The following is a 54,393-nucleotide window of genomic DNA, read 5'->3' on the forward strand; positions in this document are numbered from 1 at the left end:
ACGTACACACTACTAAGATAGGTGCTTTTATGCGCAAAACCAGTATCGATGAGCTACCGCAATTTTTCAATGTCTTTTTTGGAGATATGAGCGTGGTAGGACCTCGTCCACATATGCTAAAGCATACCGAAGAGTATCGGCAAATTGTAGATAAGTATATGGTGAGACAGTTTCTTAAACCTGGAATTACGGGGCAGGCACAGGTAAATGGTTTCCGTGGAGAGACAAAAGAACATGCTCAGATGCTTGGACGTGTAGAGCATGACATTGCATACATGGAAAACTGGACCTTAGTTAAAGATATGCAAATTATTATTAAGACAATCACAAATGCCCTCGGTGGGGAAGAAAATGCGTTTTAGTGATGGATTGTTAAAGTTTTTATGAGATTTAGATGGTATGGCCGAAGCTCGTAGTTCATGCTAAATAAAAACTCTGGTCAAAGCTTGTTGAAATTTTATAGATCATTATAATTCGCGTCATAAATGGTTTTTGAATAATTATTTAAGAATAAATTAAGGTTTGGTTGATTAGCATGAGCCCGATTTTAAGATACTATTTTTTACTTCAAAAGGTTGTGTTAATTGTTCTATTTTGTTGTAATTGAAAGATAATTAGCCAGTTGCGTTAAAACTGTTTGGCTAAAAAAAACGTAAATATTGTATGTGCATGGTGCAAGAAAATGTATTTCTTAATGATTTAAATTATGGGTAATTTTTTTAATCAATCCGGTAAAGGCATGCATTACAATTTGTACACCGGAACTTTGAATGAGTTATCACTTGAAAGTAAGATTGTCATCAATACCATTAATCAGTATTCCTATTGTGTGGCAAAAGAAGATGGTGAGTTTAGAGATGCGCTTATAGGCTCTGATATTTTGTTACCTGATGGAGAGGGTGTCGTACTGGCAGAGCGAATTCTTACAGGCAGAAAAATCAATAAAATTTCTGGGGCTGATCTTCATCAGCATATTTTAACTTCTTTAAATCATAAAAATGGTCGGTGCTTTTACTTAGGCGCTATAAATGAAACACTTGAAAAAATAAAGGCTCGTATTCAACACGAATTTCCAAATGTAGTTGTAGGGTATTATTCGCCGCCATTTAAGAGTGTTTTTAGTGAAGAAGACAATAATAAAATGATTGCTGCAATAAATGATTTTGGTGCTGATGCTTTGTTTATTGGATTAACAGCACCCAAACAAGAAAAGTGGTCGTGGCAATTTAAATCTCGAATAGATGCAAAGGTGATATGTGCCATTGGTGCTGTATTCGATTTTTACTCAGAGACGGTTAAACGTCCGAGCGATTTCTTTATTCGTTATAAGTTAGAATGGCTAGGCCGTTTGCTAAGTAACCCAAGAAAGATGTGGAGAAGGTATCTTTATTATGGCCCCATTTATGTTTACCACATATTTAAGCTTAAATTTGCCGCTTAGTACTCCTGAGGCTGTTCAATAATAAAAAGCTATTTAGCTTAAGTATTTTTGCTGGCCAGCGTATCAGAATAGATATGAATCAGTTGTTTCAGATTAACTTCAGGAGCATAATATTGATGATAGGAAAATAGTGCCCCTGCTGCTAAGTTTTGTTTAGCCTGGCTATCCATGTTTTCAAACTCATATAGCTTTCTTTGTAGTTCAAGCACATTCCCCGGAGAAAAGGTAAGGCCGTTTACTTGATCTTTAACAATTGATGGAATGTTACCAAGATCTGCGGCAATTACTGGTTTTGCCAAAGAGAACGCTTCAATCATTACCATTCCAAAGGTTTCATACCATTCTGAAGGGAAAATAAGTGCCTTGGACCCAACAATCATTTCCTCAATTTCAGTTTTTGAAAGATGATCGAGGTATTCGACATTAACAAAATGTGTTCCAGCTTCCGAAACAAAATCTCTTAAGGGGCCTGTTCCTGCAATTTTTAACATTTCCGGGCGATGTTCAAATGCCTTCAACAGCGTTTTAATACCTTTTTCTTCACTTAGACGACCGATGAATAGATAGTATTCTCCTGCGCTATTTACCGCTGCGGATTTTTTTTGGTTGGTAAAATTTGGCTTCAGAAATGTTTTGGTACTTGCATGTATTAAACCACTCTGCTCAAAAATTTTTCCGCTATGTTCACCTAAAAAGATCATGGCGTTTACCAATCTCCAGGTACCTATTTTTCGATGCAAATAATTCGAAATAGCAAGCCAGAAGGTTATAACTTTCGATTGCTGGTATACACCCTCCCGAACAGCAGACCATGGAAAGGATTCATCCAATGATTTCAAAAATAATTTATTTTTGAAAAACAGGCTTCCAGAAGGACACAATAGGCGGTAGTTATGAATAGTCATGACGATGGGTACCTGCATTTTTTTTGCTGCATATAATACAGATGGAGTTGCGGCATAATGGAGATTGTGAACGTGAACAATATCAGGCTTAAAAGACTTAATTTTTTTAAGCATCGTAAAATAAGAATATGGGTTAAATGGCATAAGCAATACCTTTAACAACGTAGCTGATGCGTTACTGAAATCAATAAGTTCTACTTCGTGGCCATCGCTTTGGAGCAGTGCCATTTCATTTTGAACAACAGCATCTTCCCCTCCTTGCTGTTTGTAATAGGTATGGACGATTAATATCCTCATTAGTCTGCCTTTCGTATATTATTGGTGAACTTAAGGAAATCATTCTTTAATTTACGGATTACCAAAGTAGAGAAATCATAAGGGCTTTTGATCTGTGCCTGAAGTTTCGGGCTAATAATGTTTGGAGGGCAAAATTTAAAATCACGATTGCTGCCGTCATCAATCGGGGTAATCAGGTAATTGACTCCAGAAGTATTTGTCGATTCTTCATCAAACCCAATGTTAGATACTTTTGATAATGTTGGATAAATTACTTTTAGTCGGTTTTCCGCTACATGTGTTTGCATCTGGATGTCCCAAGTTGAGATTTTGCCAGATATTTGTTTACGAAGCATCCGTATCAGATCGGCCCCCTCGGCATTAAGGCGCTTTTTGAATCCCGGGGAGGTATTCATTAGTATTTCGAGTGCCTGGTTATCCCAGATCACATTTGGAAAACGGTTGGCCCATCCGCCCCATCCGTAAGAACAGAACCGTTTATATACAATGCTGTCGTAATGATATTCACCCTTTTTAATGGGGAAAACATAAGCGGTTACACAAAATACAGTGTGATCATTTTTATAAAATTCTAATGCATCAGTTAGATATTTGATATAATTTGGGCTAACAATGAGGTCATCTTCCACAATAATAAAGCGCTCATAGTTTTCACTTAAAAAAGTTAGTCCGGTTCTGAAGTTTGGGCCGGTACTGTAATTATATTCTCTATAATGCTTAATGACCGATTTAAAGCCTTTTAGTTGATCTATATAATCTCTTACTTCTTTAATCGATTTTTGACCTGATGCATCTTTTGCCCCATCACTGAAAAAGATAATATCCAAATTGGCACACTCCGGATTTTTGAGTAAGGCTTCAATGCACCTTTTAAGTTTTGATACTCTGTTGTAGCAAAATACGCCAATGATTAAAGAATTTTCCATTTTGTAAAGTTTATGTTCAATGAAACCCTGATAAATTTTATTCTGCTCTTTCCAACAGAGATGGCAGGCCTAACCTATAGAATTAGATCATGGCTATTACAATCAGGCGCAGATCATTTTTTTTAATTTTTTCTTTGCAGCCCTATAATAACTTACCGCATAATATTTAGTAAATTTTGAAATAGTGAGTTTGGGGATACCTAATGTGCTCCTTAACATGGTGGTAAATTGTGCCTCAGAGAGACTTAAACCATAATTATTTTGGTTTAAAATCAGCAACTTGTACAAATCAGCCAATCCGAATGTTTTTTCAGATGGGAGATGCCAAATGGCAACTTCCGTGTCCTGCTCTCCCACATTCCGATAAAATACTGGATTGGTCCAGAATCGTTTCAGAAGGTCTTTACGTGGGCTGGCCATAAAGTTATTTTTATAGTAAATGTAGCTTAGTGTTTGTGCTTCCTCATTAAACTTTGGTAATCCAGCCTCATGTCTGCGTAGCAGTTCCGGCCATAAAGCCTTAAAATCATTAAATATGGTATTGACGTTTTTAACATTGGCCAGAAAAAATTCGCCGTAGTGATAACCTGGGATTTCGTCGACTTTTTTATCTGATAGTTCCTGGTAAAGTTCTTTCATGTCTTTCCTGCTCAAACCATGAATAACCAGATCAGTGCTGCAATCGTCTTCAAAAGAAATAAAGCCATTTGGGGATGCAATTTCAAAAAGCTCATCAATATTTTTTGAAAAAACGCAATCTGAATCTAATATTAAATACTGATCATTAGGGTTAATATTGTTTTTGGTAATGTATTCAAGTATGGAAAACTCGAAAAACTGGTTTTGAAACATATTAAAATATCCCTTAGGCGTTTTATAGTTAAATTCGGTATAAATGATTTCAACACCTAGCTCCTGCAATGACGCCCTGATTTCTTTTCCATCTACTACAGGAAAAACATGAGTATTGCTAAAAAGAATATGTTTTTGAGTTTTGTTAAATCGTTTGCTTGTAGCAAAAAACAGGAGTATACAACGCCAGTAAATATTTTGATGTTTTAAACCGGATGATTTTTCGCCTGTTTGGGGATAGATGCTTTCTTCTCCAATGGCATCGACACAAATCCAAGTACATATAAAATTCATATTTTTCTTTAATTATGATTAATCAATTCGATTGTTTTTTGATTTGGTTTTGGTGTTATATTAATTTGAATATTTTGAGCATTTTTTGTTTGTAAAGAAAGTTCCGTTCTTTCAAGATAGTACAGACAAATGCCAACAACTCCCCAAAAAATTAATGGTAGCACATAGCTGAATGAGAAAATTAAACCAGCAAGCGTAAAAGCAATTAAGATCCCCGACTTTTCATCAAGGTTGCGAAAGAACGCTTTAAACCCCAAGTAAAGTAGATAAAAGTACTTTAAGATTAAACCTAAAAAACCATGGTAGAATAACATCTCCATAAAACCTTCATGAAAGTGTTGTCCCGTTTTCTCTGGCCACCAGTCTACTAAAGGATTTTTCATTTCAAAGCCTTCGAATGTCCATCCAAAAAATGGACGTTCTAAAACCATTGGGAAATACACCCTTCTTTGATCTGCCCTGAATTTCCCGGTTCCATCTTCCCGGGTAGGATCCAGTATTTCACTAAATCTTTCACCAAAGAACGTTAACATATCCGGAAACAATTGGGATATCACAAAAGCTAGCAACAGAATTCCTAAAGCTGCAGAGAAAAATATTTTCAGGGTTTTTGATAAAGAGATAATTCGATTTCTTACCACAATAAAAAAATAAATTCCAAGCGAGAAAAGACTGCTTGCCCAAACAGATCTATGCTGGTGAATAACGATGACAATGACGCAAAAAAGAAACCATAAAAGTGCGCTTGTAACTCTTTCTTTTAAATATTTGTTCAAGAACCACAATAATGGCAAAATCATCATAAAGATACTACGGGCATGAATAACGCGGCTATCACCGGAAAAGGGGCCGTAATCATCCATTTCTACACTATTTAAGCTAAAAGAAAAACCACGTCCGTAAATGATCATGAAAATCACGTAAACCGCTAGATAGAATTTTGCCAGGAATTCAAGTATATCAAGGTTGTATGAACGGCATAAAGCCCGTACAAACACAATGAATATTGCAGGGAACAATATCGTATATAACGTTAATTGTTGAAATATAGTGCCATAATCGAGCAAAGATTCAAATACTAATCTAATAACGAAAAAGCTTATGACGCCCAAATAGATTTGCTCACTTTTTCTGAGTTTATGAAAACTGACCAAAAGAAGCGCATAAATTAATAAACTCATTATTTTTTCGTACAGCAAAATGATTACTGAATTAGGTAAAATCAACCACGAAAAAATATTTTCCATCAGAAAAAAGAAAAAAACAGCAAAAACAGTTCTTTTACTTCAAATTCATAATTAAATATCCTAATTACGTAACCCATTAAAATGCACTTTTTATCTTTCGAATTACTTTAGGAATGAGATGGGTCATTTGAAGCACATTAAGTACCTGATTAAGCATAACCGTTTTTACATGGTGTCTCTCGTCAATCCACTTGATAGGCCTTTCGCCTTTTAAGTACATGCTTTGAAAGATATCTTCTTTTTCGGGAATAATTTGCCTGTAAATATCTGCTTTTTTATCTACCAGTTCTTTGTTAATATAGCCAAGATGCTTTAGCCTGAAATTAGTATTGTATTTTAGCCCTTTAATGCCTTTCACATTTGGTGAATCGATAATAAGATTTTGAAAATACCCGCTAGGGTTTTCACGCCACATAATCCTATCATGCCCTGCCGAATAATTTAGACGATATAATGATCCTGCAAAATGCTCACGATCCATGAAATGAAAGCGACGGAACGCGAATTTTGTGAAGACTTTACTGTTCATCAACTCATCAAAATGTGCCCTGGTAAGTTCGGGTTCGAATATTTCATCAATATCGATCCAAAGGCACCAATCAGGTTTTCTTAACCTTACTCTTTGATATAAAAGGTTTTTATCACGTCCTTCATTGTATCCTTCTGTTTGAATGATATCTACAACTTTAGGATGGGATTTTAACTTCTCATATGTACCATCAGTTGAACCGTTGTCCAATACCACAATTTCATCTGCGATTTTTTCAAAGCATGCCAGCCATTCTTCTGCGAAAAACATGCCGTCCTTTACCCGTAACATGACTACAAATTTTGCCATTCTCTTAAGTTTTAATTGTAATTTTCTCTCTTGAAACTTTTTTAGTTATTCTTATTGGAAATAGGTTCCATAATTGTTCACGCATTTCTGAATCTTTGATGAGCACTAGTGCCAGATAAAAAATTGTAAAACCAAGGCCATTAACCAACAGGCTGATCAGCTTCATCTCTGCCGGAATGAAAAGCATCGTTAATTCATTAATTAACCACCCGACTACTATGGAAACCGGAATAATTACAACCCAATTTTTTAAAATCTTCGCAATCAAATGCTTGCTCAAATATCCGAGTTTGTTTAGCCGATAAGAAAAGAAGGTAAAATCAACCATTATACTTACCATAAGCATTACGGCTATTAAACCAATAATGCCATAAAATTTACCGGCGAAATAGAATAGGATGCCAGAAATTATGCCTTTACAAATATTGATATAGCTATTCATCTTAATGTCTCCTAAGGCATAGCCCATGTTGGCCATAAAATAACCGATTTGGGCAAAGAAAAAATTCCCGATTAATAAAAAGATAATTTTATCACCGATGTACTTGTCGTGTCCTGTCCATAAGGTAATTAGCGTATGATAATTGATGCAGAATACTAGTCCGATAAATATTGCAGCATAATAATAATATTTAAACTGGGTGCTGATCAATGATTTTATTTGTGTATCGTCTCCTTTACCTTTTGCATGCGAGATAAGGGGCATGAGGGCAACCGAATGTCTTCCAATTAACGTTTGCGACATTTGTATTGGCCTTTTATTGATTTCAAAAAGCGTTATCATTGTTGGCGCAACAAACCGAGCCAGCACAATCATATCTAAAGAGGCAGAAAATCCGCCTATAATGCGTGAAATCGATGTAAATGAAAATATCTTTACAAATTTTTTGAGATGGCTAACGTCAAAGTCTATAAAAAGCTGAAGCTTGTTTAATATAATTTTTAAAGCTGTGTAATTATAGATGTTGATATAAAGTGCCCTCAGCATGTTTGCAATCGCTATTGAAATCACACCATAGCCCAGGAATAAAAATAGGATATTTGTAGCCAGGAAAACAATGTTGCCGGAGATTGATGCGATTGCAACGTGAACAGGGTTTTGAAGTCCTTGGTTAATCCCTGAAAGGCTGAAAGACAGTAATGATAAGCCAGTAGCAATTATAGATACCATTAATGCTACTTGTAAACCGTCATATTTCGATACATCTTTATTTATGATCGTGCCAATTAACAAGTAAAATACAATACCTGCAATTATGGAAAGTGCAAAAATAGCGGAAGAAGTTAATATGCCTGATCCAATAGTTTTATTTACTTCTCCATGCATGTTCTGCCCGTAAAGCTGGGCTATTTTTTGCTGGAGAACATCACCTACACCCGGATCGGCAAGCGTCATCCATGCCAGTATGTTGCCAGTAGCCAGCCAAAGTCCAAGGGTTCCACTATCTATTTTATGTAGATATAGTGGCAATAAAATGAATGCATTGATGATATTCGTTATTACGTAACCATACTGAAAGATGAAATTCCACTTTAGTATTTTCTTGTTCATTTAATCGTTATTCTATTAATTTCTGATCATAACTTCCGCCATAAACCATTCCCGTTCCATAGCCATAACCATAGTTGTTTTTACCGTAACCACGTTGAGATACTGCATTAAATACAATTGCTGGATTTGGCAGGTTATTTAATTTGATGTTATCGTCAATACGTTCAATGAAGACTTTTGGTGTATATGCATGACGTATCACAAAAAGGGTGGCATCACACATTGGGGCAATAGAGTACGCATCAGAAACAGGGCCAATAGGAGGAACATCAATAATAAGATAATCAAACTCCTCCGCCAGGTTTGAGAACAGTTCTTCTACCTTCCCATTTAAAATCAATTCTGCAGGGTCAACCGGTAGTTTTCCTGTTAGAAAAAGGGAAAGATTTTCATTGACAATTGAATTGCTGAAAATATCTTCCATTGATGCCTTACCTTGTAAATATTCTGAAATTCCAGTACGCTGTTTAACGCCAAATTTATGGTGAAGTGATGGGTTGTTCAAGTCGAAATCCAATAAGGCAACTCTTTTGCCTGTCATGGCCAAGGATACAGCTAAGTTAGATGCTACAAAACTTTTACCTTCCCCTGAAATAGCAGACGTAATCATTAATCGTTTGTTTTGCTTACCCATACCAATATAGTGCAAGGTAGTTCTAAGGCTCCTGAACTGTTCAGCAATTAAAGTGCGTTGGTTACTGCCAATAACAATTTGCTTTGCAGATGAATTGGTACTAATCTCTGCAATAACCGGTAGTTTTGTTAATGATTGTATTTCATGCTGGAACATCACATTTCGTCTCATTTTGTCTTTTGCAGTCACAAAAGCAATTCCTAATATACCCGCCCCAAAGATGGCTGCAAGGTAGATCATTTTTCTCTTCGGGCTTACCGGAAACTCTGATGATTCTGCCTGGCTAACAATTTGGCTGTCAGATCCATTGGCGATATAGGATAGTGCTGTTTCTTCTTTTTTCTGAAGCAGAAAAGTATAAATGCCACTTTTAATCTGTTGTTGCCTTTGGATATCTACTAAATTGCGCTCCGTTTCCGGCATGGATTGCAAGGCTGAAGAATACGTACTTGTGGTACCTGAAAGATTATTTCTGCTGGCAGAAAGACTATTCCGCTGATTACGGAGGTTTTGTAGGATTTGAGGTTTAATTTTATTAATTTGATCATTATACGCTACCATTGCAGGATTATTTTCGCCTGTTGTTTTTCTTAAACTTTCCGCATTTAACTGTAGCTCGTAGATGTCCTTGACCATTTGAGTAAGTCCCGGATCATTTATGCCGGCCGTTGAAGGAACAATTCCACCAGTGAGATCTCTCGAACGGACATAATTTTCTACTTGATCGAGTACAGATAATTGCATGTTGATTTCGCCAATTTTTTGATCGTTTATACTTACATTTTCCAGGTATAACTTACCTTGCGTACCTACATCGATTGCTCCGTTATTGGATTTATATTTTTGCAATTTATTTTCAATATCAAGCAATTCCTTTTCAACGGTCATTAACCGACTATTGATAAAATTTTGCGTGTTCGCTGCAAGAAGATTGTATTGATCAATGGCGTGTTTGTTGTAAACCAACAATACCCCATTCAAAATATCCTCGGCACGTTTAGGGTTTTCATCTAAAATTGATACCACCAAAATTGTAGAAAGTTTGTTGGCCTCTGCCACTTTTAGTCCGCCAGCTATTTTAGATGCAACTTTAGATGGCGAGGTAAGTGTAAAAGCAAACTTAGATTGATCAGATGGTCTGGCACTAATATTTTTACGAAACATTAAAGTTCCATATGGCATCTGATGCCACTTATCGAAGGCATATGTTTTATGATCTATCAGGATCCCTGAATGAGAGTAAGTAAATTCAATTTTTGATTTGGTCGGTTTAATTCCTTTGGGATCAAGTGCTGCTATTTTTACCGGAGCATCTTCGTACATTATTCTACTTGCAAGAAAACTATTTTGGTATACGCTGGCATATAAGGATAAATCGGCCACCACCTGATTAATGATTGGGCTAGATACAATTACTTCCCTTTCATTGTCAACACTTTTCTTTTTAGAAAGGGTTGATGACATTGGATCTTGAATACTAGTTTCTTCTGCGCCCTTTCTTTCATTAATGAGAATTTTCGCTTCAGCACTGAACAGTTGTGGTGTGACTTGAAGATATACCCAGGCGCCTGCTAACGACACCACTAGCAATACTAAAAACAAGGGCCAGTATGGAAGTAACTTAAATATGAAATGCCCTCCGGCATCTTTATTGCCTGAAGTTTCATCTGTTTTTCTAATAATGTTCATAATTATCTTGCTATACGATCAATAATAATTGCTCCAAATGATAGAGCACTTAATAAAATAGGGATAAGAGTAGAGCTGCGGGTAGAACTGGAAACTTTTGCTTTGTTCGCTTCCACATAAACAATATCATTTGATTTAAGATAATAATAGTCAGAGCTAAAAATTTCGCTAGAATTAAGATTTATTCTTTTAATTTTTTTTGATACCATCTTCTTCTCTTACTATCATTACATTATCTTTCCTTCCATAAATGGTAATGTCTCCAGCTTGCCCAAGGGCTTCAAGAAGCGAAATTTTTTCATTTGGAACATTCACTACAGATGGTCTGGCTACTTCTCCTAAAACAGAAACTTTGAAGTTTAGTTGGCGGACTATTACGATAGGATCTACAAGTAGTTTTTTATCTACTAATTCCTTTGTAATTTTTTCGCGAATCTCATTTGTAGAGAGGCCACTGATTTTCATTTGGCCTAAAATTGGAAACTGGATATTCCCATCATTATTTACTAAATATCCAGGAGATTGAAGCGTTGCTCCGTTTACGCCTGAAGTACTTACAAAGGAATTGTTTGGTTTGTTAAAAACCTCTGTAGCAGCAGGGTTAAGACTGGTTACAGCAATGCTGAGAATATCATTTGGTTGTACTAAATTTTTTGATGACAGATTGCTTGCTTTTAGCACTGCATCCTGTTGATCAATAAAATAAACTGTTTTTTTTGAGCTTGCGCATGAACTCAAGTATAAGATCACAAATAATAATAATATCCTAAATAAGATATTACTAACTCCGAAAATTTTTCCTGTCATTTTCCTAAATTTTTAATTAATAATTTGTTTAAAATCAAATACTTAGAAAAAAGTCGTAACTTTAATCTAGGGATTTAACAAATTAAATGACGGGACATGTATAATGGTATACGTTCTTTTTACTGAGTTAGTTTTCCCACGCAAAAATATATCGTTCCATTTCTCAATTTGCTCTTAAACAAATTGTTCATAAAGTTAATAAAAATATGTCCCGGATTTTTATAATTTTTTGGTTCGGCTTGTGCCTATTCAATTGCACAAAACCAGAATTGCATCCTCAAAAGACCTTAAAAATAGGTTCTAACACGCTAGAGGATAGATTTCAGTCTTATGGTCTCAATGGCGATGGTCTAGGCGATGATACAAAAGGGCTACAGAAATTAGTTAATGATTCAGCAGTGATTTATCTGAAGGCAGGCATTTATCTGATTTCCGAAACCATCATATTACCTTCAAGAGTACAGCTTATTGGGCAGGAAGGCACCATTATTATTGCCAGCCGGGCCATGCGGAATACGCTTCTTTATAATGGCCGCTTTTTCTCTGCTTCATCAAGTGATCATGTTCTGATCAAAAATGTGCAGTTCAAAAGTGAAAGTCTTGATTTTAAATTCAGTAAGTGGAACAACGCATGCATATTTATCTTAAATAGTAAAGATGTTGTGGTAGAGAATTGTTTCTTTAATTTTAAATTACCATATTCCGTTATTGGAATGGAAGCTGTCTGGGTAAGCGGTGGTCAGTCAAAACGAAACATTATCCGAAAAAACAATATCTATTCTTTGGGTATTAAATATGCGGAAAATGGTGCAGATTCTACCATTGTGGAACAAAACATCATTAATCATTCTTATTCAAATGCAATAACCGGTAATGGTAATAATAGTGAAGACGAAATTCTAGGTGCTCAAATTACGAATAATTTAATTTCAGAAGCTGGAAGAATGGGAATTGAAGACTGGGGCAATACCGTAGGAACGATCATTGATGGAAACCAATTGGCCGGCACAGGAATAGATGTTGCTCAGGCACTTGAAGGAATTGGAATTTCTGCTGTTGGAGTCAATACTGTGGTTAAGAATAATGAAGTTACGGATAGCAGAGTTTATGCCATCGAAGTCAGAGGAAATTATGGTGTTGAAGTGTCGAATAATGTTTTACGCAATAATCCTTTGGCTACAGGAATCATCTTGAATTTCACCTTTGATGCGCCTAAAATAAACTTAGCCGCCGCTAACGTGGATAAAAATTTAATTGAAAATTGTGAGAAAGGTATTCATATTTTTGGTGATTACCAAAGCAAGGTTTCTATTAACAATAATAAATTTCATGATATTATTTCAAAGGCCATTTCCCTAGAATCCGGAGCCCTATATTACGAAATCCGAATCTCCTTTAACCAGTTTATCTTCGATAAGAAGACCGCTATTGACCGATTCGCATTTTTTAGTTATACAAAATACAAATCAGGAGAAGCTAAACAAATGGTCTGGACTTCTGATAATCGTATTGAATATGGAGCGGGTACAGCTAATGGAACTGGAATGGACTTCGGATTTATTATTCGGACAGATAATACTACAATTAACAAGTTATTTGTAAAGGGAAACAATAATCGGAATGTTGCAGATAGGAAGATCTTAGCCATAAGTGATCTGGGTGGTAGGCCCGATCGCTGTATTATCACAAATAATGAAATTTATGGTGCTATAACGGAATTGAGTGGTTTTACAAATCTTATTCAATATAACAATACTGTTAAAGAATAGTAGAAATATTCCATATTGTTTACACATTTTGTTATTAGGTTTACAACATCACAACTGTTAGTGCTAAATGAAACTTTATCATTATCAAATAGTTAGATTTATCTACAATAAATTAAATTATTATGAAAAAGAAATTCTTTGGTACTCTGATTATGCTGTTTTTATTTGTCAGCGTTAATGCAGATGGAGACATTAGCAAAGCTAAAAACAAAAACAAATATGACGCTAAAACATTAGCCGAATTAACTAGAAATCTGGAATATGATTTTGATAAGCCTGCAGTAAGATCTGCCTATTTCAAAAAGCTTGATGATTTAGCAAGTGCGGTAAAGAGTGAAAACTATGTTGTTTCTTTGAGAGGACATGCTGACGGCATTGGTGCCTATAAATACAACTGGGTGCTTTCTGACAAACGTGCTTTAAGTGTTAAAGATTATCTGGTAAGTAAAGGTGTTAAATCTGATCGTATTGTTACCACGCCCTTTGGGAGTACAGTACCAATAGCGTCCAATAAAACGGAATCTGGAAGACAAAAAAACAGAAGGGTTGAAATTTCACTTAAAAAAGTTTCATAGGCTTTTTTATATGATGTATGCTTTAAATCCACTAGAGTAATTGTTTAGGTTTGAAAAGCCTATATTGCCTTAGTGGATTTTTAAAACCATTCTGATTTAAGCTATTGGACTAAGTTGATATGTACTGTCAATTGCAGAAATTGCTTTTAGACTGATTTACAATAACCATATCTAAGGATCAATAGATGACTTTCTTAAAAGATCACTATCAATTTTGTCAAGAATTAAACTATCAATCGTATCATCAAATTTTCTGGCAAATAAATGTTTTGAGACTGCTATTTTTTCAAAATCGGCAATGCTGAATAGTTTCGGATGAGCACTTTCAGGTGTTTCCCAAATCATAAAATGCTGGTTAGCATTGCTTATCCTGGAATGAAGTGTTTCATTTTTTGAATTGCCAATAATCATATGTATAAATACTTCATCGGCAACAAAAGTATCTTTGTGAAATTTTAAATACTCCGGGTGGTTTTCATGAAAGTTTAAAATATATTTTGCGGCCTCCATATCCAAAACCATCCAGGCTGAACCGGCGTAGCCAATCATTTGCAATGGCTTTTTTCTTCTAAAAACTTTAACATAGCTGGCCATTAAATTGAGTGCTCTTGATGATATTCTCTCGTGCCACCTATCACCGAAATAGTATTTATCTATTCTATAAAGTCCTCCGCGATCTGCTCCTGGCCACCGTTCAAAGTCTGGAAGAGGGGTAAAATCAATATATATCGAACTTGGTGATTCAGATAATACTTTATTAATCGTCTTATTACTTTTGATGGGATAATCTTGTCCGCTCAGCACAATAATTCTATCAAATACAAAATCATGTGTTTGGGTTTTTTTTAATCCGGCTAAAAGTGGCATTACAATTCCATATCTACCCCAACGAGCATTGTAGCGCTGTAGATAAGTTAAGTTATCAAGGTTGTTGAGTTCTTCAAAAGTGCTTAGGTCAGCTTTACTATCGATGTGAATAAAAAAGTGTGATGATCCATCGTTTAATCTTGTGACTAATCTGAACAGCTGTCTTGGGTTTTTGTGGGCCATTATTAAGTAGGCTTTCGTCATAAAGGAGTATCAGCTATGATGTAATTAGATTCGGAATTTGTCTATTAATTTTGTCTCAATTTTAACTAATAATAGCTTGGTTTGCAGTAATTACATTTTTCAGAACAATTCTTGTTACTGCGTAAGCCTTTTAGTATTACTTTATTCACACCCCCGTTATTTGGCTATCTATCAACACCGGTTCTTCTAAATCTATGGTCGTGTTAATTGAAATAATGTGCTTTAATAAGGATAAGCCGCGTTCGTTACTCGTCTTCAGCTTATCCATCACTATTATACCTGTTTTTAAAAATTAGATTGAATCCACAACTACATCTGTCTGTATTGCACTCATTTTTGAGGCAATATTAAAAAACTCCACTTGTTCTTTTCGCAACTGATCAATCAATCGACCTTCTGGAAGAATAACATCATCGTACGTTAATACCTGGTCTTTGGTTATATTGCGTTTTAGGATACAGTTTTCTGCAATTCCTATCGGCAGTAAATTTTCCATCTGGGTAATATCGGCATTCTCACAGAGGCCATATGTCATAAATTCACCAATGCCGTCTAATATCTCGCCCGCTTTTAAATCAATTTTGGCTGTTGCTACCACTTCCACGTATGGTTTATCTAATGGCGTTAATGCTGCATCGTTAAACAGTACTGCTCTCGCTACAGTTTGCGGAACTTCAAAATGGCAAAGATGGTACGGAGTGTAAAAAAGATAGAGCGGACCTTCTCCCAGTTTGTAGAGGTTCAGATAATGCTGCTGAATAGGATCGTCATGCGTACCCAGAACGAAAACTCCTGGAGAAGGCTCAGCACCAACAATGTAATCAACAACACCTGGGCCATTTGTAAGTTCTTCAAGAGGATATTTTTCTAAAACATCTTTAAGAGGTGTTCCGGAAGGTACGGTGGGCCCAATCATGCCTCGTTTAGCAACACGCATACCTGTACCATTAGCTACAATTGCCTGTTCAAATGAAATCTTACTTCCATCTGCAAAAGAAGTTACCATTACTGGATTTTGACCCCATTTTTCGGCAAAGCCTTTTTGGGTTTCAGGGTTACGATATGGATCGTGTAATCCCTTTATGTTTCCGATTAATACTGGTTTAACACCAAGGGTTTTAACAAATCGAAATAAATTCATCATCACTCCTGGTTGATCTCCATCTGCATTTGTTACAATGACTCCTGCCTTGTCTGCATATACTTTTAAAATCGGGCCAACTGTGCCATCCAATTCAGCGTCCATTAAAATAATATGTTTTTTATTTTCTATAGCGCACATGGCTACTTTTGCAGCATATTCAACGGCTCCGGTAACCTCAATTATTGCATCTATTCCAGCTGCTTTACAAAGTAAGGTAGGGTCTGTAGTTACACTGTATAATCCGTTCAGGATATTTTTATCCAGTTGCGCTGTAGATACTACCTCTTGGCTTTCTTCAATTCCTGCTTGATTGTATGCAAACTTTGCCTTATCCAGGTTACGGTTTGCTATGGCAACTAATTCCATGCCTGGTACATATTTGCATATTTGCAACGCTATACCCTTACCCATGAAGCCAGCTCCTACTAAGCCAACTTTAATGGATTTATTTTGAGCCGCTAGCTTTGCCAGGGCATTATCAACAATGATCATATTGAGTTATTTAGATTTGATTATCCATTTTTGGTTTCATTTATACCTTCACTCATCAGTGCGTGGGATTGGTCTTTGGCCGATATCACTTGCGGTTCAATTGGCCAATGAATGTCAAAAGCCGAGTCATCCCAACGAAAACACTGCTCGAATCCCGGTGTATAAAACTGAGTTACTTGATAAGTCACATCAGTATGATCTTCCAAAGTTATAAAGCCATGTGCAAACCCTTCAGGTACATAGAGCATTCGATAGTTGTCGGCAGTAAGATCAACTCCAATCCATTGTTTATAAGTTTCAGAGTTTTCACGCATATCAACAATTACATCATAGATAGCGCCACGCGTACATCTTACTAATTTTGTTTCTTCGAAGGGTGCTTTTTGCATATGCAATCCCCTCAGCGTACCCTTCTTAATGTTGTAGCTGATGTTAGTTTGTACTGCATTGGTATTAAGGTTGAATGCTTTGAATTCGTCGCTACAATATGATCTTGAAAAAAAGCCTCTATCATCCTGCATCGGGCTTATATCGATAATATAGGCTCCTTTTAATTTAGTTTCGGTAAAGTTCATTATGAGATTACTATTAATTAATTGATTCAGTTTCTTCAACCTGAGCGAACTTAAAGGTCCATTCTAAGTCTTCATTGATGAGATTTTTTTCCTGCAGGGCATTGAGAATCCTCAATCGCATGAATGGAGAATTATGGAAGTTAATGTTGTCAAATTCCATCCCAATCAAGCCATTGTAAAGTTCTTTTATAGTGTCGTTAAGATTGCAAACTGGCTGAGCATCTGGAGCAAGCGATTCGAATAATGAAAAGTCTACCTTGTAAGATCGTTCATCAGGAGTAGCATTTTCATTGAGATCAATTTTTACACCTGGAATAGCTAACGATACTGCTTTTGCTAAGTCAATTACTTGATAATTCCAACGACTACTTCCAGCATTAATGGCCAAAAATTGGTTGCCGCCTAATGCTTTCCTGGAAATAGCCCAATTGATTGCTCTTGCCATATCTTTGATATGAATTAAAGGTCTCCAAGGGCTTCCATCACTTAGTATTTTAATTTTTCCACTACTTACTGCGCCGGCCACAAAATCATTTAAAACCAGATCGAGGCGAAGGCGGGTACTCATACCACATGCAGTGGCAAATCTCAAACAGGTTATGGTAAAGTATTCGTTGGCAAGCTCTTCAAGGTCTCGTTCGGCGTAAACTTTTGATTTAGCATAAGCCGTTAGTGGATTGAGCCGAGATTGTTCGGTTTTTGCTTCACCATCGGCTTTTCCATACATACTGCAGCTTGAAGCAAATACAAAAGACTTTGCTCCTGCTTTTTTTGCCAATTGTGCAATATTGATCGCAGATTTATAATTGATATCATAGGTTACCTGCTCATAACGATTGCCCATAGCATCATTCGAAATAGCGGCGAGATAAATCACTTTATCTACACCATTAAGAACTTCCGGGTCAAAAAACCTTACATCTCCAAATATTTGCTGATTGAGTTGGTTTTCCGGAAGAAATGGACTGTGTGTGAGTGAAGAAGCAAAATAACCCATGTCATAGCCAATCAGTGTAGCTTGGGGATGGTTTCTACGAAGATTTGCGGTAACTTCCGGGCCTATGTAGCCCATGTTTCCTGTGATTAGTATTTTCATCAACGAATGTGATTTATTAAGAGCGATTAAAAGATAATTTTGTTTATTGCGATATTGTGCATCAACGATTCCCAATGCCATGGCGCATTTCCATGTTGCCAAAGATCTTCTAAATAGGTCTTATCTCTTAGGGTATCCATTGGTTGCCAAAAGCCCGTATGTTTATATGCGTTCAATTGACCATCTTTAGCCAGATTTTCCATTGCTTCTTTCTCCCATACCGAATTATCATCTTCGATATAATTGAATACTTCAGGCTCGAGAATAAAAAAACCACCATTTATCCAAGGCATTTCAGATCCATCAGGTTTTTCTTGAAATGAATGTACTGTATTTTCGCCTTCACCAAGATTAAAAACACCAAATCGGCCTGGTTGCTGAACGGCAGTTAAGGTTGCATGTTTTCCGCTTGCATGGTGAGCGGCAATGCATTTTGTAATGTCTACGTCGCTTAAACCATCACCGTATGTCATACAAAATGTTTCATTATCAAGATACTTTTCCACTCTTTTTAATCTTCCTCCCGTCATGGAGTTATGACCAGTATTTACCAGTGTAACGTTCCAAGGCTCGGTTTCATTCTTATGAATTTCCATGGAATTTGTTTTCATATTGAAAGTTACATCAGAATTGTTTAAACAATAATTGGCAAAATATTCTTTGATTACATGTCCCTTATAACCACAGCAAACAACAAAATCATTAATTCCGTGGCATGAGTAGATTTTCATAATGTGCCATAGAATTGGTTTGCCACCAATTTCAACCATAGGCTTTGGCCTAATGCCACTTTCTTCGCTGATTCGGGTTCCTAACCCACCAGCCATAATAACTGCTTTCATAAATTTATTTTTCTTAATTCTTAGTTAATCGCTCTCACGCTAAACTTACCAAATGGGCAAACAGTGCAGCAATGCTTATTTTCAAATTGTTATGCTGCGCTGAGAAATCGGCTTATTATATTATTAGTTAGAACCACCTTTTTTAACAGATAATAAGAAAGGATAAATGAGTGATACTGACTGGCTTCGTGAACATTAGAGCGCAGCACTAAATTATCCTATATCTGAGGGTAGGACAATAGCCCTTTTAGACTATCTCATCAAGATTGATAAATGTTCAGGGGCAAATACACCTTTTCTGCCAATGTACGATGTGGGATGTTTAGGCACATCAAAGCAATTTGCTGTAGTCTTTTATAGCAAAAGGAAGGATTATATTATTAACCGTTAGACTTTGTTTCTAAAACTTAAGTAATATGTTACGCTAGGGGTTCGTAATATTTAGATTAACATTTCTTTTTGCCACATCATTTAGGCATTTAGCAACTGTATAAGATAATATGTCTGAGTTGCATTTCTCATCAATAAATATTCGTGCCTTTTTTCCCATTTCATGGCAAATTTCCGGATTTTGTGAAATGTAATCAACAGCTTTTTTCCATGCGTTTGAGTTGCCATAGGGAACTTTGATACCTATGCCTTCTTTCTCTACATCAATTGGGAAATAAGGGTTGTCGGAAGTAATTACTGCTTTTCCTAAGGCCATGGCTTCTAATAAAGAGGTAAGCCCAACGGTATAATTATGTTCATGGCAGGAAATTACGGCACACTTGCTTTTATATACTTCCTGAGATAAAAATCGGTTAAGGTTGGGTTTATTTTCGATAATATAAACCTCTACATTTTTATACTTATCTCCATAATCCAGTAAAAGTTTTTCGTTGTTCATTTTGCCATGTTGCTTGGTTGTATAAATTCTAAGTATACTATTTTCTAAACCTGCAAAACCCTGAATTAACGTAGGAAAATCTCTGTTTTCTCTGCCAGTAGAGCAGAAGTAATGACTGTTGTTATCAATATTGGTTTCAGCAATAATTCGGTCGAAATATTCTGTATCAGGACCCCAATGCATCTGTACCAACTTATTCTTTGAGGTACTTTTATGAGACAGTGTTTTTTGAATGTGGAGTTCGCTGAACATAATAAATTTATCAAATCCGCTATAATAGAATTTAAGAAACAAACTTTTGATCGGATTAGTGGAAGCTTTTAAGGCTCGATGTTGCCAGACTACAATAGGTTTGTTGAATAAGCATAATGCCCTCAGGAACACTAGTAATTCCAATCCATGTGGCGTAGATCCGTAAATGATATCATATGATTCATCTAAGAATAGTATTCTAAAAGCAAGTTTAATAGCAAGAAATATGCGATTTCCTATAGTGGCATCTTCAATGAAGGATACATTAATATCGAATTTTTCAAGATCCAGTACTCCATAAAAAAAGTGTCGAGGTACTGCGGCAGCATCTGTACGTTTCAGAAAACGATGGTAGAATAGCACATTCATAGTTTAAACTTAACTTTCAACATTAGTCGTATTAACATTCGATTATCAATTTCTAATTGATAATCATTTAAAGGAAATCTCTTTAATTCTACTTAAAATGATAGTACAATTAATTAAGATTTCTGCTCTCATAGATCGCCCCTATAAGTCATTCTAATTATTCTTGATGAAGTTGTGCCAGCTAAATACTTGTATGTAAAACAATCTTAATCATAGCTTAATCCATATTTTTTTGTAAAACTTACAGGTCATAGATAATGATACCCTTGAAGCCTGGAAAAATAGATCGATCGTAGTTTTTAAAGGATAGGGGAATTAAATCAATGGAGCTGCGTTCTTAACATTAAAATTAGATAAGACAAATATATGTTAAAACCCGACGCTGCAAAAATATATTTTCTTCTTGCTCCTGTATGAGAACGAATTGAAATTTTTAGCTGTGTAGAATTGTAATCATCCAAATTTACAATATTTTCATCACCTAGTCGGAAATCGAATTGTGATAATCATTATTTAAACATCAATAAAGGCAATTAGAATGGTGTTTTATTAACTTCTTAAAGTTTTTATTGCCAGCCTTTCACTCATACCAATATTAAAATAAAATTGACATATGGTGTTAAATTTGTATTATATATAATACATTCTAACCCTTGAATATTAGGCATAGCCCTATGGGGCTATTGCTTTAAAATAGGGAATACAGCATTTTCGTATCGTTAATTTAAACCCTCAGTGTCATTACCTGTATTTATCTCAAAACCACAATGAATAAGAATTATTATTTTTTGATTGCCAGTTTATTAATATTGAGCTCATGTGGTTCATATAAGAATATCCCGTATTATCAAGACCTCGATCGTAGTAAGCCGATAATCGAAGATGTTAAAAACTTTTCTCCTTTAACCATCAGACCTACAGATATTTTAGCCATCAAGGTAAGTAGTAGAACACCAGAATCTTCCTCGATATTTAGTTATGAGCCTAACAATCAGCAAAATGCAATTCCTGGTTATCAGGTTGACACTAAAGGGAATGTTCACTTACCTGTAATTGGTAGCGTAAAGGTTGAGGGATTGACCACTACTGAACTTCAGGAAAAGTTAAATGTGATGCTTTTGAAATACTATAATGACCCTGTTGTTAATGTGAGAATATTAAATTTTAAAGTAAGTGTATATGGAGATGTAGAGCGTCCGAATGTATATAGTTTGCAAAACGAACGCACAACAATTACCCAAGCATTAAGTATGGCCGGCGATTTAAATATTACAGCCATGCGTAAAACGGTTATTTTGGTTAGAGAAGAAGACGGTAAACGACAGTTTATTCCTATTGACCTCACCTCAAAAAAGATATTTGAATCGCCATATTACTACGTTCGCAATAATGATGAAATATATGTGCAGCCAGATCGTACTAAATACGCCACAGTAGATCGTGGCTATAGAACTGCGACACTAGTATTATCTGGCCTATCAATTATAGCTATTGTTCTCTCAAATATTTATAGATAAACCCTATGAGTACTCAACAGGCACAGTTTACAACCTATATAATAGGAGAAACAAAAAAGAGTGATGAAAACTGGAAAGAAATTTTGGGAAGGTATTTGTTTCACTGGCCATTATTTCTAATTGCATTAGTATTTACTATTGCCTTAGCGTTCGTTTATTTAAAACGTTACAAGCCAGTTTACGATATTAAGGCGACATTAATTGTCAAAGATGATAGCAAGTCGACAAATTCGAAGGGACAACCACTTGATGATATAGGATTAACCAATAATGCCCAATTAATAGATAATGAAATTAAAGTCTTAAAGTCAAGACAATTGGTAAATGAAATTGTGAATGATTTAGGACTCTGGGTAACATATTACAGAAAGGATGGCTTATTTAGTAACAGTGATGGCTTAGCCACTCTTGATATGTACAAAGACGCTCCTGTTAAATTTGTACTTCTAAAGAAAACTGGAAAATTAGATAATGAAGGTGTAAAGATTAGGATAATAGATGCCAAATCATTTACTCTTTACCTACCAGATAAATCTACCAAGATTGCAAGTTTTAACGAGGTTTTTACAAACTCGTTTGGTACATGGAAGCTGATTCCATCACGAAATATCCTTCAATCGAAAGATAAGATTTTATTTATGGCTATTTCTGAACCAGAAACAAAAACTTTAGAACTCCAGCAATCCATAGATGCAAGTTTGTCAAGCAAGTTAGGAACTGCTATCGATTTAACCGTTTCTGATATCAATGATAAACGGGGAAGAGATATTTTGAATGGTTTGATTTCAGGCTATTATGCTTCTTCATCTGATGAGAAAAACAGAGAGTTAAAAAATACTTTAGACTTTCTCGATCAACGGCTTGCCTCTTTAAATGGCGATCTGTCAACGGCAGAATCTGGTATCGAAAACTTTAAAAGTAGTAAAGGATTAACCGACATCAGTTCTCAAACAAAAATCAGTTTGGAGAATTTGCAGGCAAATGATGCCAAACTTAACGAAGCGAATCTACAGTTAAGTGTCATTAATGGAATTGAAAGTTACGTTAATTCAGGAGCGAACAGTAATAAAATTCCATCTGCGATTGGTATCAGTGATGCTGCTTTATCTAGTTCAATCGAAAAATTAGCAAACCTGCAATTAACTCATGATAAAATGGCTGCAGACATGCCTGAAAGTAATCCCGAGTTTGATCCAATTAACAGACAGATTAAGACAACAAGGGCCATGATTAAGGAAAGTGTTAAAAATATCAAAAGTAATTTGCTTGATACCCGAAATAAACTACAATCCTATAACAACAAATTTGAATCTTCAATCAGAGACATTCCGACCGATGAACGCCAGTTTGTAAACATTAAGAGGCAGCAATCCAGTAAGGAAAATACGTATACCTATCTTCTTCAAAAAAGAGAAGAGGTTGCAGTTAAATACGCCTCGAATTTATCAAATAATCGAATAGTGGATAATGCTTATTCTGAAGAACCAAAAGACCCTAAAGCATTAACTTATGTCATAGCGTTTGTTTTTGGTTTAGGTTTACCTATTGGCGTTATTTATGGAAGAGGTGCTTTATCAACAAAAATAATCTCGGCTCAGGATATTTCTGACGTAGTGGAGATTCCAGTTGTAGGTGAACTTCCATACGAGAAGTCAGCAGAATCGACAACGATTACTTCTAATAAACAAAATGCCATAAGTGAAGAATTACGGGCGTTAAGAATAAAACTTCACTATCTACACGGTAAGAGAGAAACCGGAAGAGTCACATTGGTAACTTCAAGTGTATCGAAGGAGGGGAAAAGTTTTATCAGCGCTAACATTAGCAAGGCCTTGTCTTTAGCTTTTAAAAAGACAGTAATACTTGAGTTGGATATGAGAAAACCTAAAGTTGCTGAATATTTTGGTCTTAGCGCTACGCACAAGGGTTTAAGCGAATACTTAAACGGTAAAGCAAACATCGCTGATATTATTCAGCAGGTTGATAAAAATAGTAATCTCAGTTTAATCAGCTGCGGTAGTATTGTCGATAATCCTTCCGAATTACTTGAAAAACGAGAACTTGCCAAATTGATAGATAAGTTAAAAGAGGATTTTGACGATATTATTATTGATAGTCCACCCGCACACCTGGTGCCTGATGCCATCATATTGTCTAGATTAAGTGACTTGACACTATATGTGGTAAGACAGGGCTATACAGATAAAAAGGAGCTTCAGTTTCTAAAGCAATTACAAAATCAAAGCCAGATAAACAATATAGGTATTGTTTTTAATTCTTTACAGCGGGTAAAATACGGATATGGTTATCAGTATGATGATTCATATTATAGTAACAATAATTCTAGCTTCCTGAAGCCAGTTTTTGGTGATTTCAAAAGTAGATTTTAGGTGGTTATTGTATATGCCTAGATCTAAATAACAAGACGACGATAGTAATATGCCTGAACTAGTTAGAAAGATACGCTTACTAGGTGAGAACCAGAATATAAAGAAATACATTTTCAATACCTCCTGGCTGTTTTCAGAACAGCTTATTAGGATGTGTGTAGGACTTGTTGTGGGGGTTTGGGTTGCGAGATATTTGGGCCCAGAAAAATTTGGTGTATTAAATTACGCTCAAAGTTTAGTGGCCTTATTCAGTGCATTAGCAACGCTAGGATTAAATAATATTGTGATCAGGGAACTTGTAAAAAAGAACTACGATAAAAATTTATTGCTCGGAACGTCCTTTATCATGAAATTGATTGGTGGATCAGTTACTTTTATTTTTTTGTTTATTGCCATAAATGTAATCTCCAGTGACTATTATACTAAAGTTGTTGTTTTAATTGTTGCATCATCCACAATATTTCAAAGCTTTAATGTAATTGACTTCTATTTTCAATCAAAGGTCGAATCGAAGTTTGTAGTATACGTGAACATACTCGTATTGATAATATCTACAATATTAAAAGTCCTTTTTTTAATATTTAAAGCTCAGCTGGCATTATTCGCCTTGTTGACGGTTATTGAGAATATTGTACTTGCAATCGGTCTCATATATTTTTATAAAAAGAATAGGGAGACTATAAAAGCTTGGAGTTTCGATAAAGGAATTTGCTTTATGTTATTGAAGGATAGCTGGCCTTTGATATTATCAAGCATTTCTATTTCAATCGGGATGAGGATCGACCAAGTTATGATTAAGAGTTACATGAATGATATTAATGTTGGATATTACGCCGTGGGAGTAAAATTTGCTGAAATATTCACATTTATTCCCATGCTTATAAGCCAATCTATTTATCCTAAAATTTTAGAGATGGATTTTAGTAAAGAGCGAAATAAACTGATTTTTATGTTGAGATCAATATTCTTTTTGCTTGTATTATTATCTATTGGGGTAAACATTTTTTCTTCATACGCTATCAATCTGCTATATGGAGCAAAATATGAAGACAGTATAGCTGTAGTGAATATTCTTATTTGGACAATACCCTTCACTTATTTAAACATAGTGACAAGTACAATATTGCAAAAACTGAACAAAAGCAAAACCATTTTGTACAGGCAATTGCTAATTGCTGCAATAAATATTGTAGCTAATATTTATCTAATTCCTTGGTTTGGAACCGTGGGAGCTTCCCTTAGTACATTGATTGCAGATACCTCATTGTTCTTTTTTGGTTTTTTCTTATATAATGAAAGGTGGATATATTTATTAAGGATTGAGGCGATATTATTTATACCAACAAAAAATATTTTTAAATTAAAGATTTAATGAAAATTCTTACTGTTGTTTATAATCTTGAACAGGGAGGTACCCAAAGAGCTGCTCAGACATTTTGTGAAGCGTATTTCAGACTAAGGAATGATAGCAGAATGTTAGCATTATATGCTGGTGGTCAAAGAGCGGTTGATCTGAAACAGGCTGGAATTAATGTAAATGTTGGTGTATCAGAAAGTTATTTATTGGAGTTAAAGAAATGGTCTCCGGATGTAGTCCATCTACACTCACATGCAATTAAAGGAGTTGATATTTTGAAGATCAGAGAAATGTGTCCATCTGCGGTATTTATTGAAACTAATGTTTTTTCTGCACTCTCTGATTATTCTGAAGACATGCTAAAATATTCTTTCCAACTTTCTGAATGGTGCAATTATCTTTATATCTCAAGAGGCGGGAATAAAAAAAAGTCTTTGGTATTACCGAATCCTGTAGAGGTAAATAATTTCAAGAAATCAAATGCTGAAGACCGTGCTAATTTCAGGAGATACTACAATATACCTGAAGAGACTTTTGTATTGGGCAAAATCGGTCAAAGTTTTGGAGGCAAATGGTCAAAGTATTTAATTGATACTTTAGAGATGTTCGTTAACACAATATCTACAAACGTAATTATGATTTTAGTTAGTCCCAGTCAGCAACTTCTAAATTATGTTAAAGAGAGAAGCCTAAGCGATTACGTAATTCATATCAATAAGATTACAGGAGATAAGTTATTATGCGATTGTTATTCAAGCATCGATGTGTTTGTTCATGCTTCCAGTCAAGGTGAAAGTTTTGGTTATGTGTTAGCAGAATCCCTACTGTGCGAAACTCCGGTTGTTGTATTAAATACGCCTTGGGCAGATAATTCACAAGCAGAGGTAGTTGGAGATGCTATTGGCGGATTTTGTGTAAATAATAGGCAAGAAATGTTTAATTCTATCTGTAGACTTTATGAAAATGTTTCACTAAGAATCGAATTAGGCAAAAAGGGTAGGAATAGGATCGTTTCCATTTATGATTCGATAAAGATTGCTAAAAAATGTTTAAGCTATCTTTCTCATGAGTATGAAACTTCAAAAACAATTACCTTGAATTCTTTAGAAGGTGTAAAAAACTTCAAGTTTTTTGATAAACAGATTGTAATATTTCTGCTTTGGCTTAAGTTAAAGGTTAAATTATTTCATAGAGGATCTAATTTCTTATTAAAAAAATTTCTTGGATTTCAATTTGATTTTTAACCTATCCAATTATGAAAATAGATAAAACTGCAGTTCTTTTAATCACATTCAATCGGCCAGATACAACTAAGAGCGTCATCGAAGCAATTATAAAATACAACCCTGAGCGATTATATGTTTTTTCTGACGGTCCTCGTGAAAATAAGAAGGTTGAGGATTTAATTTTAATTAAACAAATAAGAGAATTAGTTAAATCTATTGATTGGAAGGGGGCCCTTTTTACAAGATTTATGGAAACTAATCAAGGCTGTGGGCTCGGAGTTTCTGGTGCCATAAGCTGGGCATTTGAGAATGAGGAACAACTCATTATCCTAGAGGATGATTGCGTGCCATCACAATCTTTTTTTGGTTTTTGCAATAAATTGTTAGATACATATGCTCATGATACCAGGATAATGCATATTGCTGGCACGCGTTGGAATGAAGAATATGAGGTTGATGATACCAGTTACTTTTTTAGTAAATATGCCCATATTTGGGGCTGGGCTACTTGGAAAAGATCGTGGATAAAGTACGATTTTTTAATGCAGGATTGGCCCGACTTTCGGCATAAGGGTTTACTTCATACCATCCTGGATAATTATTTTCCGCTTTATAAAAGGTGGGAATATATGTTCGATAATCTCTATAATCAGGCAAGAAAGCATACATGGGATTACCAATGGCAATTTGCTGTTTTCAAGAATAATGGGCTTTGCATTACTCCTGTTAAAAACCTTGTTACCAATATTGGAGATGTTGGAGTGCATTTTAGTGAAACTACAAGTGCACATCATAGAAAACGTGATGAGATTGAAGAAGTATTAACTGAACCAAAGTATTTTCATTCTGCCTACGAATTTGATAAATACCATGGACGTACATTCTACCTGAAGGGACGAAGTAAGTTCAAGCTTTTATATGATGCCACAGTTGCAAAAATATTATCTAAAGCTAAAAGCAAGGCTATATAATGGCATTAAAAATATTACATATTACTTTTTCTGATAGCGGGGGCGCAGGCACCGCGGCGTTGAGATTGCATAAAGGGCTAAGTGGTATTGGTTTGCAAAGTAAAATTTTAGTGCTTGAAAAGAGAACTCAAACTACTGGCGTTTTTGAGTACCCCAAGAAAAATAGATATTTTATTTTGTTTTTGAGAGTGCTAAAAAAAATGCAGTTGCCACAAACGCTTGAGCATAGAAATGATAATTTATATAAGAGCTTTGATGGTGAATTTGAATATTTTTCCTTTGCCAGAACCTCATTCATTAATTTAGCCGAACATCCTCTTGTTAAAGAATGCGATGTTGTTAATTTACATTGGATTCCGAATTTTGTTGACTATCCTACTTTTTTCGAAAAATTGGAAAAACCAATTGTATGGACGCAGCATGATATGAATGCTTTCCAAGGCGGATTTCATTATAGAGAAGATAATATAAGAAATCCACACCTTCTTGCAATCAATCATGAACAATACTTATGTAAACTCGCTTCGATAAAAAATTTGCCTTCATCGAAGATGATTGTGGTTTCACCCTCAAAATGGCTTATGAATGAGGCCCGATCTTCTGAGATTTTAAGGGGTTTTAGACATTTTCATATCCCTAATGGCTTAGATAGCAGTGTTTTCAACTTCAAAAAGCAACAGCCCTTAAAAGCTAAATTTAAATTAGATACAAATAAAATCACGGTTTTATTTATTTCAGAAACCGTAAAAAGCATACGTAAAGGTTTTAAGCATATTCTTGAACTTATCGAGGATGATGAAGTTTCTTCAAGATTTCAGTTTGTAGCTGTAGGAAATATTAAGAAAGCTCAAAGAAAGAATAAGGTTTTATATCTGGGGAGCATTCATTCGGAACAGGAAATTAGTGAAATATATAGTGCAGCAGATATCTATCTTTTACCGAGCAGAGAAGATAATTTCCCAAATGTTATGCTCGAAAGTCTGGCTTCAGGAACACCTGTGGTAGGTTTTAATATTGGTGGATTAAAAGATTTGATTGTGAATGGACAAAATGGCTATCTCTCCGATGAAATATCAACCGAAGGCTTAAAAGTATCACTTTTGCGTTGTGCCAATAAACTCAACATGTTCAATAGAAAACTTATTGCAGAAACTATTGGGGGAAGTTATAGTATACAGGTACAGGCAGAAGCTTATAAACATATTTATGAAGAAATTACGAGCCTTATTAACTGATAATGGAGATTAAAAAAACATCTATCGCTTCAACTTTACTTAAAATAATCGCTCTTGCGATTATTGGACAGTTCACGTATTCAAAATTTCCCATTCCTGTTGTTTTGCTAGCATTATTTTTAATTACCCTAATTTTTTTTATCACGCTGTATAAAAAAGATTTCTTTGGTTTTTTAATGCAATTGTTTATCTGTAATCATTATACTTATGGATATGAAATTGGCGGCACATTTAACTTTGTAGCTTCCGTTGCATTGATCGCGTATTTATTGAGGTATGGAAATGAATTTTTTGGTAATATAACCTTACAAAAGAACACAGTATTTTTAATTTTAGGATTGGGTATTATCCAAGTATTGTGTTTAATTGGAGGTAGTACTTCTACAGGTTTGAAAATTTCTTCCACCATTTGTTTTCTTAATTTTTTTTTCCTGTTTTATTATTGTTCTAAAGTTAATCTAGATGCCCAAAAATATATACAGTTTATATATATAACAGGGATATTCTTTTTATATATGTTCGTTAATGCAATTAATCAACGCTATGATTACTTTGTATCACCAGTTGACTTTTTTCCTAACGTTGGGCCAAATGCGGAATGGGAATTAGGCATACCGAGGGCTGCTGGAACGTTAGGTAATTTTGAGTATTATGCTGAATATTCAATATCTATTATTGCGATTTGCTTACCAGGAGTATTGAGTGGTTCTTTTAGAGCGGTGAGTAAAAGATTTTTTCTTTTTTCAATAGGTTTATGTGGCTTAGGGGTCCTAGCTATTGTTTTATCTGGTACACGATCATCAATATTACTATTACCATTCCTTGTTTTGCTTACAATGGTTTTCCTTTATAGAAGACTCAGCATCAAAATTGTGCTGATTGGGGCATCAGCTGTAGCTTTATTTTTTGTTATCAATACAATTCACACCATTGTAGATTTCTCCATTTTTACCAAGAGAAGTGAGGAAGTTGATATGAAGCAAGTATCGCTGAAAAGTATATTGAGTGGTAAGGACATGAATCGTGGTGAGATTTTCGAATATGGATTTAAAAAAATTGAAAAGAATAGGGGATTACTTGGAAGTGGCTATTTTACAAACCGAAGGATGTACATTGTAGCCCATTTTGATAAGGTTAGACCGGATGAAATTCCAGACTATCACAATCTTTACATGAGCGCCGTAGTGTTGTGGGGATACTTAGGAGCTATTCTGTTTTTATCGTTATTTTTTATTAGCATGTATCGCGGCTTTAAGCTCTATTTTAAGCTAAAGAAACACCAATTTTTCCTTGTAGATTTTTTACTTGGATTTAACCTGCTTTTCATGTTTCTAATGATTAATCAATTCAAAATTCAATTTATAAGAGATGCGAATTATTTTATGCTCATCCTGATTTTACTCTCAATTTATAATTCCTTAATATACCTATTATCTCAAAAAATTGTTGTAATACCAACTGAAAATTTAAAAGCATATGAAAATAGCAGTATTACTCGCCACATTTAATCGAAAAGAGAAAACAATCGCCTGTATCAAAAGCCTGCTAGCGCAAGAGATTAAGAGCAACGTTCAGTTTGAAATTTTCTTAACAGACGATTGTTCATCAGATGGAACTGCAGAGGCGGTGGCAGAAATCTGGCCATATGCACACATTCTACATGGAAATGGAAAATTATTTTGGGCAGGAGGTATGCGCAACTCCTGGAGTGAAGCTTTGAAAAAGGGAGCTGATTTCTATCTTCTTTTAAATGATGATACTGTTCTAAATGTAAATGCTATACAAGTTTTATTAGATAGTTATAACAAAATTTATGCTAATGAGAACCTCCAGTCAATTTTAATCGGTAGCACCTCTGAATTTGAAAATAGTTCCATCTCATACGGTGGGAAAAAACTTATCTCGAAGTATAAAATTAAATATGCAGATGTATTTAGTGAAAAAGAGATATTAGCTTGCGACCTAGGAAATGCAAATATTATGCTCGTTCCAGATAAAATAGTTAAAAGCATTGGCATACTCTCTCAGGCGTACAGTCATGGAATTGCTGATTTTGACTATACACTATACGCTAAGCGAAAAGGTTTTGGAGTACATGTGGCTCCAGGAGTGCTAGGCATTTGTACAGATGATCATGGCAATAATTGGAAATCACAAAAAACAACGTTATCTGAACGGATTAAGTATTTAAAAAGTCCGAAAGGCTTAGCTTATAAAGAATATCTTCATCTTACAAGAAAATTTTTTCCTATTTCATTACCGGAAACATTTGTTAAACTGTGGCTTAAAACATTTTTCCCCGTAATTTGGGACAAGTTCAAAGTCTAACCTATTTATATAGATGAAAAAATCGAAAATTCGTGTTTCGTATTTAACGCAGGTTCCTGGCCCCTACCGAGAAAGAATGCATGAGTTGGTGCATGAATCGGCAGATTTTACCTACGATGTTATTTATTGTGCCAAGTTAGAGCCAAACCGCAGCTGGAAGCTCTCCTACGGCAATTATCCCATTTATTTTTTAGCCGAGGTAGCGAAAACTTTCAGGCATAATAATACTAATGTTTGGAAATTGTTAAATAAAACAAAACCCTCGGTATTAATTATCACAGCATTTAAACCTACTATGCTTTACGGTGTATTATGGTGTATTCTTAATGGCAAAAAACTCATTGTATATAATGATGGTACCTATGATTCAGAATTACATCTATCATTTGTTCAGAAATTAATCAGAAAGTTTGTATATAAGCTTACTAGCTCATTTATGGCCCCGGGAAATGGCACGGTGGCACTCTATAAAAGTTACGGCGTAAGGAGTGAAAAGATTTTTCGAAGTTGTTTATGTGTTGATAACTCCAAACTTAAATACCAGCCACTACAGGAGAGGGAGTTTCATATCATGTACTCTGGACAGATAACAGAGCGAAAATTGCCGCTTTTTTTTGCTGATGTGGCCATTGCTTTAAATAAACTTTTTCCGAAATTGAAAGTGCTTGTTGTAGGCGACGGTGTATTAAAAGATCAACTTTTGACTAAACTTGAGAATAATCATGTAGATTTTCACTTTGCAGGTTTTCTTGATCAAAATACTCTGTTCGAATATTATGCAAAATCCAAATTGTTTTTATTTACTACCATGGATGATGTTTGGGGTATTGTTGCGAATGAAGCATGTGCGAGTGGTACGCCGGTTATTACAAGTAAGGATGCAGGGGTAGCAGGAGAACTGGTTGTTCATAATAGAAATGGCTATGTGCTTCCTTATGATGTAAGCGCTTGGGTCAGTCATATTTTAAATTTACTTCATGATCAGCAACTCTTAAGTAACTTCTCCAACCAGTCCATTAACCTTGTTAAACAATATAATCATCAACAAGCTGCTGATGGGCTTATTGATGCTGTAAATTATGCTATAGGCGATAAAAACAGATTACCACAAGCTAACCCTATAATTTCTTGAAAATGTTAGTTACGGAATCTAAAAAACTTAACGTTTTATTTATTTTGCATTTACCTCCACCAATACACGGAGCCTCAATCGCCAATACATATATCAAAGAGAGTAAAATTATTAACAGTGAACATAATACCGATTACATTAGCTTAGCTACAAATACAGTTTTATCTCAAACTGGAAAAGGGAGTATTAGAAAAGCATTTAAGTTTTTATCTATCCTAGGGAAAATACTTAAACTTATTTCTACTAAAAATTATGATTTATGCTATCTTTCCCTTACTGCAAGTGGGCCAGCTTTTTACAAAGATTTAATAGTTGTTGCACTACTTAAACTTGCAAATAAAAAAATTCTATACCATTTCCATAATAAAGGTGTCGCACTAGCTAAGCAAAATAAAGTTAATGATGCTTTATACCGATTTGCTTTTAAAGGTACCAAGTCTATATTATTGTCAAAATATCTATATTCGGATATTCAAAGGTTTGTTAAGGAGACCGATGTTTTTTATTGCCCATACGGAATTCCTGTAAGCACTGTATGTACACAGAAAAAGCCTAAAGAAAAATCTTCCATTAATGCCATTTCACTATTGTATCTATCAAATATGATGATAGAAAAAGGTGTTTACGATTTATTGCATGCTTGCGTATTATTAAAGAATCGAAATATTCCGTTTGTATGTAATTTTGTGGGTGGCTGGACCGATATCACTCCTGAAGAGTTCGACAAGTTTGTTGAAGAAAATGATCTTTCGATGCAAGTATTTGCTCATGGCCCAAAATACGCAACAGAGAAACTCAACTTTTTTAATCATGCCGATGTTTTTATTTTTCCAACATTTTATCATTATGAAACATTTGGTCTGGTTAATCTGGAAGCTATGCAACATAGCTTGCCAATTATCTCAACCCATGAGGGCGGCATACCTGATGTAATCTCAGACGGAAATACCGGGTTTTTAGTTCCCAAAAATACACCTGAAGCTATTGCTGAAAAAATTGTGTTTTTTGCTGAACACCCGGAACATGCCGAAGCGATGGGGCTAAAGGGTAAGCTACGGTTTGAAGAATATTTTACGATTGACAAATTCGAGCAAAATATATCTCAAGTGATCGGTTTTGCTGCTAAACAATCTTTTCAAATTTAGTTATTATTGTATTATTTTAAATACAATTCCTAAAAGGTGTTGTGTAATTTACAATAAATCAAGCGGTTATTATTAATAATGTCACTTATGTCATTGTATTGTATTATTTCGAGGTTTCTAAAACAATTTTTGTATCTAATGCAATAAATTCCCATAAGTGTCTGTTCATAAGGTTAATTTTTATTAGTTTTAGCTAAATCAAACAATTTAACTTTTATAAATGATTAATCGTCCCGTAAATCATTTTGTAAATTTCTGTACTCTCAAATTATTTTTCCTAAGAACTTTTTTAGGTGCGGTGTTTGTGCTGTCTTATCATTTTTGTTTTGCAGATACTTACTATTTTTCATCCGTTTCAGGAGATGACCGCAGGTCTGCTGTCGAAGCCCAAAACCCCAATACTCCCTGGAAAAGTATTGAAAAATTAAATGTTTTTTTTCCCAGTTTAAAGGCAGGCGATGCAGTAATGTTTAAGAGAGGAGAAACGTTTTATGGTTCCATTATTGTAAATGGCCATGGATCGGCAGGCAACCCAATTATCTTCTCTGCATTTGGTGTCGGAAATAATCCCATCATTACCGCATTTGTTACGCTTACAGAGTGGCAACCTGTTGGAAATGGAGTTTATGAAAGTCAGAACAATTTGTTAGGTAGCAATGTGAATGTTTTGGTTCTTAATAATCAAGCCCAGGAGATGGGCCGATACCCTAATGCATCAGCAACGAATAAAGGGTGGCTAACAATTAAATCACACAATAATAATTCCATAACAGATCCTAATAATACTTCAGGGATTAACTGGAAAGGTGCAGAAATTGTGATTAGGAAAAATCACTGGATAATTGATAGGCACATTATAAGTAATCAATCAGGAAATACAATTACATACATACAGACTAATGATACACACTATTATCCAACAGATGGATATGGATATTTTATTCAGAATGATTTGCGTACGCTTGATGCAATGGGTGAATGGTATTATAACCCAGCTACCAAGAAAATGTATATTTATTTTGGAACAAATTTACCTTCTTCTTTCGTAGTGCAGGCCAGCACAATTGATAATATCGTTTACGCTAATAAAGCTAATGGACAAAACGCTTATCTTACTTTTGAAAATTTAACCTTCAATGGCGCAAATGCCCATGCTTTTTCTTTAAGCTATGGAAGCAATATAGTCATTCGAAACTGTAATCTTGAATCTTCAGGCAATAGCGCAATCAGTGCATACCAATCCACATACACAACGGTTGAGAAATGTATAATCAAAGGCGCTCAGAACAATGGAGTATACCTGAATGAAAAATGCCACAACTCAAAAGTTTCAAATAATACCATCTCTAATACAATGAATTTTCCTGGATTAGGACAGAATGGAGATCATAAAGGGCTGGGCGTATATGTTGGCGGAGATAATATGCTTGTAGAATATAATAATGTATTAAATACTGGTTACACAGGTATATATTTTGCCGGAGAATCCATTACTGTAAAAAATAATTTAGTTGACAATTTTTGTTTATTAAAAGATGATGGCAGTGGTATATATACATTTACGGGTAGCGCAAATACTAAATATTCAAACAGAAAAGTTATTGGTAACATTATTTTAAATGGTATTGGAGCACGAGAGGGGAGTGACGTCGCTATTGATTCAAAATCTGCACCGGCAAAGGGATTTTATGCTGATGATAACGCTACAGGAATTTTACTGGAAAGCAATACGATCTCGAAAATCAGCGACCATGGAATTTTCATCCATAATGGGAGGGATATCAATTTACGTGCGAACACTGTCTTTAATAATACTGTTCAACTTGCTTTAGCACATGATGAACTAGGCGAAGCAATTACCAATGTTTCCTCTACAGAAAATATTTTCTTTTCAAAAACATCCGATCAGCTTATAGGTAAATTTTCAAACAAAGATGCAGATATTGCAGGCATGGGTAAGTTTGACAATAACTTTTATGTTCGTCCTTTCGATCAAGGGAATATTATCCAAACTGAACAATTTGCGCAATCATCATCTTATACTTCCAAACTCTATGATCTTGAAAGCTGGAAATATAGCTTTAAGCAGGATGGTGCAACTAGCCCGAGTCCTGTTATTTTGCCTCAGTTTAAATTAAATAATTATGTTGGTGGCAATAAGCTTGAAAACGGTAATTTCGATACTAATGCTAACGGGGTTATGTTTTATGCTTCATCGGGATCACCAACATCAGGATGGGATAATACAAATAAGTTAGGTAGTGGAGGTTCTCTGAAGTTGACTAGCCCAAGTCCATCCTTTCTTTTAATAAATTTTGGGGCGGTTGACGTATCTAAAAAATACATTCTCCGATTTAAAGTTGTTGGGAATAAAGAAGTAAACATCTCTGCATTTATCCGACAATTTAATAGTCCACATGCTGAAATTTCGAGTGTTAGTACAGTAAAAGTACTCACTACATCAAAAACATATGAGTGTTTATTTTCTTTTCCTAAAACTGAAGCAAATGCTTGTATCACCTTTAGTTCGCAAAATAATGACTTTACTTATTGGCTTGATAATATTGAATTTTACGAAGCAAGCGTAACAAACCACAACCCGGATGACTATATTTTATTTGAATACAATGCAACGCCAACTACCAAAAGCGTTAATTTATCCGGTTCGTATATAGATCATAAAAATAGAGTCTATTCGGGATCTGTTAGCATTCCATCATATTCATCTATTGTGTTAATTAAGACTTCTCCAACCTCAACACCTTCACCTCCGGTGGTAACTGGCGATAATGATAGGAAAACTTTAATCAGTACGCATGGTCAATTCCAGTCAGAAATAGTTTACAGTGAAAATGGTGGTGGGTTTAAAGCCTATACTGATACAATAAAGGTAGGTGAGGTTGCTAGAGCAGCAGGCTATTGGAAGTTTAAAATAAAGGCAGCGAAGGAAAGAAACGAAAGTGATGAAGTGGGAAGCCCCGCATTTACGATCACCACTATAGTTACTCCTACGACCCCGATTTTAAACGCTGACGATATTGCCAATACCCTTACTGCCACCCACGACCAATATTCATCTGAGATTGTATTTAGTGAGAACGACGGAAGCTATCAAAGCTACACCGGAACAATCAGTGTGGGTAATGTTTCCAGAGCGGCAGGCTATTGGAAATTTAAGGTAAAGTCTGGCGCTAACCGAGCAGAAAGTGCCGTAGTCTCCAGTCCGGCTTTTACAGCGGTTATTACACCGAGTGTCCCTGTTCTTTCCGCTGATGATGTTGCCAATACCTTATCAGTCAGTCATGATACCTATGCAGGGGATATCGTGGTAAGCGAAAATGGCGGGAGTTACCAATTGTACTCGGGAACAATTCAAGTGGGCAATGTCGCCCGGCCAGAAGGGTATTGGAAATTTAAACTCCGAACGGGTACGAACCATGGTGAAAGTGCCGTGGTTCCAAGTCCAACCTTTAGCGTTACCGGGACACCAACATCTCCAAAGATTACCGCTGACGATATTGCCAATACCCTTACTGCCACCCACGACCAATATCCATCTGAGATTGTATTTAGTGAGAACGACGGAAGCTATCAAAGCTACACCGGAACAATCAGTGTGGGTAATGTTTCCAGAGCGGCAGGCTATTGGAAATTTAAGGTAAAGTCTGGCGCTAACCGAGCAGAAAGTGCCGTAGTCTCCAGTCCGGCTTTTACAGCGGTTATTACACCGAGTGTCCCTGTTCTTTCCGCTGATGATGTTGCCAATACCTTATCAGCCAGTCATGATACCTATGCAGGGGATATCGTGGTAAGCGAAAATGGCGGGAGTTACCAATTGTACTCGGGAACAATTCAAGTGGGCAATGTCGCCCGGCCAGAAGGGTATTGGAAATTTAAGATACGGGCAGGGGATTATAGAATTGAAAGTAGTGTAGTAAAGAGTCCTAACTTTTATCCAACCGAATTGGTTACTTCACCAGATCTTTTTGCCGATGATGTTGCCAATACTTTAATAGCCAGTCATGCAACCTATCCAACTAAAATAGTGGTGAGTGAAAATAACGGCAGCTATCAGCCTTACACAGGTACAATTAATGTTGGGAACATTTATAGGGCTCAAGGTTACTGGAAATTTAAAATAAGTGCTTCGGCAACTAATGTAGAAAGCCCTATTGTAAGTAGTCCGGTTTTCACTATTCCTGATAAGCCAAGCGTACCTAAACTTTTGGCTAATGATATTTTAAATACCCTGGTGGCAACTCATGACCTTTATAACAATGATATTTTAGTGAGTGAAAATGGCGGAAATTATAAAAGCTACACCGGCGTGATAAACGTTGGAGATATAAACAGGGCTGAAGGATACTGGAAGTTTAAAATTGAGGCTTCAATAAACAGGTTGGAAAGCGATATAGTATCCAGTCCAGCTTTTACATTAACTAAGGAAACACTGCCGCCAGTAATTGTTACCGACAATATTGCAAATACCCTTACTGCCACCCATGACCTATTTCCAGAAAACATAGTGTATAGTGAAAATTATGGTGATTTCATACCATATACTTCTCCAATTAGTGTGGGCAAATTGCAAAGACCAAGTGGTTATTGGCGTTTTAAGATAGTGGCTGGAGTAAATAGGAAAGAGAGTACTATTGTAAATAGTCCTCAATTTAATGGGATTTCATTAAATTTATCAAAAGATTTAGTTTTATATCCAAATCCAGTGCAAAGTATGCTGCATGTAAAGCATCCAGAAGTAACTACGGTTGGGGTAATCATTATAATATCTGTAAGCGGACAAAAATTAAAATCTATTATCGTTAATAAGGGAATATTAGAAACAGAAATAGATGTAATTAATTTACCACCAGGAACATTTATCTTGCTTTTTAACGAGGGAACAATTAAATTAGCTAAAACATTTATTAAAATAGAATAACGCTCAATGTATTTCCCCGTAATCATGTTGCATTATGTGCTAGATGACCCTCATGAGAGCATTGCTAAGTGGTCTATAACACCTCGAAAATTTGTTGAAATGCTTGATTGCATTGATAAAATGCATTTGGAGGTTACTACATTTGAAGAAATCGTTACCAGAGGATTATCTGACAGGCAATTGAGAAATAAGGTTGTAATTACGTTTGATGATTGCCCCAAATCACTTTTCGATTTTGCGATTCCAGAATTGCTCAAAAGAGGTATGAAGGCAGTATTTTATGTGCCAACTGCATATATTGGTAAATATAATTTATGGGATGTTGAAGAACATGGCACTATAAAAACACCAATTATGGACGTATCGGAGATAAAAACACTTATGGATTTGGGAATGGAAATTGGAAGCCACAGTCATCACCATATTTTGTTGTCTAAAATAAGTGGAGAGAATGGATTTGATGAAATTAGTCAGTCAAAAAAAATTCTAGAAAGGATTTTGTCAAAGCCTGTTTATTCGATAGCTTATCCTTATGGAGAGATTCCTAAAAGGTTTAAATCTGCCTTGAAGAAGGCAGGTTACAAGTTTGGACTGTCTATTTATTCACCATCACAACATGAATTCTCATTAAGAAGAATTGGTATTTATCAAACTGATTCTAAAAAATCTATATTATTTAAGCTATCTAAGTCCTATCATTTATTACGGGAAATTGGATCACCGATTAAAAAGATAAAACGATTAGTAACAACAAAAGGGCAATAGCCCTTTTGTTGTTTTTAAAACGAATGAATTATATGCTAATTAGCTAGCCATGGCAGTTGTTAGATGTTTTTCATCAAATTTGTTTATGTAAGAAACTGTACTTTCAATATTTCTTTTAGAAGAGGCCCCAAAAAGTACTGATTCTATGTTCGGCAGGCTACATATATATTCTATCGCTTCTTCAGGTGGAATGGCACCACCGGCTAAAACCTGCATAGCAAGAAACCTTCCCCTTTTAGTCCGGAGAATTTCTTCATATGCTTCAACTTTTCCTGACATCCTAAATCCGACTTTGTTGATAGACGAACATATAATTGGATTTTCAACTCCATTTCGCTCTAGGATTTCATAGAGTTTTGGCATATTCATAGTAATAAAGCCTGGTTCAGCGTTATGTTTTTTCCTAACATGATTGTAGAAGGCCATCAGAATCTCATCGGCTTTAAGACCAATTAATAAATCGGTGATAACATTTTGAAGGAAAATTACCGGTGTTTTAATGCCCTTAAACATTTTCATTTCTGCATCAATCATTAGTTCGATAAGAGAGATATAATCCTTTGATAAGACAGCCATGCCTCCTTTAAATAAAGATCCAAACAAATTACCAGGAACATATTGTTTAATCGTTCCGGTGATTCCTAATTCAGTTACGGCATTGGCATACTTATGGGCATATGGCATGCAAGGGAAAATTTTATAGTTTTCGTATTTTATCGGATTTTTCCTTATTACATCACATACACTACTAATTCTATCGTGTGTGGTACACATAAATGTATTTAATCCAGCTTCGCGAGCATGATCTAACGTTTTTAAAATGGCATCATCATTTTTAAATTGAATCGATTGTGCACGTGATTTTTCATCTGAAATGTGGTTGACTGCGAAAAACTGGTTGTCTCCAAATAATATTCTATCTATCATGTTATTTATGTCGTTTAAGTAATTCGATCACTTTATCGGTTTCCCATGCTTGTTGGAATGTATTGATTGTATTAGGTTTTCTATTCATCACTGCATCTACGAAATAATCTATCTGCGCAGAATATTCTTCTCCTCTTAAATTGAAGTTTACCTGCTCCGTTAAGTCAGTGATGTATTTTACATTCCATCCCTTTGTATAGTCTTCTTTATTCTCGTCTTTTAGATATAGTTTTAACTCATTGGCATCAGAAATGATTTTCCCTTTTGATCCAAGGATAGTCACTGTGGTGGACATCTTTCTATAGGTTTCTTCGCTCCAGTTAACTGATAAGATTCCACTTACATTGCTAGTGGTACTCATTACTGAATACACTGCGTCCTCAACTGTGTTTGAGTAAATAGATTTAAGTGTTGCTCCCTTAACCTCGGTAATAGGTGCTACAATATCATTTACCAAATCAATTACGTGTGAAGCATAATCCATTAAGCAACCGCCACCCTCTTCTGGTTTAGATCTCCAGGAACTTTGTTTAGGTTTCGTAACTACAGGGCCATAAGATTCTGCAACAAAGTGAAATACTTCCCCAATCATACCCAATTTAATAATCCTTTTAACTTCCTTAAAAGTTCCAACAAATTTATTGTGATAACCAACTTGGTTAACTAGTTTGTTTTTGGCTGCCAGCGAGATTAATTCACGTCCTTCAGTGGTATTGAGGCAAAATGGTTTCTCAGCAAAAACATGGATGTTTTTTTCCATAGCCATTTTAATTAGTTGATAATGGAACTTTGTAGGAACCGCTATGAAAACCGCATCGGGTTTAACTTGGTCAAGCATTTTTCCAAAGTCACTATAACAATCAAGTTTAGAATAACGCTCTAAGAAGTTGGTAACAATCTTGGATGTATCGCATACCCCAACAATTTCTACATCTGGATGAGCGCCAAGAATTGATAAGTGAGATACACCCATTTTTCCTGCACCAACTAAGGCAACTTTTATCATTTTTATATTCTTTTTAGTTTTAAAAAAATCATTAGTACGTCACCGAAAAAGGTCATTTGATTTCTAATGTTTCGGCGGAAAATTTCTGGTCGCTGGAAAATCCTTACCAGCCAGCCGATTCTGATCTTAAACCAAAAAGGGTGAATTGGCTTTTGTGTACCCGCAAACCAATCAAATACATTTCCAATACTAATAACCAAGCCTGAATTAATTCTATCTCTAAACTGGGTAGCCCATTTTTCCTGTTTTGGACAAGTCATGCCAATGAACAAGACTTCAGGGCTAAAAGAGTTAATTGCATCAAGCATAGCCCGATTATCTTCATCATTGAAATGATCTTTGAAGGGTGGTGAATAACTTTTTGATTCAATATTTATATAATCAGTTTTCACACGCTGCTCCATCTTTTGGAGAGTTTCAAGACTTGATCCCAAAAAGAAAATTTTACCACCTTTTTTATTCATGCGTTCCATGAAATGGTAAAATACATCAGGCCCCTGATTTTTTTTTATGTTCCTGCCTTTTAGCATTAAAGATGCAAATGCAAAATATACACCATCAAGAACCAAAAAGTCTGTGTTTTTAAGTGCTGCTTCGAATGTACTGTCTTTTAGCGACAGGCCATAAGAGTTAGGGCTAATAGTATTGATCGTTCTACATTTCTCACCTTCTATAGGAATAGCATTTAAGTCATCAGAAAAAACTTTAAAATCTAAGACGTCTACAAATAGCGGCGTATTCATTTTTTATTTCAGGGTTTAACTTGTTTTGGGAGGCATGTGTGAATACTATTACCTTAGTACTAAAGTCTTTATTATTGTGCGGCACTACAATAGCCCCATAGGGCTATGATATATAATTGAATCTAATTCGTAAATCTATTATGTTGATTATTAATTATTTGCGATATATTATTGGTTCTATTTCTAAATCTTGGGTTGTGTGTTTAACGAAAGGTTTTTTATAAAAAAAAAGCCTGACTTTTAAGCAGGCCTCAATAGATTTAGTTTTTTTACCGATTATAAATTGCGAAATCTTTATGTTCGACTTTGGCCAGTTCTTCATTGGCTAAGGATCTAAAATAATTATAGGTTATCTTTAAACCAGTCGCCCGATCAACTTTAGGTTCCCAATCCAGAATGGCTTTTGCTTTGGTAATATCAGGCCTGCGTTGCTTTGGATCATCTATTGGCAAATCTTTGTAAATAATTTTTTGAGAAGTTCCAGTAAGTTTAATTATCTCCTCGCAGAATTGTTTAATGGTGATTTCATCTGGGTTGCCAATATTCATTGGTTGAACATAATCACTCATTAACAAACGATAAATTCCTTCAATGAGATCATCAACGTAGCAAAATGATCTTGTTTGACTTCCGTCTCCAAAAACTGTGAGATCTTCTCCACGTAAAGCCTGACCAATAAATGCTGGAAGAACTCGGCCATCATTTAACCTCATACGAGGACCATACGTATTGAATATGCGGACTATTCTAGTCTCAACACCGTGAAAGGTATGATAGGCCATTGTAATTGCTTCCTGGAAACGTTTAGCTTCATCATAGACGCCTCTCGGACCCACGGGATTTACATTTCCCCAATATTCTTCAGGTTGCGGATTCACATTTGGATCACCATATACTTCAGATGTAGAAGCAATTAACATTTTAGCACCTTTGCTTCTAGCCAGGCCTAATAAATTGTGTGTTCCTAACGATCCAACTTTCAGCGTTTGGATTGGGATCTTTAAATAATCGATAGGACTAGCGGGAGAAGCGAAATGCAAAATGTAATCTAAATTTCCGGAGATATGTACAAACTTGCTAACATCATGCTGATAAAATTCAAAATTTTCCAATTTGAACAGATGTTCAATATTCGCCAAGCTTCCCGTAATAAGATTATCCATCCCAATGACGTGATAATCCTCTTTAACGAAACGATCGCATAGATGGGATCCCAGAAAACCTGCAGCTCCTGTTATCAATATTCTTTTTGGATTCATATTAATTTATTAGTTTTCTTCCAACGCTATTGTAATAATATCCCATATCAATCATTTTTTGCAAGTCATAAAGATTTCTACCATCAAAAATTACCTTTGAAATAAGTTTTTCTTCCATACGGCTGAAATCGGGTGTACGGAATAAGGACCATTCGGTAGCAATAAGCAATGCATCTGCGTTTTCAAGCGCTTCATATTGGCCTTTTGCATAGCTAACCTTATCCCCAATAATATTATTGATGTTATCCATTGCTTCAGGGTCGAAAACAGTTACGGTGGCCCCCTTTTTTATTAGTTCATCAATGATGTATAAGGCAGGAGCTTCACGTATATCATCAGTTTCTGGCTTAAATGCGAGGCCCCATATAGCGAAATGTTTACCGTTAATGTCTTGATTATAATATTTCAGTAATTTGCTTACCAAGAGTAGTTTTTGTTCCTGGTTAACCGTCATTACTGACTTAAGTATCTTAAAATCGTAGTTAACCTCACTAGCAGCCATAGATAGTGCTTGAACATCTTTTGGAAAGCAAGAACCACCATATCCTATACCAGGGAAAAGAAAACGCTTTCCAATCCGCTCATCCGCTCCTATTCCTCTTCTTACCGAGTCAACATCTGCCCCTACTAATTCACAAAGATTTGCGATCTCGTTCATGAAAGTTATTTTAGTTGCCAAGAATGAATTTGCCGCATATTTAGTAAGCTCTGATGATCTTTCATCCATGAATAGGATTGGGTTACCTTGACGAACATATGGATTATAAAGTTCGGTCATCAATGCCTTTGCTCTTTCGCTTTTTGTACCTAGTACGATACGATCGGGTTTCATGAAGTCATCAACTGCAACTCCCTCTCGCAAAAATTCCGGATTTGAAACAACATCTACATTCACGCTAGAATTATTTTCAAATACAGCTTTTACTTTATCTGCTGTACCAACTGGAACGGTAGATTTATTAACGATTACTTTATAATCTTCAATGATGTTTGCAATGTCTTTTGCCGCTCCCAGTATGTAGGAGAGGTCAGCAGCACCATCGCCACCAGGAGGAGTGGGCAAAGCCATGAAAATAATTTCAGAAGCTTTAATAGCTGCAGCGAGGTCTGTTGAAAAATGAAGTCGGCCTTGTTCAATATTTCTATGAAATAACAGATCTAAACCAGGTTCATAAATAGGAATTTCTCCATTTTGCATTTTTTTAACCTTTTCGGTATTGATATCAATACATATCACATCATTTCCGGTTTCTGCAAGACATGTTCCGGTAACTAGACCAACATATCCTGTTCCAATAACAGCTATTTTCACTTCGTAATTTTAAGTTATATAATAATTAATTTGTGATGACTAGGCAGATTTCATCATCGCGATATGCGATAGATAATCCGAATACGTCAATTGTAAACCAGATCTTAAATCAATCTGGTGTTTCCAGCCTAAACTATGTAATTTGCTTACATCCATTAATTTGCGAGGGGTACCATCAGGCTTAGTGGTGTCAAATTTTATATCGCCATTAAAGCCTATTGTATTTTTGATTGTTAAAGCTAGTTCCCTAATCGTTAAATCTTCGCCGGTACCAATATTTACTAATCCAGCTTCATTGTAATTTTCCATTAAAAAGAAACAGGCATCTGCTAAATCATCTGCAAAGAGAAATTCTCTCATTGGCATGCCTGAACCCCAAATTTCCACCACATCCATGTTATTGTTTTTTGCCTCATGAAATTTTCTGATCAGGGCAGGAAGTACGTGTGAGTTTTCGGGATGATAATTATCATTGTATCCGTAAAGATTAGTTGGCATAGCTGAGATAAAATTGCAACCGTATTGTGAGCGATAAGCTTCACACATTTTTATGCCTGCAATTTTAGCTATTGCGTAAGGTTCATTGGTTTCTTCTAATAAGCCTGTCAACAAATATTCCTCTTTTAATGGTTGAGGCGCTAGTTTCGGGTAAATGCAACTTGAACCCAAAAACATCAGCTTGTTAACATTGCTTAGATAAGATTGATGGATGATGTTGTTTTGAATGGCAAGATTTTCATAAAGGAAATCTGCCCTATAGGTGTTATTTGCTACAATTCCTCCAACTTTAGCAGCGGCTAAAAATACATATTCTGGTTTTTCCTGATCGAAAAATTCCACAACCGATAGTTGATTACGCAAATCGAGTTCCTGAGATGTTTTGGTAATAATATTATTAAATCCTTCTCTTTCGAGTTTTCGGTAGATAGCGGACCCAACCATTCCGCGGTGACCAGCAATATATATTTTTGCGTTCTTTTTCAAAGTGATATAGTTATAGTTTCTATTCGAATTGATTTTTTACTTGATATCCTGCATCTTTCAACATAAGCTCTTTTTGAAAATGCTCAACGTCTGAAGCCATCATCTCTTTCACTAATGCAGAAAGATCATATTTGGGTTCCCAACCTAGTTTAGTTTTGGATTTTGTAGGATCTCCAATTAAAAGATCTACTTCAGTGGGGCGGAAATACGCCGCATCAACAGCAACAACCTCTTTACCTATCTCAATCTGGAAATCTACATTTGTACAAGAAATAACAAAGGCTTTTTCATCTGCACCCTCTCCAACAAATTCAAGTTCTATCCCAACTTCCTGAAACGACATTTTCACAAAATCACGAACCGTAGTGGTTACACCTGTTGCAATGACATAATCTTCAGCAACATCTTGTTGTAAAATGCGCCACATGGCTTCCACATAGTCTTTTGCATGCCCCCAGTCTCTTTGTGCATCTAAATTTCCTAGGAATAATTTATCCTGAAGACCTAATGCTATCTTGGATACAGCTCTGGTAATTTTACGCGTTACAAATGTTTCTCCCCTCAATGGACTTTCATGATTAAAAAGGATTCCATTACAGGCAAACATTCCGTAAGCTTCACGGTAGTTCACCGTAATCCAATAGGCATACATTTTTGCAACAGCATATGGGGAACGTGGGTAAAATGGTGTGGTCTCACTTTGTGGAACAGCCTGAACTAAACCATATAGTTCAGAAGTCGAAGCCTGGTAAATACGTGTCTTTTTTTCCAAACCAAGTATACGCAATGCTTCCAATAGTCGTAAAGTTCCTATTCCATCGGCGTTAGCAGTGTATTCAGGAGTATCAAAACTCACTTTTACGTGGCTCATCGCACCCAGGTTATAAATTTCATCTGGCTGAACTTCCTGAACAATGCGAATTAGGTTAGTTGAATCACTAAGATCTCCATAATGGAGTTTGAATCGGATATCTTTATCATGAGGATCCTGGTAGAGGTGATCAATACGATCGGTATTAAACATAGAACTTCTACGTTTGATACCATGTACTTCATAACCTTTTTCAAGCAATAACTCTGCTAAATATGCCCCGTCTTGGCCAGTGATTCCCGTTATAAGCGCTTTTTTCATATTTTACTAATAGTTTTATTTGATCGATTTGGATCTGTGATACCGTTTACTAAATTATTTATAGTTCAAAATTGAAACAATAGCCCTTTATTACCATGTATTTTGGAACCAATTAATGATGGTTTTACTGGTACTCTGCTCCAAACTGTTCAACCACAGAATTTGATACTTTTTTAATTTCCTGCTCGAGTGGTTTAGGATATATTAGTAATACGTCGCCATCATCAACCACTATGAAATTACTTAGGCCTTTTACTACAGCAATTTTATTGCTGGGCAATTGGATAATGCAATTTTGTGTATCTTTTAGCAGTGATGCCTTCCCATTAAAGGTATTGCTGTCGATATCTTTCTCCATTACATCATGTAGGGATGCCCATGTTCCCAAATCCGACCATCCAAAATCTCCGGTAATAGTGTACACATTATCGGCCTTTTCCATAATGGCATAATCAATCGATATATCATTTGATAGTGGATAATTATCTGAAATAAATTTTGTTTCACTTTCTGTATTGTATACGTCTGCCTGATTAAAAATTGAAAACAGTTGCGTTGCATGTTTTTCAATTGCTGTAAGTATTGACTTCACGTTCCAGATAAATATGCCTGCATTCCAAACATAATCACCACTTTTTAGAAATGCTGTAGCCTTATCAAGGGATGGTTTTTCTAGAAATTCTGTAACCTTGTAAATCTTTGTACCAGAGGACTCAAACTTAATATAGCCATAACCAGTATCTGGTCTAGTTGGTGTGATACCCAAGGTAATCAAAGCATCGTGATGAGTAGCAAAATAAAGAGCTTCCGTTAAACTTGAAATGAATACCTCTTCATTTAAAATTAAATGATCTGAAGGTGCAATGATGATATTCGCATTCGGATTGAGCGAGGCGATTTTGAAGGTGGCATAAGCGATACAGGGTGCTGTGTTTCTTCTGCAGGGTTCAGCTATAATGTTTTTTTTAGCTTGGGCACCAATTTGAAGTTCAATGATGTCGGTGTAAATCTCGTTGGTTAAAATGTAGATATTTTCCGCTGCACAAACTTTAAGAAATCTTTGATATGTTAATTGCAATAACGATTTTCCACTACCCAGAATATCGATAAATTGTTTTGGAAAACTGTTTCTGCTTTTTGGCCAGAATCTACTGCCAACACCACCGGCCATGATTAAAACGTATGTGTTATTATCCCTACTGTGCATCTGCTTATATTGATGGATTATATTGTCTGGAGTAAAATAAATCTAAATTAGATATTGGTGAAAAAATGAATTTAGAGTATTGAATACTTTACTGCAAATAACCACTTAAATAGCAAGCCCAACAATGGCCCTTTACGGCTAGGTTATCTTTCGGCATAACAAAAAAAGGCAATAACGGTTAAGTTATTGCCTTTATATTAATCAGGTGAAGTTAATTACCCCACCATACTATCCGTTACTCTTTTGAATCCAACTTTCCTCACAGCATTAACAATAGCATTTTTATCATAGCCGCATTCTGCCCAAAGTTCTGGTTGTTCGCCATGTTCCACAAACTGATCAGGAATACCCAATCGGATCACATTTGAAGTATAACCATGATCGGCCATAAATTCTAAAACAGCTGAACCAATGCCACCTGGAAGTGATCCATCTTCTACAGTGATCACATGTTTATATTTTGAGAATACCTCATGGAGCATCTCTTCATCTAAAGGCTTAACAAATCTAAGGTCGTAGTGCGCCGGGTAGATACCTTCACTATTTAGTTCTGAACGTGCTTCAACAGCAAAATTGCCCACATGACCAATGGTTAGTAACGCTACATCTTCGCCATCACAAATCTTGCGGCCCTTGCCGATTTCCAAAGTTTTAAATGGCCTTTTCCAGTCGGGCATCACACCGTTTCCACGAGGATAACGAATCACGAACGGCCCCATGTTTTCTTGTTGGGCGGTATACATAAGGTTGCGCAATTCTTCTTCGTTCATTGGCGAAGAAATGATCAGATTTGGTATACAACGCATGTAGGCAATATCATAAGCGCCATGATGCGTAGCGCCATCAGCACCAGCTAATCCTGCTCTATCCAGACAAAAGACAACATTTAATTTTTGTATAGCCACATCATGAATGACCTGATCATAGGCCCTTTGCATGAAACTTGAGTAGATGTTACAAAATGGAACCAATCCTTGTGCAGCTAATCCAGCTGAAAAAGTAACCGCATGTTGTTCCGCTATACCCACATCAAAAGCTCGCTTGGGCATGGCTTTCATCATAATATTTAATGATGAGCCGGAAGGCATTGCGGGAGTTATTCCAACAATTTTATCATTCGCTTCTGCGAGTTCGACCATCGTATGTCCAAAAACATCCTGATATTTTGGAGGTTGTGGTTTATCTGGAACACTCTTTTTGATCTCACCAGTAATTTTATCGAACAAACCTGGGGCATGCCATATGGTTTGATCTTTTTCTGCCAATGCAAATCCTTTACCCTTAACTGTAATACAGTGTAATAATTTAGGGCCCGGAATAGCAGATAAATCTTTAATCGTTTGCGCTAAACGTTTAACATCATGGCCGTCAACAGGTCCAAAATATCTGAAATTTAACGCCTCAAATAAGTTGCTTTGTTTTAATAACGTACCCTTAATACTTTTTTCTATTTTCTTTACGTACTTATGTGCATTTGGCCCTAGTTTAGAAAGGCCAGCCAGCACACTCGATATATCATCGCGGAAGCGATTATAAGATTTTGATATGGTAATACTTGTTAAATACTCCTTTAGGGCACCAACATTGGGGTCGATTGACATGCAGTTATCATTTAAGATAACCAGTACGTTGCTGTTTTCGATTCCCGCATGATTCAAACCTTCAAAAGCTAAACCAGCAGTCATTGCGCCATCTCCAATAACTGCAACATGCTGTCGGTTCGATTCTCCCTTCAACTGTGAAGCAACTGCCATGCCTAAGGCCGCAGAGATCGAAGTAGAGGAGTGGCCAACCCCAAAAGTATCATATTCACTTTCCGAAATTTTAGGAAATCCACTTATTCCTTTATATATGCGGTTGGTATGAAATAATTCTCTTCTGCCGGTGAGTATTTTATGGCCATAAGCCTGATGACCTACATCCCAAACAAGCTTATCGTAAGGGGTGTTCAAAGCATAGTGAAGTGCTACAGTGAGTTCCACAACACCTAAACTTGAGCCAAAATGGCCACCATTTACACTCACTACATCAATAATATATTGACGTAATTCTTGGCTTATTTGTTCTAAGTCAGATTCGCTATATTGCTTTAAGTCAGCAGGATAGTTGATTTTAGATAATAGGGGGCCAGCTTTAACTTGCATTCAGTAGTTGGGTAAAAAACAAGATACAAAGTAAGGTATTTTTGTTTTAATACAGAAGAAAAATCGCATCCCTTCCTGATTATCTTCAATTAAGCAGAATTATTATTCGGATCTTTAATACGATATACACGGTGAATGTCTAAATGTGTAGTATTAAAACTACTTTATAGAAGTTTATGTATATACTTTATCTATATTTGTGGCATCATTTTCTACCATATTACTGAGTTGGTCGACTTGTGTTCGCGATAGATAAAAAAAGTACCACATTAGTAAAAAAAACATCCCATGCTAAATTTAACACACTCAACCCCTGTAAACAAACTTAACAAAGTTAAGATTGGTGATGAAATTGTTGATGAGTACAACTCTCAAGGTAAAGTTGTTAAAATCAGGAAATCTGTAGTAAATGATGCCAGAGAATTCCTTTTTCATTTAGATTCCAGACAAACCATCTACATCTTGAGTAATGGAATTTAATTTCTGCTTTTAATTCGTAGAAGTGCTGATTACGTCTCGCTGTTATTTATTATTTTTGTTTAAATGCAGTCTGAGAATTTTGAAATCAAACTTCCTGTTTTTGAAGGTCCCTTCGATTTACTTTTGTTTTTCATCGAACGAGATGAGCTAAACATTCAGGACATCGAGATTGCGAAAATCACTAATGATTTCCTGGCTTATATTCACCAGCTTTTGGCCCTAAATGTAGAAGTTGCCAGCGAATTTATCCTCGTGGCAGCAACTTTAATGCGGATCAAATCCAAAATGCTGCTGCCTCGCATTGAGGTTGACGAATCAGGTGTTGAACTTAACCCCGAACAAGACTTAATTGCCAGGCTTATCGCCTACAAACAGTTTAAATCTGCTGCTGAAGAATTGAAGGTTTTTGAAGAAACCAGAATGCAGCAGGAGCGAAGAGGTAACATTGAATATGATTTATCACTTGCCGCGGAATCCTCTTCTCATCAGGACGAATTGCTATCGCTTGATTTATACAAGTTGTTAACTATATACCACCGCACCATGCAAAAGTATGAGTTGCGTAGCGAAGAGGTTAAACATACCGTTGTACAATATCCTTACACTATTGAACAGCAAAAACATTTCATCTCCAACTTACTAAACATCAATAAGCAGATTGATTTTGCTTTAGTACTCAAGAATTCAGAGAACAAGGTTCATTTCGTATACAACTTCTTAGCGATCTTAGAAATGCTGCAGCAACAGATTATTGAAATTACTATCGGAAGCGGCTTTAATAATTTCAAGGTGAAATCATTACCTGAATAGCGTTGCGAATGTCACATTTTGGAATCTTTGCAATTGTTTGGTTTTACGCTCACTGTTAACTCAAAAAGGCAAACTTTTCGGGCAGCAATTTAACTCCTATTCAACCACTTCGTTAACGATTAATTTCTTACTTTTGCACAAAAAATACAAACCTATATAAGGATGAAACGCGACACCCAAATTTTTGAACTTATTGATAAAGAATTAAACCGCCAAGAGCACGGTTTAGAACTTATCGCATCAGAAAACTTTGTAAGCAAGCAGGTAATGGAAGCTGCTGGTTCTGTACTGACAAATAAATATGCAGAAGGATTGCCAGGAAAACGTTACTATGGTGGTTGCCAGGTGGTAGATGTAGTAGAACAAATTGCAATAGACAGAGCTAAAGAATTATTTGGCGCTGCCTGGGTTAACGTTCAGCCTCACTCAGGTGCTCAGGCAAATGCTGCTGTTATGCTGGCTATTCTTCAGCCGGGCGATAAAATTTTAGGGTTCGACCTTTCTCATGGAGGTCACTTAACGCATGGTTCGCCGGTAAATTTCTCCGGTAAATTGTACCAGCCTTTATTTTATGGCGTAGAGAAAGAAACTGGTTTAATTGATTATAAAAAACTGGAAGAAGTTGCTTTAGCTGAAAAACCAAAATTAATTATCTGCGGTGCGTCAGCGTATTCACGTGAGTGGGATTACGCTTTCATTCGCTCAGTAGCCGATAAAATCGGTGCTTTGGTATTGGCTGATATTTCACATCCGGCAGGTTTAATTGCTAAAGGTTTATTGGCAAACCCACTTCCACACTGCCATATCGTAACCACTACTACACATAAAACATTGCGTGGCCCTCGTGGCGGAATGATTATGATGGGTAAAGATTTTGAAAATCCTTGGGGCTTGAAAACACCAAAAGGTGAAACCCGAATGATGAGTAATTTATTAGATATGGCTGTTTTCCCAGGAACTCAGGGTGGTCCGCTTGAGCACATCATCGCTGCGAAGGCAATTGCTTTCGGAGAAGCTTTGACAGAAGAATATGGTGCTTATATCAAACAGGTAGCGGCAAACGCACAGGCCATGGCGAAAGCATTCGTGGCGAAAGGTTATGGTATCATTTCTGGCGGTACAGATAACCATTTAATGTTAATCGACCTTCGAAATAAAAATATCACCGGTAAAGTGGCAGAGAACGCATTGGAAAGAGCTGAAATCACTGTAAACAAAAATATGGTTCCTTTTGATGATAAGTCACCTTTTGTTACATCAGGAATTCGCGTAGGTACTGCCGCCATCACCACTCGTGGTTTAAAGGAAGCGGAGATGGAAAAAATTGTTGATTTAATTGATCAGGTACTAACCAATCCTGAAGATGAAGCCAATATCAACGCAGTTAAAGCTGAGGTAATTAACTTGGTAAGTGCGTTCCCACTTTATAAATAACTTATAATCGCATTTAGTTTCAGAAAGCAACTTCATTTATTTGTAGTTGCTTTTTGTTTTAAGCGTCTTTTCGAAAATTTAAAACTGTAGGGTTCCGATTTAGCGATTCATGCTAATGACTTGTACGAGATAAAAAGTAAAGGGCCGATATCCTTAGTAGAAATATCGACCCTTACCATCTAAATTAACGCTCTCAATTATATAAACGGGCGCAATGAGAAATTGTTTTAACGACTTTGAAAAAAGTTAGTTTTTTTCGAAACAGCCTAATGTGGATGGAAAAAATCTTGGGTCATTTTTGAGATCATGGTTCAGGTAGTCATTAAAATAAAGGTCATTGCTGAGGTTGTAGCCTTTTTTCAACGCCAAACTGTTATTTGCTAATTCGAAGTTTCCGAGTGTAGTATTGATAAATCCTGGATCGGAGTTGATTAAATTATCATTATTCGCAAAAGCGGTAGCGTTAGTTTTAATTAAATTATTCCAGATCCTGCTCTCAATTACTGCTGTTGTTTTCTTTTGGATATCCAGTTCATTATTAAGTTGTCCCCAAATGATGTTATTGGTTAGATTTAAATTCAACTTGTTATAGGCTTTAACAGATAAATAATCAGAAAAGGTTAACGCTGCGGTTTTACGAGGAAAATTTGGATTGTAACCTACAAAGGTATTTTGTTTCAAATTATAATTCCCTCCGCCAACTGCATATAACAGATAGTTACCGCAATTGTAAAACAAACTGTTAAAAGCAATAAGTTCAGAATGATTTCCAATATAACCTGCCACCTGCATATTCTTGATCACAGCGTTGCTTAAGATCAGCTTCGGAATGGCATTTTTTGAAAGTGAATCTGAGGTGATGCCAACAGAAGCATTTTTAATCGTCGCATACGCAATAGTTGCGTTGGCTGTCGGTTTTATAAATATGCCCTTCCATTGTCCCGGCTCATCGGTGTAAGCACTTTCTAACCGGTCACTACAAAACATAATGGGTTTATCAGCTGTACCTGTTGCGCTTAAATTGCCTTCTATATTTAAGCTTGCATCCTTATGGAAATAAAGCTTTGCTCCAGGCTTAATTGTTAAGGTGGTGTTATTTCTGACGGTTAATGCACCGGTAATGACGTACGGAAGTGCTGATGACCAGGTAATGTCTGAGTTAATTGATGATTTATTTACAAATACTGCATTTTGCCCATATGCTATAAAATGTACTGCCTGTTGGTTTCCATTTGTTGAAAATAAAATCGAATCCTGAACGATAAAAGGCAATTGCTTATCATCAGGGTTGATGTTCACCTTAACAAAAATATTTACAGAATCGCCAGCGCTAATTACCAGATTTTTTCTGTTGGTGATGCTTTCCCCATTAATGTTAATACTGAACGAAGACA

At 35.8% G+C, this 54,393-nt stretch carries 42 protein-coding genes and 1 pseudogene; 19 read left to right on the top strand and 24 right to left on the bottom strand.

The features are described from left to right. Together ON09_RS01925 and ON09_RS01930 are read left to right on the top strand one after the other, a co-directional pair. On the top strand, positions 1 to 362 hold a 362-nt coding region (locus ON09_RS01925), incomplete at its 5' end, for a sugar transferase (protein WP_010599376.1). Positions 363 to 706: 344 nt separating this feature from the next. Beyond that, entirely contained in the window at positions 707 to 1,441 is a 735-nt protein-coding gene (locus ON09_RS01930; protein ID WP_010599377.1) for a WecB/TagA/CpsF family glycosyltransferase, read from the top strand. Between the two features lie 38 nt (positions 1,442 to 1,479). On the opposite strand, the gene ON09_RS01935 is transcribed toward ON09_RS01930, so the two are convergent. From ON09_RS01935 to ON09_RS01970, 8 genes are all read right to left on the bottom strand, one after another. Next, positions 1,480 to 2,643, bottom strand: a complete 1,164-nt coding sequence (locus tag ON09_RS01935; protein ID WP_010599378.1) for a glycosyltransferase — start codon at positions 2,641 to 2,643, stop codon at positions 1,480 to 1,482. Beyond that, a complete protein-coding gene (locus ON09_RS01940; RefSeq protein WP_316927768.1) occupies positions 2,643 to 3,605 on the bottom strand; it encodes a glycosyltransferase in 963 nt (320 codons plus the stop codon). The genes ON09_RS01935 and ON09_RS01940 overlap by 1 nt, the downstream gene beginning before the upstream one ends. 66 nt (positions 3,606 to 3,671) lie before the next feature. Then, the gene (locus ON09_RS01945; RefSeq protein ID WP_010599380.1) at positions 3,672 to 4,715 is read right to left on the bottom strand and encodes a hypothetical protein; all 1,044 of its coding nucleotides are present in this window, start codon (positions 4,713 to 4,715) and stop codon (positions 3,672 to 3,674) included. Positions 4,716 to 4,723: 8 nt separating this feature from the next. Continuing rightward, positions 4,724 to 5,962 (bottom strand): O-antigen ligase family protein, encoded by a 1,239-nt coding sequence (locus ON09_RS01950; protein WP_010599381.1) that lies wholly within the window; start codon positions 5,960 to 5,962, stop codon positions 4,724 to 4,726. 76 nt (positions 5,963 to 6,038) lie between these two features. After that, the gene (locus tag ON09_RS23995) at positions 6,039 to 6,800 is read right to left on the bottom strand and encodes a glycosyltransferase family 2 protein (RefSeq protein WP_010599382.1); all 762 of its coding nucleotides are present in this window, start codon (positions 6,798 to 6,800) and stop codon (positions 6,039 to 6,041) included. A gap of 4 nt (positions 6,801 to 6,804) precedes the next feature. Further along, a complete protein-coding gene (locus ON09_RS01960) occupies positions 6,805 to 8,352 on the bottom strand; it encodes a lipopolysaccharide biosynthesis protein (RefSeq protein WP_010599383.1) in 1,548 nt (515 codons plus the stop codon). A gap of 7 nt (positions 8,353 to 8,359) precedes the next feature. Continuing rightward, positions 8,360 to 10,675 (bottom strand): GumC family protein, encoded by a 2,316-nt coding sequence (locus ON09_RS01965; protein ID WP_010599384.1) that lies wholly within the window; start codon positions 10,673 to 10,675, stop codon positions 8,360 to 8,362. Positions 10,676 to 10,864: 189 nt separating this feature from the next. Continuing rightward, positions 10,865 to 11,482: a polysaccharide biosynthesis/export family protein gene (locus ON09_RS01970; protein WP_202947102.1), complete on the bottom strand. Its 618-nt coding sequence runs from the start codon at positions 11,480 to 11,482 to the stop codon at positions 10,865 to 10,867. A gap of 269 nt (positions 11,483 to 11,751) precedes the next feature. On the opposite strand from ON09_RS01970, the gene ON09_RS01975 reads away from it, so the two are divergent. Both ON09_RS01975 and ON09_RS01980 read left to right on the top strand, forming a co-directional pair. Next, complete coding sequence (locus ON09_RS01975) at positions 11,752 to 13,251, top strand: right-handed parallel beta-helix repeat-containing protein (RefSeq protein WP_157258806.1); 1,500 nt, start codon at positions 11,752 to 11,754, stop codon at positions 13,249 to 13,251. Positions 13,252 to 13,373: 122 nt separating this feature from the next. Beyond that, complete coding sequence (locus tag ON09_RS01980) at positions 13,374 to 13,826, top strand: OmpA family protein (RefSeq protein WP_010599386.1); 453 nt, start codon at positions 13,374 to 13,376, stop codon at positions 13,824 to 13,826. Between the two features lie 171 nt (positions 13,827 to 13,997). On the opposite strand, the gene ON09_RS01985 is transcribed toward ON09_RS01980, so the two are convergent. The 6 genes from ON09_RS01985 to ON09_RS02010 form a co-directional block, all read right to left on the bottom strand. Further along, complete coding sequence (locus ON09_RS01985; RefSeq protein WP_029204053.1) at positions 13,998 to 14,876, bottom strand: beta-1,6-N-acetylglucosaminyltransferase; 879 nt, start codon at positions 14,874 to 14,876, stop codon at positions 13,998 to 14,000. Positions 14,877 to 15,189: 313 nt separating this feature from the next. Further along, positions 15,190 to 16,533 carry an NAD(P)H-dependent oxidoreductase gene (locus ON09_RS01990; RefSeq protein WP_010599388.1) on the bottom strand — a complete coding sequence of 448 codons (1,344 nt, stop codon included), beginning with the start codon at positions 16,531 to 16,533 and terminating at the stop codon, positions 15,190 to 15,192. 20 nt (positions 16,534 to 16,553) lie between these two features. Then, the gene (rfbC, locus tag ON09_RS01995) at positions 16,554 to 17,108 is read right to left on the bottom strand and encodes a dTDP-4-dehydrorhamnose 3,5-epimerase (protein WP_010599389.1); all 555 of its coding nucleotides are present in this window, start codon (positions 17,106 to 17,108) and stop codon (positions 16,554 to 16,556) included. A gap of 13 nt (positions 17,109 to 17,121) precedes the next feature. Beyond that, positions 17,122 to 18,204, bottom strand: coding sequence for an NAD-dependent epimerase/dehydratase family protein (locus tag ON09_RS02000; RefSeq protein ID WP_051010152.1), 1,083 nt, complete (start codon positions 18,202 to 18,204; stop codon positions 17,122 to 17,124). Positions 18,205 to 18,230: 26 nt separating this feature from the next. Further along, entirely contained in the window at positions 18,231 to 19,046 is an 816-nt protein-coding gene (rfbF, locus tag ON09_RS02005; RefSeq protein WP_010599391.1) for a glucose-1-phosphate cytidylyltransferase, read from the bottom strand. 424 nt (positions 19,047 to 19,470) lie between these two features. Then, entirely contained in the window at positions 19,471 to 20,556 is a 1,086-nt protein-coding gene (locus tag ON09_RS02010; RefSeq protein WP_010599392.1) for a glycosyltransferase, read from the bottom strand. Positions 20,557 to 21,323: 767 nt separating this feature from the next. Here ON09_RS02010 and ON09_RS02015 point away from each other — a divergent pair. From ON09_RS02015 to ON09_RS24000, 12 genes are all read left to right on the top strand, one after another. Continuing rightward, complete coding sequence (locus ON09_RS02015) at positions 21,324 to 22,073, top strand: polysaccharide biosynthesis/export family protein (RefSeq protein ID WP_010599393.1); 750 nt, start codon at positions 21,324 to 21,326, stop codon at positions 22,071 to 22,073. Positions 22,074 to 22,078: 5 nt separating this feature from the next. Next, a complete protein-coding gene (locus ON09_RS02020; protein ID WP_010599394.1) occupies positions 22,079 to 24,463 on the top strand; it encodes a GumC family protein in 2,385 nt (794 codons plus the stop codon). A gap of 49 nt (positions 24,464 to 24,512) precedes the next feature. Beyond that, positions 24,513 to 25,835 carry a flippase gene (locus tag ON09_RS02025; RefSeq protein ID WP_010599395.1) on the top strand — a complete coding sequence of 441 codons (1,323 nt, stop codon included), beginning with the start codon at positions 24,513 to 24,515 and terminating at the stop codon, positions 25,833 to 25,835. After that, entirely contained in the window at positions 25,835 to 27,064 is a 1,230-nt protein-coding gene (locus tag ON09_RS02030) for a glycosyltransferase family 4 protein (RefSeq protein ID WP_010599396.1), read from the top strand. The genes ON09_RS02025 and ON09_RS02030 overlap by 1 nt, the downstream gene beginning before the upstream one ends. Before the next feature lie 11 nt (positions 27,065 to 27,075). Then, the gene (locus ON09_RS02035; protein ID WP_029204054.1) at positions 27,076 to 28,017 is read left to right on the top strand and encodes a hypothetical protein; all 942 of its coding nucleotides are present in this window, start codon (positions 27,076 to 27,078) and stop codon (positions 28,015 to 28,017) included. Then, positions 28,017 to 29,252, top strand: coding sequence for a glycosyltransferase (locus ON09_RS02040; RefSeq protein ID WP_010599397.1), 1,236 nt, complete (start codon positions 28,017 to 28,019; stop codon positions 29,250 to 29,252). The genes ON09_RS02035 and ON09_RS02040 overlap by 1 nt, the downstream gene beginning before the upstream one ends. 2 nt (positions 29,253 to 29,254) lie before the next feature. Then, positions 29,255 to 30,760, top strand: coding sequence for an O-antigen ligase family protein (locus tag ON09_RS02045; RefSeq protein WP_010599398.1), 1,506 nt, complete (start codon positions 29,255 to 29,257; stop codon positions 30,758 to 30,760). Next, positions 30,729 to 31,580: a glycosyltransferase family 2 protein gene (locus ON09_RS02050; RefSeq protein WP_010599399.1), complete on the top strand. Its 852-nt coding sequence runs from the start codon at positions 30,729 to 30,731 to the stop codon at positions 31,578 to 31,580. The genes ON09_RS02045 and ON09_RS02050 overlap by 32 nt, the downstream gene beginning before the upstream one ends. A 13-nt stretch (positions 31,581 to 31,593) precedes the next feature. Continuing rightward, complete coding sequence (locus ON09_RS02055) at positions 31,594 to 32,712, top strand: glycosyltransferase family 4 protein (RefSeq protein ID WP_010599400.1); 1,119 nt, start codon at positions 31,594 to 31,596, stop codon at positions 32,710 to 32,712. 2 nt (positions 32,713 to 32,714) lie between these two features. Next, positions 32,715 to 33,857, top strand: coding sequence for a glycosyltransferase family 4 protein (locus ON09_RS02060; RefSeq protein WP_010599401.1), 1,143 nt, complete (start codon positions 32,715 to 32,717; stop codon positions 33,855 to 33,857). 220 nt (positions 33,858 to 34,077) lie between these two features. Next, a complete protein-coding gene (locus tag ON09_RS02065; protein ID WP_010599402.1) occupies positions 34,078 to 38,796 on the top strand; it encodes a right-handed parallel beta-helix repeat-containing protein in 4,719 nt (1,572 codons plus the stop codon). Between the two features lie 6 nt (positions 38,797 to 38,802). Next, positions 38,803 to 39,561 carry a polysaccharide deacetylase family protein gene (locus ON09_RS24000; RefSeq protein ID WP_010599403.1) on the top strand — a complete coding sequence of 253 codons (759 nt, stop codon included), beginning with the start codon at positions 38,803 to 38,805 and terminating at the stop codon, positions 39,559 to 39,561. Positions 39,562 to 39,600: 39 nt separating this feature from the next. Here ON09_RS24000 and ON09_RS02075 read toward each other — a convergent pair whose 3' ends face one another. From ON09_RS02075 to dxs, 9 genes are all read right to left on the bottom strand, one after another. After that, the gene (locus tag ON09_RS02075) at positions 39,601 to 40,488 is read right to left on the bottom strand and encodes an aldo-keto reductase family protein (protein ID WP_010599404.1); all 888 of its coding nucleotides are present in this window, start codon (positions 40,486 to 40,488) and stop codon (positions 39,601 to 39,603) included. A gap of 1 nt (position 40,489) precedes the next feature. Further along, on the bottom strand, positions 40,490 to 41,494 hold the full coding sequence (locus ON09_RS02080) for a Gfo/Idh/MocA family protein (protein ID WP_010599405.1): 1,005 nt from the start codon (positions 41,492 to 41,494) through the stop codon (positions 40,490 to 40,492). 2 nt (positions 41,495 to 41,496) lie between these two features. Next, complete coding sequence (locus tag ON09_RS02085; protein WP_010599406.1) at positions 41,497 to 42,237, bottom strand: WecB/TagA/CpsF family glycosyltransferase; 741 nt, start codon at positions 42,235 to 42,237, stop codon at positions 41,497 to 41,499. A 269-nt stretch (positions 42,238 to 42,506) separates the two neighbouring features. Further along, positions 42,507 to 43,496 (bottom strand): UDP-glucuronic acid decarboxylase family protein, encoded by a 990-nt coding sequence (locus ON09_RS02090; protein ID WP_010599407.1) that lies wholly within the window; start codon positions 43,494 to 43,496, stop codon positions 42,507 to 42,509. Between the two features lies 1 nt (position 43,497). Next, positions 43,498 to 44,808: a UDP-glucose dehydrogenase family protein gene (locus tag ON09_RS02095; protein ID WP_010599408.1), complete on the bottom strand. Its 1,311-nt coding sequence runs from the start codon at positions 44,806 to 44,808 to the stop codon at positions 43,498 to 43,500. A gap of 39 nt (positions 44,809 to 44,847) precedes the next feature. Continuing rightward, on the bottom strand, positions 44,848 to 45,792 hold the full coding sequence (gene fcl / locus ON09_RS02100) for a GDP-L-fucose synthase (protein WP_010599409.1): 945 nt from the start codon (positions 45,790 to 45,792) through the stop codon (positions 44,848 to 44,850). Between the two features lie 19 nt (positions 45,793 to 45,811). Next, positions 45,812 to 46,924 (bottom strand): GDP-mannose 4,6-dehydratase, encoded by a 1,113-nt coding sequence (gmd, locus tag ON09_RS02105; protein ID WP_010599410.1) that lies wholly within the window; start codon positions 46,922 to 46,924, stop codon positions 45,812 to 45,814. Between the two features lie 124 nt (positions 46,925 to 47,048). Beyond that, positions 47,049 to 48,131, bottom strand: coding sequence for a mannose-1-phosphate guanylyltransferase (locus tag ON09_RS02110; RefSeq protein WP_157258807.1), 1,083 nt, complete (start codon positions 48,129 to 48,131; stop codon positions 47,049 to 47,051). 215 nt (positions 48,132 to 48,346) lie between these two features. Then, on the bottom strand, positions 48,347 to 50,275 hold the full coding sequence (gene dxs, locus ON09_RS02115) for a 1-deoxy-D-xylulose-5-phosphate synthase (RefSeq protein WP_010599412.1): 1,929 nt from the start codon (positions 50,273 to 50,275) through the stop codon (positions 48,347 to 48,349). Positions 50,276 to 50,563: 288 nt separating this feature from the next. On the opposite strand from dxs, the gene ON09_RS02120 reads away from it, so the two are divergent. The 3 genes from ON09_RS02120 to glyA all read left to right on the top strand — a co-directional run bounded on the left by ON09_RS02120 (position 50,564) and on the right by glyA (position 52,999). Beyond that, entirely contained in the window at positions 50,564 to 50,755 is a 192-nt protein-coding gene (locus tag ON09_RS02120; protein ID WP_010599413.1) for a hypothetical protein, read from the top strand. Positions 50,756 to 50,818: 63 nt separating this feature from the next. Beyond that, positions 50,819 to 51,565, top strand: coding sequence for a segregation and condensation protein A (locus tag ON09_RS02125; RefSeq protein WP_010599414.1), 747 nt, complete (start codon positions 50,819 to 50,821; stop codon positions 51,563 to 51,565). A gap of 162 nt (positions 51,566 to 51,727) precedes the next feature. Then, positions 51,728 to 52,999, top strand: coding sequence for a serine hydroxymethyltransferase (gene glyA / locus ON09_RS02130; protein ID WP_010599415.1), 1,272 nt, complete (start codon positions 51,728 to 51,730; stop codon positions 52,997 to 52,999). 246 nt (positions 53,000 to 53,245) lie between these two features. Here glyA and ON09_RS02135 read toward each other — a convergent pair. Beyond that, a pseudogene (locus tag ON09_RS02135) lies at positions 53,246 to 54,393 on the bottom strand (hypothetical protein); the annotation flags it as partial.

The organism is Pedobacter agri PB92 (assembly GCF_000258495.1).
In the GTDB taxonomy this organism is placed as follows: domain Bacteria; phylum Bacteroidota; class Bacteroidia; order Sphingobacteriales; family Sphingobacteriaceae; genus Pedobacter; species Pedobacter agri.

Coding starts and splice junctions, on each gene's coding strand:
- ON09_RS01930 (WP_010599377.1), top strand. CDS start 707: ATGGGTAATTTTTTTAATCAATCCGGTAAAGGCATGCATTACAATTTG.
- ON09_RS01935 (WP_010599378.1), bottom strand. CDS start 2,643: ATGAGGATATTAATCGTCCATACCTATTACAAACAGCAAGGAGGGGAA.
- ON09_RS01945 (WP_010599380.1), bottom strand. CDS start 4,715: ATGAATTTTATATGTACTTGGATTTGTGTCGATGCCATTGGAGAAGAA.
- ON09_RS01950 (WP_010599381.1), bottom strand. CDS start 5,962: ATGGAAAATATTTTTTCGTGGTTGATTTTACCTAATTCAGTAATCATT.
- ON09_RS23995 (WP_010599382.1), bottom strand. CDS start 6,800: ATGGCAAAATTTGTAGTCATGTTACGGGTAAAGGACGGCATGTTTTTC.
- ON09_RS01960 (WP_010599383.1), bottom strand. CDS start 8,352: ATGAACAAGAAAATACTAAAGTGGAATTTCATCTTTCAGTATGGTTAC.
- ON09_RS01965 (WP_010599384.1), bottom strand. CDS start 10,675: ATGAACATTATTAGAAAAACAGATGAAACTTCAGGCAATAAAGATGCC.
- ON09_RS01970 (WP_202947102.1), bottom strand. CDS start 11,482: ATGACAGGAAAAATTTTCGGAGTTAGTAATATCTTATTTAGGATATTA.
- ON09_RS01980 (WP_010599386.1), top strand. CDS start 13,374: ATGAAAAAGAAATTCTTTGGTACTCTGATTATGCTGTTTTTATTTGTC.
- ON09_RS01985 (WP_029204053.1), bottom strand. CDS start 14,876: ATGGCCCACAAAAACCCAAGACAGCTGTTCAGATTAGTCACAAGATTA.
- ON09_RS01990 (WP_010599388.1), bottom strand. CDS start 16,533: ATGATCATTGTTGATAATGCCCTGGCAAAGCTAGCGGCTCAAAATAAA.
- rfbC (WP_010599389.1), bottom strand. CDS start 17,108: ATGAACTTTACCGAAACTAAATTAAAAGGAGCCTATATTATCGATATA.
- ON09_RS02000 (WP_051010152.1), bottom strand. CDS start 18,204: ATGAAAATACTAATCACAGGAAACATGGGCTACATAGGCCCGGAAGTT.
- rfbF (WP_010599391.1), bottom strand. CDS start 19,046: ATGAAAGCAGTTATTATGGCTGGTGGGTTAGGAACCCGAATCAGCGAA.
- ON09_RS02010 (WP_010599392.1), bottom strand. CDS start 20,556: ATGAATGTGCTATTCTACCATCGTTTTCTGAAACGTACAGATGCTGCC.
- ON09_RS02015 (WP_010599393.1), top strand. CDS start 21,324: ATGAATAAGAATTATTATTTTTTGATTGCCAGTTTATTAATATTGAGC.
- ON09_RS02020 (WP_010599394.1), top strand. CDS start 22,079: ATGAGTACTCAACAGGCACAGTTTACAACCTATATAATAGGAGAAACA.
- ON09_RS02025 (WP_010599395.1), top strand. CDS start 24,513: ATGCCTGAACTAGTTAGAAAGATACGCTTACTAGGTGAGAACCAGAAT.
- ON09_RS02030 (WP_010599396.1), top strand. CDS start 25,835: ATGAAAATTCTTACTGTTGTTTATAATCTTGAACAGGGAGGTACCCAA.
- ON09_RS02035 (WP_029204054.1), top strand. CDS start 27,076: ATGAAAATAGATAAAACTGCAGTTCTTTTAATCACATTCAATCGGCCA.
- ON09_RS02040 (WP_010599397.1), top strand. CDS start 28,017: ATGGCATTAAAAATATTACATATTACTTTTTCTGATAGCGGGGGCGCA.
- ON09_RS02045 (WP_010599398.1), top strand. CDS start 29,255: ATGGAGATTAAAAAAACATCTATCGCTTCAACTTTACTTAAAATAATC.
- ON09_RS02050 (WP_010599399.1), top strand. CDS start 30,729: ATGAAAATAGCAGTATTACTCGCCACATTTAATCGAAAAGAGAAAACA.
- ON09_RS02055 (WP_010599400.1), top strand. CDS start 31,594: ATGAAAAAATCGAAAATTCGTGTTTCGTATTTAACGCAGGTTCCTGGC.
- ON09_RS02060 (WP_010599401.1), top strand. CDS start 32,715: ATGTTAGTTACGGAATCTAAAAAACTTAACGTTTTATTTATTTTGCAT.
- ON09_RS02065 (WP_010599402.1), top strand. CDS start 34,078: ATGATTAATCGTCCCGTAAATCATTTTGTAAATTTCTGTACTCTCAAA.
- ON09_RS24000 (WP_010599403.1), top strand. CDS start 38,803: ATGTATTTCCCCGTAATCATGTTGCATTATGTGCTAGATGACCCTCAT.
- ON09_RS02075 (WP_010599404.1), bottom strand. CDS start 40,488: ATGATAGATAGAATATTATTTGGAGACAACCAGTTTTTCGCAGTCAAC.
- ON09_RS02080 (WP_010599405.1), bottom strand. CDS start 41,494: ATGATAAAAGTTGCCTTAGTTGGTGCAGGAAAAATGGGTGTATCTCAC.
- ON09_RS02085 (WP_010599406.1), bottom strand. CDS start 42,237: ATGAATACGCCGCTATTTGTAGACGTCTTAGATTTTAAAGTTTTTTCT.
- ON09_RS02090 (WP_010599407.1), bottom strand. CDS start 43,496: ATGAATCCAAAAAGAATATTGATAACAGGAGCTGCAGGTTTTCTGGGA.
- gmd (WP_010599410.1), bottom strand. CDS start 46,924: ATGAAAAAAGCGCTTATAACGGGAATCACTGGCCAAGACGGGGCATAT.
- ON09_RS02110 (WP_157258807.1), bottom strand. CDS start 48,131: ATGCACAGTAGGGATAATAACACATACGTTTTAATCATGGCCGGTGGT.
- dxs (WP_010599412.1), bottom strand. CDS start 50,275: ATGCAAGTTAAAGCTGGCCCCCTATTATCTAAAATCAACTATCCTGCT.
- ON09_RS02120 (WP_010599413.1), top strand. CDS start 50,564: ATGCTAAATTTAACACACTCAACCCCTGTAAACAAACTTAACAAAGTT.
- ON09_RS02125 (WP_010599414.1), top strand. CDS start 50,819: ATGCAGTCTGAGAATTTTGAAATCAAACTTCCTGTTTTTGAAGGTCCC.
- glyA (WP_010599415.1), top strand. CDS start 51,728: ATGAAACGCGACACCCAAATTTTTGAACTTATTGATAAAGAATTAAAC.